Annotated in this window: 49 protein-coding genes and 2 pseudogenes (1 of these 51 cut by a window edge); 16 read left to right on the top strand and 35 right to left on the bottom strand. The window is 70.2% G+C overall.

Annotation, left to right across the window (positions count from 1 at the left end; all coding sequences use genetic code 11):
* From ACIA03_RS25925 to fgd, 3 genes are all read right to left on the bottom strand, one after another.
* On the bottom strand, positions 1–738 hold the 5' portion of the coding sequence (locus ACIA03_RS25925; RefSeq protein WP_396987942.1) for an SDR family NAD(P)-dependent oxidoreductase. 45 nt of this gene lie to the left of the window's left edge; only the first 738 of its 783 coding nucleotides appear in the window; its start codon is at positions 736–738; the stop codon falls past the left edge of the window.
* A gap of 185 nt (positions 739–923) precedes the next feature.
* Positions 924–1886, bottom strand: coding sequence for an RNA polymerase subunit sigma-70 (locus ACIA03_RS25920; RefSeq protein ID WP_396987940.1), 963 nt, complete (start codon positions 1884–1886; stop codon positions 924–926).
* A gap of 179 nt (positions 1887–2065) precedes the next feature.
* Positions 2066–3094, bottom strand: coding sequence for a glucose-6-phosphate dehydrogenase (coenzyme-F420) (gene fgd / locus ACIA03_RS25915; RefSeq protein ID WP_396987938.1), 1029 nt, complete (start codon positions 3092–3094; stop codon positions 2066–2068).
* Here fgd and ACIA03_RS25910 point away from each other — a divergent pair.
* The 8 genes from ACIA03_RS25910 (at position 3093) to ACIA03_RS25875 (ending at position 16066) form a co-directional block, all read left to right on the top strand.
* Positions 3093–4148, top strand: a complete 1056-nt coding sequence (locus ACIA03_RS25910) for an LLM class F420-dependent oxidoreductase (protein ID WP_396987936.1) — start codon at positions 3093–3095, stop codon at positions 4146–4148. The two genes, fgd and ACIA03_RS25910, sit on opposite strands and share 2 nt — an antisense overlap.
* A gap of 92 nt (positions 4149–4240) precedes the next feature.
* Positions 4241–6598, top strand: coding sequence for an MMPL family transporter (locus ACIA03_RS25905; protein ID WP_396987934.1), 2358 nt, complete (start codon positions 4241–4243; stop codon positions 6596–6598).
* 324 nt (positions 6599–6922) lie between these two features.
* Positions 6923–8116 carry a hypothetical protein gene (locus ACIA03_RS25900; protein WP_396987932.1) on the top strand — a complete coding sequence of 398 codons (1194 nt, stop codon included), beginning with the start codon at positions 6923–6925 and terminating at the stop codon, positions 8114–8116.
* Positions 8117–8227: 111 nt separating this feature from the next.
* Entirely contained in the window at positions 8228–10489 is a 2262-nt protein-coding gene (locus ACIA03_RS25895) for a serine/threonine protein kinase (protein WP_396987930.1), read from the top strand.
* 36 nt (positions 10490–10525) lie between these two features.
* Positions 10526–13099, top strand: coding sequence for a bifunctional FO biosynthesis protein CofGH (locus tag ACIA03_RS25890; RefSeq protein WP_396987929.1), 2574 nt, complete (start codon positions 10526–10528; stop codon positions 13097–13099).
* A 6-nt stretch (positions 13100–13105) separates the two neighbouring features.
* On the top strand, positions 13106–13687 hold the full coding sequence (locus ACIA03_RS25885; RefSeq protein ID WP_396987927.1) for a DUF1697 domain-containing protein: 582 nt from the start codon (positions 13106–13108) through the stop codon (positions 13685–13687).
* Positions 13688–13839: 152 nt separating this feature from the next.
* Entirely contained in the window at positions 13840–15054 is a 1215-nt protein-coding gene (locus tag ACIA03_RS25880) for a hypothetical protein (RefSeq protein ID WP_396987925.1), read from the top strand.
* Positions 15055–15085: 31 nt separating this feature from the next.
* The gene (locus ACIA03_RS25875) at positions 15086–16066 is read left to right on the top strand and encodes a formylglycine-generating enzyme family protein (protein ID WP_396987923.1); all 981 of its coding nucleotides are present in this window, start codon (positions 15086–15088) and stop codon (positions 16064–16066) included.
* Here ACIA03_RS25875 and ACIA03_RS25870 read toward each other — a convergent pair.
* Positions 16051–17529 (bottom strand): sulfatase-like hydrolase/transferase, encoded by a 1479-nt coding sequence (locus ACIA03_RS25870; protein WP_396987921.1) that lies wholly within the window; start codon positions 17527–17529, stop codon positions 16051–16053. The genes ACIA03_RS25875 and ACIA03_RS25870 overlap by 16 nt on opposite strands.
* A gap of 199 nt (positions 17530–17728) precedes the next feature.
* Between ACIA03_RS25870 and ACIA03_RS25865 the strand changes: the two genes are divergently transcribed.
* Positions 17729–18184 (top strand): DUF5709 domain-containing protein, encoded by a 456-nt coding sequence (locus ACIA03_RS25865; protein WP_396987919.1) that lies wholly within the window; start codon positions 17729–17731, stop codon positions 18182–18184.
* Between the two features lie 9 nt (positions 18185–18193).
* Here the strand turns inward: ACIA03_RS25865 and ACIA03_RS25860 are convergent, their stop codons facing one another.
* Positions 18194–18589: a VOC family protein gene (locus ACIA03_RS25860; RefSeq protein ID WP_396987917.1), complete on the bottom strand. Its 396-nt coding sequence runs from the start codon at positions 18587–18589 to the stop codon at positions 18194–18196.
* Positions 18590–18691: 102 nt separating this feature from the next.
* Here ACIA03_RS25860 and ACIA03_RS25855 point away from each other — a divergent pair, with 102 nt between their 5' ends.
* Both ACIA03_RS25855 and ACIA03_RS25850 read left to right on the top strand, forming a co-directional pair.
* Positions 18692–19741, top strand: coding sequence for an adenosine deaminase (locus tag ACIA03_RS25855; RefSeq protein WP_396987915.1), 1050 nt, complete (start codon positions 18692–18694; stop codon positions 19739–19741).
* 40 nt (positions 19742–19781) lie between these two features.
* A complete protein-coding gene (locus ACIA03_RS25850; protein WP_396987913.1) occupies positions 19782–20630 on the top strand; it encodes an alpha/beta fold hydrolase in 849 nt (282 codons plus the stop codon).
* Here ACIA03_RS25850 and ACIA03_RS25845 read toward each other — a convergent pair.
* From ACIA03_RS25845 to ACIA03_RS25820, 6 genes and pseudogenes are all read right to left on the bottom strand, one after another.
* The gene (locus ACIA03_RS25845) at positions 20627–22351 is read right to left on the bottom strand and encodes an acetyl/propionyl/methylcrotonyl-CoA carboxylase subunit alpha (protein WP_396987911.1); all 1725 of its coding nucleotides are present in this window, start codon (positions 22349–22351) and stop codon (positions 20627–20629) included. The two genes, ACIA03_RS25850 and ACIA03_RS25845, sit on opposite strands and share 4 nt — an antisense overlap.
* Position 22352: 1 nt before the next feature.
* Positions 22353–23270, bottom strand: a pseudogene (locus ACIA03_RS25840) (biotin-dependent carboxyltransferase family protein); the annotation flags it as partial.
* Positions 23271–23354: 84 nt separating this feature from the next.
* Positions 23355–23948: pseudogene (locus ACIA03_RS25835) on the bottom strand (allophanate hydrolase subunit 1); the annotation flags it as partial.
* Positions 23949–23953: 5 nt separating this feature from the next.
* Positions 23954–24748, bottom strand: a complete 795-nt coding sequence (locus ACIA03_RS25830) for a putative hydro-lyase (protein ID WP_396987909.1) — start codon at positions 24746–24748, stop codon at positions 23954–23956.
* Positions 24745–25533: a LamB/YcsF family protein gene (locus ACIA03_RS25825; RefSeq protein WP_396987907.1), complete on the bottom strand. Its 789-nt coding sequence runs from the start codon at positions 25531–25533 to the stop codon at positions 24745–24747. Before ACIA03_RS25825 ends, ACIA03_RS25830 begins: the two co-directional genes overlap by 4 nt.
* Positions 25534–25538: 5 nt before the next feature.
* Positions 25539–26795 (bottom strand): NRAMP family divalent metal transporter, encoded by a 1257-nt coding sequence (locus tag ACIA03_RS25820; protein ID WP_396987905.1) that lies wholly within the window; start codon positions 26793–26795, stop codon positions 25539–25541.
* 157 nt (positions 26796–26952) lie between these two features.
* On the opposite strand from ACIA03_RS25820, the gene ACIA03_RS25815 reads away from it, so the two are divergent.
* Entirely contained in the window at positions 26953–27594 is a 642-nt protein-coding gene (locus tag ACIA03_RS25815; RefSeq protein WP_396987904.1) for a GntR family transcriptional regulator, read from the top strand.
* A gap of 114 nt (positions 27595–27708) precedes the next feature.
* Here ACIA03_RS25815 and ACIA03_RS25810 read toward each other — a convergent pair whose 3' ends face one another.
* The 3 genes from ACIA03_RS25810 to guaA form a co-directional block, all read right to left on the bottom strand.
* Positions 27709–28080, bottom strand: coding sequence for a DoxX family protein (locus tag ACIA03_RS25810; protein WP_396987902.1), 372 nt, complete (start codon positions 28078–28080; stop codon positions 27709–27711).
* Positions 28081–28189: 109 nt separating this feature from the next.
* On the bottom strand, positions 28190–29221 hold the full coding sequence (locus ACIA03_RS25805) for a hypothetical protein (protein ID WP_396987900.1): 1032 nt from the start codon (positions 29219–29221) through the stop codon (positions 28190–28192).
* 36 nt (positions 29222–29257) lie between these two features.
* Positions 29258–30832 carry a glutamine-hydrolyzing GMP synthase gene (gene guaA, locus ACIA03_RS25800; protein ID WP_396987898.1) on the bottom strand — a complete coding sequence of 525 codons (1575 nt, stop codon included), beginning with the start codon at positions 30830–30832 and terminating at the stop codon, positions 29258–29260.
* 99 nt (positions 30833–30931) lie between these two features.
* Here guaA and ACIA03_RS25795 point away from each other — a divergent pair, with 99 nt between their 5' ends.
* Both ACIA03_RS25795 and ACIA03_RS25790 read left to right on the top strand, forming a co-directional pair.
* The gene (locus tag ACIA03_RS25795; RefSeq protein WP_396987896.1) at positions 30932–31522 is read left to right on the top strand and encodes a helix-turn-helix domain-containing protein; all 591 of its coding nucleotides are present in this window, start codon (positions 30932–30934) and stop codon (positions 31520–31522) included.
* A gap of 79 nt (positions 31523–31601) precedes the next feature.
* A complete protein-coding gene (locus ACIA03_RS25790; protein WP_396987894.1) occupies positions 31602–32063 on the top strand; it encodes a hypothetical protein in 462 nt (153 codons plus the stop codon).
* A gap of 257 nt (positions 32064–32320) precedes the next feature.
* On the opposite strand, the gene ACIA03_RS25785 is transcribed toward ACIA03_RS25790, so the two are convergent.
* The 3 genes from ACIA03_RS25785 to ACIA03_RS25775 are packed head-to-tail and all read right to left on the bottom strand — an operon-like array spanning position 32321 to position 36300.
* Positions 32321–34033, bottom strand: a complete 1713-nt coding sequence (locus ACIA03_RS25785) for a GMC oxidoreductase (RefSeq protein ID WP_396987892.1) — start codon at positions 34031–34033, stop codon at positions 32321–32323.
* On the bottom strand, positions 34030–35652 hold the full coding sequence (locus tag ACIA03_RS25780; protein ID WP_396987890.1) for a succinic semialdehyde dehydrogenase: 1623 nt from the start codon (positions 35650–35652) through the stop codon (positions 34030–34032). Before ACIA03_RS25780 ends, ACIA03_RS25785 begins: the two co-directional genes overlap by 4 nt.
* A 48-nt stretch (positions 35653–35700) precedes the next feature.
* Complete coding sequence (locus ACIA03_RS25775; RefSeq protein WP_396987888.1) at positions 35701–36300, bottom strand: hypothetical protein; 600 nt, start codon at positions 36298–36300, stop codon at positions 35701–35703.
* Between the two features lie 16 nt (positions 36301–36316).
* Here ACIA03_RS25775 and ACIA03_RS25770 point away from each other — a divergent pair, with 16 nt between their 5' ends.
* Complete coding sequence (locus ACIA03_RS25770) at positions 36317–37786, top strand: ATP-binding protein (protein WP_396987887.1); 1470 nt, start codon at positions 36317–36319, stop codon at positions 37784–37786.
* Positions 37787–37841: 55 nt separating this feature from the next.
* Here the strand turns inward: ACIA03_RS25770 and ACIA03_RS25765 are convergent, their stop codons facing one another.
* The 10 genes from ACIA03_RS25765 to ACIA03_RS25720 form a co-directional block, all read right to left on the bottom strand.
* A complete protein-coding gene (locus ACIA03_RS25765; RefSeq protein WP_396987885.1) occupies positions 37842–39581 on the bottom strand; it encodes a glycerol-3-phosphate dehydrogenase/oxidase in 1740 nt (579 codons plus the stop codon).
* Between the two features lie 84 nt (positions 39582–39665).
* Positions 39666–40247 (bottom strand): C40 family peptidase, encoded by a 582-nt coding sequence (locus ACIA03_RS25760; RefSeq protein ID WP_396987884.1) that lies wholly within the window; start codon positions 40245–40247, stop codon positions 39666–39668.
* Positions 40244–41365: a dipeptide epimerase gene (locus ACIA03_RS25755; protein ID WP_396987882.1), complete on the bottom strand. Its 1122-nt coding sequence runs from the start codon at positions 41363–41365 to the stop codon at positions 40244–40246. The genes ACIA03_RS25760 and ACIA03_RS25755 overlap by 4 nt, the downstream gene beginning before the upstream one ends.
* Positions 41362–42132: a serine hydrolase gene (locus ACIA03_RS25750; RefSeq protein ID WP_396987880.1), complete on the bottom strand. Its 771-nt coding sequence runs from the start codon at positions 42130–42132 to the stop codon at positions 41362–41364. Before ACIA03_RS25750 ends, ACIA03_RS25755 begins: the two co-directional genes overlap by 4 nt.
* Positions 42133–42222: 90 nt before the next feature.
* The gene (locus ACIA03_RS25745) at positions 42223–42978 is read right to left on the bottom strand and encodes an SDR family oxidoreductase (RefSeq protein ID WP_396987951.1); all 756 of its coding nucleotides are present in this window, start codon (positions 42976–42978) and stop codon (positions 42223–42225) included.
* A 138-nt stretch (positions 42979–43116) separates the two neighbouring features.
* Positions 43117–44445, bottom strand: a complete 1329-nt coding sequence (locus ACIA03_RS25740; protein WP_396987878.1) for an ABC transporter substrate-binding protein — start codon at positions 44443–44445, stop codon at positions 43117–43119.
* The gene (locus ACIA03_RS25735; protein WP_396987876.1) at positions 44442–45560 is read right to left on the bottom strand and encodes a branched-chain amino acid ABC transporter permease; all 1119 of its coding nucleotides are present in this window, start codon (positions 45558–45560) and stop codon (positions 44442–44444) included. Before ACIA03_RS25735 ends, ACIA03_RS25740 begins: the two co-directional genes overlap by 4 nt.
* 3 nt (positions 45561–45563) lie before the next feature.
* Complete coding sequence (locus tag ACIA03_RS25730; RefSeq protein ID WP_396987874.1) at positions 45564–46442, bottom strand: branched-chain amino acid ABC transporter permease; 879 nt, start codon at positions 46440–46442, stop codon at positions 45564–45566.
* A 13-nt stretch (positions 46443–46455) separates the two neighbouring features.
* A complete protein-coding gene (locus ACIA03_RS25725) occupies positions 46456–47160 on the bottom strand; it encodes an ABC transporter ATP-binding protein (protein WP_396987872.1) in 705 nt (234 codons plus the stop codon).
* Positions 47160–47894, bottom strand: a complete 735-nt coding sequence (locus ACIA03_RS25720; RefSeq protein WP_396987869.1) for an ABC transporter ATP-binding protein — start codon at positions 47892–47894, stop codon at positions 47160–47162. Before ACIA03_RS25720 ends, ACIA03_RS25725 begins: the two co-directional genes overlap by 1 nt.
* A gap of 201 nt (positions 47895–48095) precedes the next feature.
* On the opposite strand from ACIA03_RS25720, the gene ACIA03_RS25715 reads away from it, so the two are divergent.
* On the top strand, positions 48096–49310 hold the full coding sequence (locus ACIA03_RS25715; protein WP_396987867.1) for a PucR family transcriptional regulator: 1215 nt from the start codon (positions 48096–48098) through the stop codon (positions 49308–49310).
* Positions 49311–49548: 238 nt separating this feature from the next.
* On the opposite strand, the gene ACIA03_RS25710 is transcribed toward ACIA03_RS25715, so the two are convergent.
* From ACIA03_RS25710 to ACIA03_RS25675, 8 genes are read right to left on the bottom strand one after another with little or no spacing between them, the layout of a single operon-like run.
* Positions 49549–50631, bottom strand: a complete 1083-nt coding sequence (locus tag ACIA03_RS25710) for an acyl-CoA dehydrogenase family protein (protein ID WP_396987865.1) — start codon at positions 50629–50631, stop codon at positions 49549–49551.
* Positions 50632–50643: 12 nt separating this feature from the next.
* Positions 50644–51831 carry an acyl-CoA dehydrogenase family protein gene (locus ACIA03_RS25705; protein WP_396987863.1) on the bottom strand — a complete coding sequence of 396 codons (1188 nt, stop codon included), beginning with the start codon at positions 51829–51831 and terminating at the stop codon, positions 50644–50646.
* Positions 51828–53060 (bottom strand): acyl-CoA dehydrogenase family protein, encoded by a 1233-nt coding sequence (locus ACIA03_RS25700; protein WP_396987861.1) that lies wholly within the window; start codon positions 53058–53060, stop codon positions 51828–51830. Before ACIA03_RS25700 ends, ACIA03_RS25705 begins: the two co-directional genes overlap by 4 nt.
* A 3-nt stretch (positions 53061–53063) precedes the next feature.
* The gene (locus tag ACIA03_RS25695; protein ID WP_396987859.1) at positions 53064–54095 is read right to left on the bottom strand and encodes a phosphotransferase family protein; all 1032 of its coding nucleotides are present in this window, start codon (positions 54093–54095) and stop codon (positions 53064–53066) included.
* A complete protein-coding gene (locus tag ACIA03_RS25690) occupies positions 54095–54739 on the bottom strand; it encodes an HAD family hydrolase (RefSeq protein WP_396987857.1) in 645 nt (214 codons plus the stop codon). The genes ACIA03_RS25695 and ACIA03_RS25690 overlap by 1 nt, the downstream gene beginning before the upstream one ends.
* Positions 54736–55719: an NADPH:quinone oxidoreductase family protein gene (locus ACIA03_RS25685; protein ID WP_396987855.1), complete on the bottom strand. Its 984-nt coding sequence runs from the start codon at positions 55717–55719 to the stop codon at positions 54736–54738. The genes ACIA03_RS25690 and ACIA03_RS25685 overlap by 4 nt, the downstream gene beginning before the upstream one ends.
* On the bottom strand, positions 55716–56492 hold the full coding sequence (locus tag ACIA03_RS25680) for an SDR family oxidoreductase (protein ID WP_396987853.1): 777 nt from the start codon (positions 56490–56492) through the stop codon (positions 55716–55718). Before ACIA03_RS25680 ends, ACIA03_RS25685 begins: the two co-directional genes overlap by 4 nt.
* Entirely contained in the window at positions 56492–57247 is a 756-nt protein-coding gene (locus ACIA03_RS25675) for an SDR family oxidoreductase (protein ID WP_396987851.1), read from the bottom strand. Before ACIA03_RS25675 ends, ACIA03_RS25680 begins: the two co-directional genes overlap by 1 nt.
* Between the last annotated feature and the right edge of the window lie 424 nt (positions 57248–57671).

The following is a 57671-nucleotide window of genomic DNA, read 5'->3' as shown; positions in this document are numbered from 1 at the left end:
GATCGCACCGGCGCCGTCGGAGGCGAGGAAGGTCGCGGTGTCGGCGACCTCCCGCAGCCGCGGCGACCGCTTGGTCATCCGCATCCCGTCGAGGTTCGCCCGGATCCCGTCGAGGGCCTCCTCCGGGAGCCGCGTCCCGAGGACCCGCTCGAACTTCTCCGCGGTGAAGGTCTCGGTGATGCCGGCCGTCCAGATCCCCACGACGCGTACGCCGGAGGGCCCGACCTCGGCCGCCAGATCACGAACCAGCGCGTCGAGCGCACCGTCGGCGGCACTGGTCCCGCCCATGCCGGGAGCCGAGCCACGGGCGGAGCCGGAGTCGAGCGCGATCACGACGCCTCGGTTCTGCCCCACCATCTGCCGGGCCGCCGCGCGGGCCGTGTTGAATGAGCCGGTGATGCCGCGTACGACCGGCTGGGTGTAGTCCGCCACCGAGATCTCCAGCAGCGGCTGCCCCTGGATGTCGCCACGGTCGGCGACGTTGAACGAGATGTCGAGCGAGCCGGTCTCGGCGACGACCCGCTCCACGAAGGCGACCACGGCGTCCTCGTCGAGCACGTCGACCACCCCGTAGCCGGCGGCGCCGACCTCCTCGGCCCGGGCCGCGAGCGTGGCCTCGGTGCGGCCGGCAAGATAGACCCTGGCACTCGCCTCGGCGAAGGCCTTCGCGGTGGTCGAGCCGATGTCACCCGCGCCGCCCCAGACGATGGCGGTGCGGTCCTGAAGCTGTGCGTTCACGATGTCTCCTGTGGTGAGTGAGCGAGGCCGAGGCGAGCTTGCTCGTCCTCGTGCCGAGCGAGGGAGCCACGCGCGCGAAGCGCGCGTCGCTGTCGTCACGCACCTGGTGCGCGTGATCTGCCCGTTAGGACGTACGCCACCCCATCCACTCATCGGGTAGCCCCGAACTTCTTTCCGACCAGTGCTCAGGTCAGCGCCTGCGGGAGCCCGAAGGCGGGGAAGAGATGGGGCTCGAAAGTGGTGACCTGGGCGACCTTGCCGTCGACCACCCGGAGCACGTCGAGCGTCTGCGGGCGAAAGATCGTCGTCCCCGGCCGGCGTACGTAGCCCGCGACCGCCGGCATCCGGTTGGCGCTCACCGGGGCGAAGCGCCATTCGCCGAGGTAGGTCGGCGAGGACGGATCCAGGTTGGGCAGCACGAAGTCGATCAGCGCCTGCCGGGTGGAGAACCAGAACGGGTTCGGCGGCATGGTCAGCACGGCGTCGCTGGTCAGCAGGTCGGCGATGCCCTCACGCCAGTTGCTCTCCCCCGCCGCGATGTAGGCGTCGATGACCTTGCGCTCCTCCTCGGTCGGTCCCTCGGTGCGCCAGGTCGACCGGTCCTCGGGCAGGTGTCGGCGCAGCGCCGGCTTGGCCCGCTGGAGCAGCGAGTTGACCGTGGCGACGCTGACCGAGAGCGCCGCCGCGGTGTCGGCGGCCGACCAGCCGAGCACCTCCCGGAAGACGAAGACCGCCCGCTGCTGCGGGGTCAGGTGCTGGATCGCGGTCAGGAAGACCAGCTCGATCGTCTCCCGCGCGACCGCCTCCTCCTCGGGACGCTCCGGCTCCAGAAGGGAGTCCGGGAACGGCTGGAGCCACTCCAGCATCTCCGGGGGCTCACCGGTGCCGTGGTCGAACCCCGGCAGCGGGGCGTACGTCCTCGGCCGCCGCTCGTTGCGACGCAGGAAGTCGAGGCAGGTGTTGGTCGCGATCCGGTAGAGCCAGGCGCGCATCGCCTCGGTGTCGGTCAGCTGGTCGCGCCGCTCCCACGCCTTGACCAGGGTCTCCTGCACCAGGTCCTCGGCCTCGTCGAAGCTCGCCACCATCCGGTAGCAGTGCACCCTCAGCTCGCGCCGGTGCTTCTCGGCGGCGTCCACGAACGGTTCCATGGCTGGCGAGCGTAAGCCCTGGTCGGCCGCCGGGAGACCGATTTTGCAATCAATGTCAAACCGGTGCAACACAAACCATCCGCACGACGTACCACGTATGTGGGGCGGTCCTCCCAGGGTCCCGGCCGTTGTGCGAGTGAAGTGGGTCTCCCGGCCGGGGCCCTGGTTCGTCTATCGGCTCAGACGAGCGCGCGAAGCTTGGGGAGGATCTCCTCGCCGTAGAGCTTCAGGAACTTCGCCTGGTCCGGGCCGGGAGCGTGGAAGACCAGGTGGGTGAAGCCCATGTCGAGGTATTCCCTGATCCGGGCGACGTGCTCGTCGGGGTCGGTGGAGACGATGAACCGCTTGGCGGTCGCCTCGGTCGGGAGCGCGTCGGCGAGGCGCTGCATCTCCACCGGGTCCTCGACGGAGTGCTTCTGCTCGGGGGTGAGGCCGAGGGCTCCCCAGAAGCGGGTCGCCTCCATGGCGTCCTCGAGCGAGTGGTCGAAGGAGACCTTGACCTCGATCATCATGTCGACGTCCTCCGGCTTGCGGCCGGAGAGCTCGATGCCGTTCCGCACGGCCGGGAGCAGCGTGTCGGTGTAGAGCTCGGCGCCCTTGCCGGAGGTGGTGATGTAGCCGTCACCGGCACGACCGGCGTACTTGGTCGCGGCAGGCCCCGAACCCGCCAGGTAGATCGGGACCGGGGTGGACGGCTTGTCGTAGATGGTCGCCCGGTCGAGCTGGTAGTAGTCGCCCTCGAAGGTGACCCGGTCCTCGGTCCAGAGCTTCTTGATCACCCGCACGGCCTCGCGGAACCGCGCGAAGCGCACCTTGCCCTCGGGCCACTCCACACCCAGCGGGGCCTCGTTCATCGCCTCACCGGTGCCCATCCCGAGCACGACGCGGTCAGGGAAGAGCGACCCCAGGGTCGCGAAGGACTGCGCCACGATCGCCGGGTGGTAGCGGAACGTCGGGGTGAGCACGGAGGTGCCCATCACGATCCGCTCAGTGCGCGCGCCGAGCGCGCCCAGCCAGGTCATCGCGAACGGCGCGTGCCCGCCGTCGTGTCGCCAGGGCTGGAGATGGTCGGAGATGAAGACCGAGTCGAAACCCTGCTCCTCCGCCATCACGCCGTAGTTCAGCAGCTCCGTGGGTGCGAACTGCTCGTTGGACGCCTTGTATCCGAACCTGATCTCCGTCACGCGCCCACGGTAGCCTCCCAGCATGAAGCAGCCCAGCATGAAGCTTGCGATGCCCTTGACCTACTTCGGCAACCCGCGCGAGACCGCGGACCAGGTCGTCGGCCTGGAGAAGGCCGGACTCGACCAGCTCTGGGTCGCCGAGCCGTACGGCTTCGACGCGGTGTCCCTGCTCGGCTACCTGGCCGCGAAGACCGAGAGGGTCGAGCTCGGCTCGGGCATCCTCAACATCTACAGCCGTACGCCGGGAGCACTGCTCCAGACCGCGGCCGGCCTCGACAACGTCTCCGGCGGCCGCGCGATCCTGGGCCTGGGCGCGAGCGGGCCCCAGGTCATCGAGGGCTTCCACGGGGTGGCGTACGACAAGCCGTTGGCCCGCACCCGCGAGATCATCGGCCTGCTGCGCGCCGGGCTGCGGGGCGAGCGGCTGCAGAGCGACGGGCTCTACAAGATCCCGCTGCCGGCCGACCAGGGCACCGGGCTCGGCAAACCGCTCAAGCTGCTCAACCGGCCCGAGCGCGCCGACACCCCGATCTGGGTGGCCGCGCTGGGCGACAAGAACGTCACCATGACCGCCGAGGTCGCCGACGGCTGGCTGCCGTTCCTCTTCCTGCCCGACAAGGCCCGTGACGTGTGGGGCGAGGCGATCGACAAGGGCCTGGCCAAGCGGTCCGCGGACCTGAAGCCCCTGGAGATCTCTGCCGGTGGCCTGCTCGCGATCACCGACGACCCCGACGAGGCCAAGCGTCATCGCGACACGATGCGCGGCCTGATGGCGTTGTACGTCGGTGGAATGGGCGCCCGCGGCAAGAACTTCTACAACGACATGGCCGTGAAGTACGGCTTCGCTGACGCGGCCAAGAAGATCCAGGACCTCTACCTCGACGGCCACAAGCGCGACGCCGAGGCCGAGGTCCCCGAGGCCTGGCTCGAGGCCGGCAACCTGGTCGGACCGGAGTCGTTCGTGAAGGAGCGGATCGCGGCGTTCAAGGAGGCCGGCGTGACCAGCCTCCAGGTCACTCCCGCCTTCGGCACCGACGGCCTCGCGTCGATCGCGCAGGTCAAGGAGTGGCTGGCCTGACCACCCGGCCGGCTGTGAACTCGCTTACAACCACGGCCGGCCCGAGCGTCCCGCTGTGACCTTGCCCCGGCGGGCATTGGTTGCATGGACGTATGCCTGAGCGGATCGCGAGCGCCATCACCGGACCCGTCACCAAGTGGGTGGTGCTCGGGTTCTGGCTGGTGATGCTGGTCCTGGTGGGGCCGCTGACCGGCAAGCTCGGCGACGTCGAGTCCCACGACAACTCCGACTGGCTCCCCGCCAACGCGGAGTCGACCCGGGCGATCGACGAGCTCGCCAAGGTGCAGGACCCCGACGACCTGACCACGACGATCGTCTACCACCGCGAGGGTGGCCTGACGAAGGCCGACTACACCGCGATCGTGCTGCAGATCCCCGAGATCGCGTCCTTGGACGGGGTCACGAGCCAGGCGTCCGGATCATCGGAAAACGGGGGATCTCGACAGGCTCGATCTCCGGTGATGCCGGCGATCGCCTACCCGACCGGGGAGAAGCAGGGCCAGAAGCAGGGTCTGGTCTCCGCCGACGGGGAGGTCGCCACGGTCTCGCTCGTGGTCAACTACGCCGACGAGGACCCGACCGCCCTGCTCGATCTGCGCGACAACCTGGTCGAGATGACGAAGATCGAGGGCGTCGACGTCCACATCGGCGGCGCGGGTGGCTCCACCGCCGACCAGATGGAGGCCGGCGCCGGGATCGGCGGCGCGCTGCTCTACGCGGCCGCCGGTGTGGTCATCGTGATCCTGCTGATCACCTACCGCAGCCCGGTGCTCTGGTTCCTTCCCCTCGTCTCGGTGCTGGTCGCACTGGTCGTGTCGATGGGCGTCGTCTACCTCTGCGCGAGGTACGCCGGCCTGACCCTCAACCAGATGAACCGGGCGATCCTCGACGTGCTCGTCTTCGGCGCCGGCACCGACTACGCGCTGCTGCTCATCGCCCGCTACCGCGAGGAGCTGGGCCGCCACGAGGACCGCCATCGCGCGATGGCGACTGCGCTGCGCGGGTCGGCCCCCGCGATCATCGCCTCGGCCGGCACGGTCACCGTCGGCATGCTCGGCCTGATGGTCGCCACCATGGGGTCGACCGCCAGCCTCGGCCCGGTCTGCGCGATCGGCATCGTCGCCGGCCTCGTCGTGATGCTGACCCTGCTCCCGGCCCTGCTGGTGATCACGGGTCGCTGGGTGTTCTGGCCGGTCAAGCCGGCGTACGGCGCATCCGGCGAGAAGCAGGGAGGCATCTGGGCACGGCTCGGTGGCTGGATCCGGAAGCGGCCGCGGACGGTCTGGATCGGCACCGCCGCCGTGCTGCTGGCCTGCTGCGGCGGGCTCTCGATGCTCAACATCACCACCCTGGACAGCTCGGAGACCTACACCAAGGACTTTCCCTCGCTGATCGGCGACCGGCTGCTCGAGGAGCACGACCTGGGCGATCCGTCCAACCCGATCCAGGTCGTCTCGGCCCCGGGCAGCGAGAAGGACGTCGTCGAGGCGCTGACCGCGGCGGGCTACGAGGGCGTCACCCCGGTCACCGACGGCACCCACGAGATCGCGCTGACCGCGGTCCCGCTGTCCACCGACCCGATGTCGAAGGCGTCGTTCGACACCGTCGATGACGTACGCAGCGTGGTCCACTCCGTCGACGGGGCCGACGCGCTCGCCACCGGCACCGCCGCGATCCAGCTCGACATGGCCTCGGCAACCGACCGCGACACCAAGGTCGTGATGCCGCTGGTGCTCGGGCTGGTGCTGATCATCCTGATGATCCTGCTCCGCTCGGTCCTCTCCCCGTTGCTGCTGATGGCCACCGTCGTGCTCAGCTTCGGCGCGGCGCTCGGCCTCTCGGCGATCATCTTCGACGCGATGGGATTCGCCGGGCAGGGGCGGGAGTTCCCGCTGTTCGTCTTCGTGTTCCTGGTCGCGCTGGGCATCGACTACAACATCTTCTTGATGCATCGGGTCCGCGAGGAGGCCGTTGCAGGACGGGCCGGTGCCCACGGCGACACCCGGCGGGCCTCGCTCGTCGCGCTGTCGGCGACCGGTGGGGTCATCACCAGCGCCGGCATCGTGCTGGCCGCGACGTTCGCGGTGCTCACCACGCTGCCGCACGTGAGCTTCATCGAGATCGGCCTCGCGATCGCCCTCGGCGTGCTCCTCGACACCCTCGTCGTCCGTTCCATCCTGGTCACGGCCATCAACCTCGACCTCGGCGACGTCATCTGGTGGCCGAGCAGGCTCGCCCGCGGGCGAACGAACGTTCATTCACCGGCAAACGCGCGAACGAACGTTCATTCACCGACAGACCCGCGAACGAACGTTCATTCACCGACAGACCCGCGAACGAACGTTCATTCACCGACAGACCCGCGAACGAACGTTCATTCACCGACAGACGCGACTGGCCGCAGACCCCCTGGTGACCTCCGTGGCCGCCCCGATCCTCGCCGTTACTGAAGGGCTCGGCTGCGGATTCCGCGAAGTGTCTTTACGATGTGCCCTACGACTCGGGTCGCTCGGCCCGGTCGCTCCACTTCACTGACATGCGGGGCGTGCGACATGGGGCCAGACGACCAGGACAAGACGAGACCCGGTACGCCGCGGCCCACGCCGCCTCCGACGCCTCCGACGCCTGAGCCGGCGAACCCGATCGACCCGGACGCGACCCGGATCCCCACCGCGCGTCCCACCCCGCCTCCTCCGCCGACCTCACCCCCGCCTCCCCCGTCCTCGCCTCCGCCTCCCCGGCCGCCGACGGCACCACCCCCGCCGCCACCCACGATGGCGACGCCCGCGGCACCGCCCAGCAGCTACGGCCCTCCGCCGGGGCAGCCGCCGACGGCGTACGGCTCGGCGTACGGCTCGGCGTACGGCTTGCCGTCGCACCACCAGCCGAAGAAGAGCAACAAGGGCCTGCTGATCGGGCTGGGCACAGCGGGCGCCGTGGTGCTCGTCCTGCTGCTGGGCACCGGGGCGTGGGCGTTCTTCACCGGCCGTCTCGGGTTCGGTCCGCTGAGCGCCGAGGACAAGAAGGCCGTGACCGCGATCGCAGCGAACGCGCCGAAGCCGGCCTGGGCCTCGGCCGGGGACGCCGAGTGCGCCGCCGAGCAGCTGGTCAGGGACGAGCGCAGCGACGCCCTGCGCAAGGCCGGGCTGATCACGACCTCCGGCGAGACCGTGACCTTCACCGGCGCCTGGCGGGGACAGCAGGCGACGACGTACGCCGAGGGCCTGCTCTCCTGCTCGGGCGACTGGAGCAAGGCGATCGGCAAGGAGTGGGCGCTGAGCGACACGGACTGCCTCGGTGACGTCGACGAGAGGGCGATGGCCGGCCTGATCACCACGCAGGTCATGGAGGTCGAGGACGCCGGCGTGACGAAGCAGGCCGACAAGGCGGTCTCGGCGCTGGACAAGTGCTACGCGAGCGACGAGCTCACCGCGCCGACCGCGACGGCCACCCCCGCCGTGCTCGGTGTCGACTTCTCGGTCCAGGCGCCTGCCGTCGAGGGCAGCGAGGTCGTCGTGCGGGCGAAGTCGGCCGATTCATCCGAGTGGACCCCGGTGACCGGCGGGAAGGTCAACATCCCCGTGCGCGAGGGCGGCCAGGAGGGCTGCGCGACGTTCGAGGCGTCGATCAGCTACCCGTGGGGCACCACGAAGACCAGCGAGGCCGAGGCCTGCGGCAAGGCCAAGGACCGCCGGCTGTGGTGGACGAAGGACAAGTCGTGCGCCCAGCCGAAGTACGCCCCGTGCAGCTCCTGGACGCTCCACTACGAGGGCTACGAGCTGCTCTCCGGCGTCACGATCAAGCTGAAGCTCAACGGCGGCGACTGCCGCTCGGCCTCCGGGTCGTGCTCGGACACGGCCTTCGTCACCAAGCCGAGCGGCACCTGGACCAACTGGACCGCGCCCAAGGGCTGGAAGGACCGGTTCACCGCGCAGGTCGACGGGCTCACCGCCGTACTTCCTAACTAACGCCTTAACAATTGGTCTCGCCCGTGGCGTTGGGGCGCGACGATCGTTGACGGGACGCTAGGGTTTCGGCAGAGGTCATTCGGGTAAAAAAATCATGGCGAGGTTCTAAAGATGGTTGCGTTCCCCCAGGAAGGCGAGCAGTTCGGTCGCTACGTGATCGAGCGGGTCCTGGGTCAAGGTGGCATGGGTGTCGTCTACCAGGCGAAGGACCCGGCACTACGCCGCAAGGTGGCGCTCAAGCTGGTGCTGCCCTCGCTCACCGTCGACAAGGACTTCATCACCCGCTTCGAGCGGGAAGCCAACATCCTGGCCAAGCTGCGCTCGCGCAACATCGTGCAGATCATCGAGTACGGCGAGGTCGAGGGCACCGTCTACCTCGTCACCGAGTACGTCCCCGATGGCGACCTGCACGGCTGGCTGAAGACCAAGGGCCCGCTGGAGACCGTCCAGGCCCTCCGCCTGGTCGGTGACGTCAGCGACGCGCTCTTCGACGCCCACCGCGCCGGCGTGGTCCACCGCGACGTCAAGCCGTCCAACGTGCTCCTGTGGGAGCGCCAGGAGGGCGAGCTCGTCCCCTACCTCACCGACTTCGGCATCGCGACCGAGGGCGACTCCAACGTGACCCGGGCCGGCTCCGTGGTGGGCTCGCTGCCCTACATGTCGCCCGAGCGCCACATGGGTGAGCAGGCGACCGCGTCGGGCGACATCTACGCCGCCGGCTGTCTGCTGTGGGCCTGCCTGACCGGCAAGGCGCCCTACGCCGGCACCGACTTCGAGCTGATGAGCGCCCACATCAACAGCCCGGTGCCGCGGCTGCCCGCCGCCACGCCGGGCGCCGACCTGATCAACCCGATCATCCAGCGGGCGCTGGCCAAGAAGCCGGAGAACCGCTTCACGACCGCTGCCGAGCTCGCCAAGGCCCTCGACAAGGCCGCCGACCGGCTCGAGGAGACCGGTCTCGGCGGCGGCGTCATCGGCGGTGTCACCGGTGCGGCCGCAGCCGACCTCGGCTCCCGTCCCGGCGTCAGCTACGACACGACCAGCGGCACCTCCGGTGGCGGCACTCCCGTGCCCGAGGCGGAGGCCCAGCCGACGATCGTCAAGCGTCCCGGCGACGGCACCCCGACGCCGGCCCCGCTCGCCAACGAGACCGACTCCACGGTCGTGCACAGCGGCAAGGGCCTGCCCGCGGTCGCTGCCGCCGCCAGCAACGCCGGCACCGGTGCCGGCGGCCAGCCCGAGTGGCTGCCGTCGCACCACTCCAACGCCGGCCAGGGCGGTGGCGACGGCGACAAGAAGAAGCGCTACGCCATCGTCGGCGGCGGGGTCGCCGCGGTCCTGCTCGTCGGCGTCGGCATCTTCACCCAGGGTTTCGGCATGTTCGGTCTCCACGGCGACGACGCCAAGGCGGCCGAGGCGATCGCCAGCGGCGTACCCAAGCCGGGGTGGGCCACCGAGGACCAGATGACCTGCGCGGCCGAGTCCCTGGTCGGGAAGGTTCCGGCCGCCGAGCTGCGCTCCCACGGGATCGTGGACGCGGGCGACGACTGGACCTACACCGGCGAATGGCCCGCCGACGACGCGATGAAGTTCACCCAGGGCCTGCTCGACTGCACCGAGTCCTGGTCGACCGAGATCGGCGACAACTGGAAGGTCGGCGACACCCGCTGCATGGAGAAGGAGGTCGACAAGACCTCCATGGCCGGCCTCCTCGCGGTCACGGACCTCCTCAAGGCCGGCGACACCGGCGCCGCCGGCCCGGCCAGCGAGAAGGCCGTCAAGGCGCTCGACGCGTGCTACGTCAAGGCCGACGCGCTCGGCGCCAAGGTGACCCCCAAGCCCGCCTACATGCAGGTCGACTTCGACGTGCAGGATCCCACCGCTCCCGGCGGGCAGTCGGTGATCGGGATCGCCAAGAAGGGCAGCAGCAGCTACGAGGAGCTCAAGGGCTCCTCCTACGAGCTCCCCGTCACCGAGGGTGGCGTCGAGGGCTGCATCGCGGTCAAGACCACCGTCACCTTCGCCTGGGGCACCGAGAAGGCCACCGACGCCGACGCCTGCGGCAAGGCCGAGCCGAAGAAGCTCGAGTGGATCAAGCAGGACAAGTGCACCGATCCGATCTACACGAAGCAGAAGATCGCGTGCAACACCTGGCGGCTCGCCTTCGAGGGCTTCCAGCCGGGCAAGAAGTTCGACGTGAAGCTCACCCTCAACGGCGGCAAGTGCTCGGACGGGAAGGGCGCGAAGTGCGTCTGGCCCGGCACCCCCGACGGCGAGGGCAAGGGCGCTGTCGTCGACTGGTCCGGCCCGCAGAACTGGACCGCCAAGTTCGTCGCCACGGCGCCCGGCGCGAGTGCCCAGATCGACAACTAGTTCGACAACTGGGCGGCGCCTACTAGGCTGCTCGTGATGAGCGAGCAGCCGACACCTCAGCAGATCCGCCGGGCCCTGGCCCGGGCCGAACGCGGCGCAGCCCTCGACGTGGCGGAGGCCTCGGCTCTCCTCGCCGCCGGTGGCGACGACCTGAAACGGTTGACCGCCGCCGCGGCGAAGGTACGCGACGCCGGGCTGGTCGCGGCCGGGCGCCCCGAGACGGTGACCTACTCGCCGAAGGTCTTCATCCCGGTCACCAAGCTGTGCCGCGACCGGTGCCACTACTGCACCTTCGTGGAGACACCCGGACAGGCGGCGCGCGAGGGCCGCGAGCCCTACCTGAGCCCCGACGAGATCCTCGAGATCGCCGCCGAGGGCGCGAAGCTGGGCTGCCTGGAGGCGCTGTTCACCCTCGGCGACCGGCCCGAGGACCGGTGGCCGGAGGCGCGGGAGTGGCTGGAGAGCCGCGGCTACGAGTCGACGCTCGACTATGTGCGAGCGATGGCGATCCGGGTGCTCGAGGAGACCGGCCTGCTCCCCCACCTCAACCCCGGGGTGATGTCGTGGGAGGAGATGAACCGGCTCAAGCCGGTCTCCCCGTCGATGGGGATGATGCTCGAGACCACGTCGCGACGTCTGTTCGAGACCAAGGGCGAGGCCCACTTCGGCTCCCCCGACAAGGACCCTGCGGTGCGCCTGCGGGTGCTCGAGGACGCCGGCCGGCTCTCGATCCCGTTCACCTCGGGGCTCCTCGTCGGCATCGGCGAGACGCTCACCGAGCGCGCGGAGACGATCTTCGCGCTGCGGAAGGTGCACAAGGCGTACGCCGGGCTGCAGGAGATCATCGTGCAGAACTTCCGGGCGAAGCCGTCAACCGCCATGCGCCACGTCGACGACCTGGGCCTGGACGAGTACCTGGCCGCGATCGCGGTCACCCGCATCGTCCTCGGGCCCAAGGCCCGGGTCCAGGCCCCGCCCAACCTGGTCGACCTCGACGAGTGCCGGGCGCTGCTCGGGGCCGGGATCGACGACTGGGGCGGCGTCTCGCCGCTCACCCCCGACCACGTCAACCCGGAGCGCCCCTGGCCCTCCCTGGACGCGCTGCGCCAGGTCAGCGCCGAGGCCGGCTTCCAGCTGAGGCCTAGGCTGACCGTCCACCCGGAGTACGTCCAGGGCACCCTGCGCGACGGCCAGGCCTGGATCGACCCGCGCGTCCTCTCCCACGTCGAGGCGATCGCCGACGAGGACGGGCTGGCCCGTGACGGCGTCCGGCCCGAGGGTCGCCCGTGGCAGGAGCCCGACGGTGGCTTCACCGCCGCCGGGCGCGTGGACCTGCACGCCTCGGTCGACACGACCGGACGTACGAACGACCGCCGCGATGACTTCGAGACGGTCTACGGCGACTGGGACGCGGTCCGGGAGGCGGCCGTGCGCACGGGCGCCCCTGACGTTCCGGCGGACGACACGCCGATCTCGGGCACCAAAACGTCAGGGATGCGCGGAGACCTCGCGGGCGCGGCAGCCCTCAGAGCGGCCGAGAAGGACCCCGGCAACCTCTCCGACGAGCACGCCCTGACCCTGATGACCGCCGAGGGCGACCTGCTGCGCCAGGTCACCAAGCTCGCCGACGACCTGCGCCAGCAGGTCAACGGCGACACCGTGACGTACGTCGTCAACCGCAACATCAACTTCACCAACGTCTGCTACGTCGGCTGCCGGTTCTGCGCCTTCGCGCAGCGACGCACGGACGCGGATGCGTACTCCCTCGACCTGGACCAGGTCGCCGACCGCGCCGAGGAGGCGTGGAACCTGGGCGCCACCGAGGTCTGCATGCAGGGCGGCATCGATCCCGAGCTCCCCTCGACCGCCTACTTCGATCTCGTCCAGGCCGTGAAGCAGCGCGTGCCCGAGATGCACGTGCACGCGTTCAGCCCGATGGAGATCGTCAACGGCACCGCCCGCACCGGGCTCTCCATCGAGGACTTCCTGATCAAGGTCCGTGAGGCCGGGCTGGGCTCGCTGCCCGGCACGGCCGCAGAGATCCTCGACGACGAGGTCCGCTGGGTGCTGACCAAGGGCAAGCTGCCCGCGAAGACCTGGATCGAGATCGTCTCGACCGCCCACCGCGTGGGCATCCCGACGACGTCGACGATGATGTACGGCCACGTGGACAACCCGCGGCACTGGGTCGGCCACCTCCGTGTCCTCGCCGGCATCCAGGACCAGGCCCGCGAGCACGGCAACGCGGGGTTCACCGAGTTCGTACCGCTCCCGTTCGTGCACACCAGCGCGCCGATCTACCTCGCCGGCGCAGCCCGTCCCGGCCCGACCATGCGCGACAACCTCGCCGTGCACGCGCTCGCGCGGATCATGCTCCACGGCCGCATCGACAACATCCAGACCTCCTGGGTCAAGCTCGGTGTCGACGGCACCCGGGCGATGCTCCAAGCCGGCGCCAACGACCTCGGCGGCACCCTGATGGAGGAGACCATCTCCCGGATGGCCGGCTCCGAGCACGGCTCGGCGAAGACCGTCGCGGAGCTCGAGGAGATCGGCGCCGGCATCGGTCGGGACGTACGCGAACGGACGACGTTGTACGAAGGTCGATGACCGGCCGTGAGCCGTCCCCCTGGCGAAGCCGCAGAGACTGCCCCGGCGGTCGTGCACGTTGTGTTCTACAGGAACCTCAATCTCGGTCATGTCAGGTCGCCGAACCGAGAGCAGTTGGAAGGTGCACTCAATCGGAGCGGCGCCTCACACGTGAAGTCGTTCCAGACGAACGGGACCGTGCTGTTGAAGGCCGAAGACCCCGAGCGGGTTGTGGCTGAGGCAGCCAGCGAACTGGCTGCCGCGGCAGGGTACGACGACACGGCCATCGTGCGGCCGCTGGCAGATCTGGAACGCGTCCTCGCGATGGGGGTGTTCGAGAAGCATCGGTCCCCCCGCACTTACCGCGAAACCGTGACGTTCTTCCAGGGCGGCAAGGAGCCGAGTTGGTCAACGCCGTGGACCAACCCTAAAGACGATGTCGACGTGCTGTACGTCGGAGACGGGATCGCCCTGAGCCTGATCCGCAAACCCCGCAACTCCGCGGGGAGTCCTACCTTCGAACTGGAACGGGCCACCGGTGGCGTGGCCACAACGAGGACCCGCGGCTCCATCGACCGGCTGCTGAATGCCGCCGCAACGTGGAAGTAGTCCGCGTCGTCGAGGTTGGCATGACCAAAATGTCGGTCACATGACCAGATTTCCAGTCATAGCCGGCGTCGGAGCCTCCGGAGGGAGTGGCAGGGGGTATCGGAAACGGCTACCCTCTACGATCCTCGCTGAACCGTTCTCGAGGGAGTGAGATGTCCGACCCCAACGGAAGCACCGCTCAACAACGTCCCAAGCCGACCGAGCTCGCCAACGCGGCGGCCGAGGAGGCGCGCCGGCGGCGGCTCGGGCTGCCCCCGGTGCCGCGGCGGCGGCGTGACCCCGCCCGTCCCGTACGCCGGGCGCTGCGCTGGCTGGTGATCGTCGGCGTGCTCGTGGCGGTGGCCTTCCTCGGCACCTCGACGTGGGCCTACCTCACCGGCCAGATCGGTCCGCTGCGCGGTGACGAGAAGGCGGTGGCACGCACCCTCACGCTCGCCGGCGACACCCCGGCCTGGGCAGACCCCGAGCAGATCCGCTGCGCCGCGGACACGATCGCCAAGGACAAGGGCAGCGCCGGACTCACCGCTGCCGGCGTGGTCGCCAGGACCGGCAGCGGCTTCAGCTACACCGGCGAGTGGCCCTCGGCGCTGGGCTCGCAGTGGTACGCGGAGCTGCTCGGCTGCGCCGACGGCGGTGCGAACAGCTGGAGCAGGCAGATCGCCGAAGCCTGGACCCTCGACAACCCTCGCTGCCTGCGGAAGGTCGGCCGCCCGGCGATCGCCGGCGTCCTCGCGGTCACCAACCTGCGGCTCACCGACGAGGATCTCGCCGCCAAGAACGTCGCCGCGATCACCGCTCTGGACACGTGCTACGCCCGCACGCCCGAGGCGCCGACCGCCGCCGCGGCCGCGGGCTACCGCGAGGTCACGCTGAAGGTCACCGCACCGGAGGTCACCTCCGGCACCGCCTCCATCGACGACGGCGCCGCGCAGCCGACCGCCGGCGAGGACCCGGAGCTCACCTACACCCTGCCGGTCGCCAGGGGCGGCAGCGAGGCCTGCGTGGAGGCGACCACCAAGGTGACGTACGCCTGGGGCACGGTGCGCACCGGCGAGCCGGCCAAGCTCTGCGGCAAGGCGGCCGCAGCCAAGATCGAGTGGCGCACCTACGAGCACGCCTGCCCGAAGAACATGCCGAAGTGTGCCTACATGGCTGCCTACATCGAGGGCCTCTCGGACAACCAGAGCCTGACCGTCACCTACCGGCCGTCGGGTGACTTCAAGTGCCCGCGCAAGAAGCCCTCCTGCAGCGTCACGATCAAGGCCGACGATGCGGGCAAGGCCCGGGCACCGGGCATCCTGGTCACCGGCAAGAAGGGCACGATGGTGGCCACCGCGGGCAGCCTGAAGGCGACCTACCCCCGCTGAGGCGAGAGGCACTGCTCGTAGGCTGGTGGACGTGCCTTCCGACCTCACCTTCGGCGCGACCCGCGGGCCCAGCCCCGACCCGGCTCGGCGCCCCCCGGCCCTGCCCCGCAAACGCCGCCGTTCCCTCGTCGACCTCCCCGGCGGGACGTACGCCGCCGGGGACTCGTTCGGCGAGGGCTATCAGGCCGACGGCGAGGGCCCGGTGCACCCGGTCGCGCTGCCGGGCTTCCGGCTCGACGCGACCGCGGTGACCAACGAGGAGTTCGCCCGGTTCGTGAAGGCGACCGGCCATGTCACCACGGCCGAGCGCGAGGGCTTCTCGGCCGTCTTCCACCTGGCCTACGACGGCTCGCCACGTGACATCCTCGGCCGCTCCCCGGAGGCGCCCTGGTGGCTCGGTGTGCGTGGCGCCTCCTGGCGGACGCCGGAGGGCCCCGGCTCCAACGTCGGCCGCCGGGGCAACCACCCGGTCGTGCACGTCTCCCACGACGACGCACTGGCCTACTGCGACTGGGCCGGGACCAGGCTGCCGACCGAGGCCGAGTGGGAGTACGCAGCCCGCGGCGGCCTCGACGGCTCACGGTTCCCGTGGGGCGATGACCTGGAGCAGAACGGCACCCACCACGCCAACGTCTGGCAGGGCGTCTTCCCGGACACCAACACCGCTGCCGACGGGTTCGTCACGACCGCGCCGGTGCGGACGTACGATCCGAACGGGTTCGGACTGTTCCAGATGATCGGCAACGTCTGGGAGTGGTGCGCGGACTGGTTCTCACCGACCTACTACGCCGAGCTCGTCGACGGACTCGCCGCGGACCCGCGTGGCCCCGCCGAGGGCCTGACCCGGGTGATGCGGGGCGGGTCCTACCTCTGCCACGACTCCTACTGCCACCGCTACCGGCTCTCGGCGCGCTCCAGCAGCCCGCCCGACTCGACCGCGGGCAACCTGGGGTTCCGCTGCGCGGCGGACACGGCCGGCATGGCCGACACGGCCGATCAGCCGGCCGGGTAGAACTCCTTCGGGCAGGTGTCACCCGCGCAGTGGGCGTACTTCTTGTCCAGCGCACGCAGCTGGGCCAGCTCGTCGGCGTACTCGGGGAGCAGCGCGAGCGAGCGGATCTGATAGGGGTCCTCGGCCATGTTGTAGAGCTCTTCGCTGCCGTCGGAGAAGCGGGCGTAGGTCCAGTCACCGAAGCGGATCCCCGAATAGATCTGCTTGCGACCGTCGTTGACCCGCCAGGCGGAGAGCGGGAGCACCCGGTTCTGCGGGGGCGCGGTGAGCCACGGCATGATGTTGACGCCGTCCTGCGGACGTCCCGGCTCGGCGCCGGCGATGGCCATGACCGTGGTGGCGATGTCGGGGTTGCCGACCCCGGTGGACAGGGTCCGCCCGACCGGGATGCCCGGCCCGCGCAGGATCAGCGGGATCCGCTGCGTCTCGCGGTAATGCATCAGCTTGCCGTTGATGTTGTGGCCGCCGGTCGTGTAGCCGTTGTCGGAGGAGAAGATGATGATGGTGTTGTCGAGCTGGCCGGTCTCCTGCAGGCGGAGCACGTGGCTGGCGACCGCCCGGTCGAGCGCCTGGACAGCCTCGACCCGCTGCTCGTGGGCGATCCTCAGCTCGGCCCGCCCCTCCGCGTCGAAGAACTTGCGCGACGGCGAGATCCGTGGGGCATCCGACGGCGTACGGAACATGTAGGGCAGATCCGGCAGCTCGAGGCCGTCGAAGGAGTGCTTGTCCTCGGCGGCCGGCCTGGTCGTGCTGGTGCCCTCGGGGTCGTCCGGATCCGCCGGCCCGCCATGGTGCGGCGCCACGTAGTTGAGCCACATGTACCACGGCTTGTCGGCCCGCTCCGGCGCCGAGATCATCTCGTTGGCCTGGTCCCGCATCACGTAGGTCGTGTAGCGGTGGTAGGTTGTGAGCTTGCCGTTGTGGTTGATCCGCGGCCGGATGAAGTTGTAGGTCGACATGTCGGTCGTCGCCCGCCAGTCGGTCCACCCGGGCGGAACGTCCTTGGCGGTGCCGCGCAGGCCGTAGCCGTTGAGGTACTTGCCGGCGAAGAGGGTGTCGTAGCCGGCCTCCTGCAGCGCCTCGGGCAGCGTGCCGGTGTGGTCCATCGCCTCGTAGCCACCGCGCTCGCCGTTGATCGTCACGGTGTGGTGGTTCTGGCTGTACTGCCCGGTCAGCAGCGACGCGCGGGCCGGAACGCAGATCGGCGTGGGCGCGATCGCCTCCGTCAGCGAGGTGCCCTGCGCGGCCAGGAGCTGGCGGGTGTGGGGCATGAACTCGAGATCGTCGTAGGCGAGGTCGTCCGCCGTGATCATGAGGATGTTGGGCTGGGTGGAGTAGGGAGTCCAGTCGGGCGTCGGCGTGGGCGTCGAGGGGATCATGACCTGGTCGGCCGAGGACACCCGCGCGAACGCTTTCCCGGCCAACGACCCCAACGAGCCCAGCGGACCGGACGATTCAGGCATCACGCCGAGCGCGATCGACGAGCCGGCAAGCGCGGCCACAGCCGCTACCGCCAATCGGGCGCGAGGCGCCATCTACTCTGCTCCCTGGGTCGATCCCCGCGTCGTCTAATGCAGTCCGGTTCCACTCCATACCGGACCGGGTTAACGTTACCGAAGGGGGCCGTGATGACCCCAATGCCCGGCCGATCAGGAGACTCAGGTGAGCGAATCGCGCGAGAACTACGGCGACTACAGTGTCGACGACGAGGATCAGATCACCGGCGAGGACGCGCTCTCCGGAGACGTTCTCGAAGGCGAGGTGCGCGACGAGCTCGACCACGGCATCGTCACCGCCGACCACTACTCCACCGACTACGGCAACACGCCGTGGGAGGAGGAGCACCGTGAGTGCATCGACCAGCGCCGCCACCAGGAGGTGCCGGAGCCGGACCCCTACGCGGTCGAGTACGACGACGCCGAGGAGAACGACGACCCCGACGGCCGCGAGGTGGGCAGCAAGCGAGCGGGCCGGCTCGTCGACCCCGACCGCGGCGCGGGCGAGGACACCGAGTCCGAGCTCTACGGTGTCGATGCCGGCATCGACGGCGCCGGTGCCTCCGCCGAGGAGGCCGCGATGCACATCATCGACGACGAGGACGGCGACGACTACCGCTGAGCCGGCAGGCTAGGCGGTGAGGTCGTCGACCTCGAGCACGATCTCGACCTCGAACCCCTCCGAGCTCTCCAGGTAGAGCGCGGTGTGCTCGTCGCCGCCGGCGTGCGGGTAGCGGTCGGCGTACATCTCGTGCCAGCCGTGCTCGGTCGACGCCGCCCGGATCCTGTCGAGCAGGTCTCGGTCGTCGATCATGAACGCGATGTGGTTGACGCCGGGCCGGAGCCGGTCCTGCGTGCCGTGCTGGTCCTTGGAGTGCTCCATGAAGACGTACGTCCCGTCCGGCGCCTCCCAGAAGTGACCCTTCTCCCCGGCCTCCCAGCCGAGCTCGCCGAAGAGCCACCCCCACTCCCCCGAGGCGGTCTCGAAGTCGTCGACCCAGAGGTCCCAGTGGTGGATCGCCCGCATGCCTTCACCCTAGCCTCGATCTGGTCCGATGCTCCCTGAGTTCGGGCCACGCGAGCGGAAACGGAGTCGCAGGAGGACGAAGCCGCATGTGAGGATCGGGGCGTGAGTGACCTGAAGACCTTCATCGCCGGGCTGCCCAAGGCAGAGCTGCATGTCCACCACGTCGGGTCGGCTTCGCCGCGGATCGTCGCGGAGCTGGCCGCGCGGCATCCGGGGGCGGTGCCGGCAGACGTGGAGCTCCTCAAGGACTACTTCACGTTCAGCGACTTCGCGCACTTCATCGAGGTCTACCTCTCGGTCGTGGATCTGGTCAGGACACCCGAGGACATCCGCTACCTGACCTACGAGATCGCGCGCGATCTGGCGCAGACCCAGCAGGTCCGGTACGCCGAGCTGACCTGCACCCCCTACACGTCCGTACGCCCCGACCTGGCTGTGCGCGAGCCGGGGACCGGACACACGGGGATGGCGATCGAGGCCTACACCGAGGCGCTCGAGGACGCCCGGGTCGGCGCCGAGCACGACTTCGGGATCACGCTCCGTTGGATCTATGACATTCCCGGCGAGTCCGGGATCCCGGCGGCAGACGCGACCCTGGCGTACGCCGTCGACCACGGTCCGGAGGCGCTCATCGGGTTCGGGCTCGGTGGGCCCGAGGTGGGCGTCCCCAGGCCGCAGTTCGAGAGGCACTTCGAGACGGCTCGGGCCGCGGGGCTCCGTTCGCTGCCGCACGCCGGCGAGACCACCGGGCCGCAGACGATCTGGGACGCGCTGACCGTGCTGAAGGCCGAGAGGATCGGCCACGGCACCTCGGCGGCCCAGGATCCCGAGCTGCTCGCCCACCTCGCCGAGCACCGGATCCCGCTCGAGGTCTGCCCCTCGTCCAACGTCGCCACCGGTGCGGTCGCCTCGCTCGAGGAGCACCCGCTGAAGACGTTCGTCGATGCCGGCGTGCCGGTCACGATCAACTCCGACGACCCGCCCATGTTCGCGACCACCCTCAACCAGGAGTACGAGATCGCGGCCGACCTCCTCGGCCTCGACGCCGCCGGCATCGCCGACCTCGCGCGGGCCGCGGTCGACGTCTCCTACGCGCCCGAGGACCTCAAGGCCCGGCTGCGCGGAGAGATCGACACGTACGCCACGTCATAAGGCCTTGACGCGGCTCGGCCCCGCCCGTTTGCTGGTCGCCATGGAGCAGATGCTGGCCGTCAACGGGATCGAGCTGTGTACGGAGACGTTCGGATCCCCTGAGCACCCGCCGATCCTGCTCGTCGGCGGGATGAGTGCCGCGATGGACTACTGGGAGGACGACTTCTGCCGGGCGCTGGCCGCCGGCCGGAGGTTCGTGATCCGCTACGACCACCGCGACACCGGCCTCTCGACCACCTGGCCACCAGGAGCGCCGGGCTACACCGGGCGCGACATGATCGCCGACATCCCGGCCCTGCTCGACGCCTTCGGCCTCGACAAGGGCCACGTCTTCGGCATCTCGATGGGCGGCGCCCTGGCCCAGTGTGCGGCGGTGCTCTATCCGGAGCGGGTCGAGACGCTGATCCTCGACGAGACGTCACCGGCCTTCGCCGGCGTACCCGACCTGCCGCCCATCGGCGAGGAGCTGGCCGACTTCTTCGCGGCGGCCGCGAAGAGCACCGTGCCCGATCCCGACGACCACGAGGCGCTGGTGTCGACGCTGGTCGAGGACCAGCGGGCGTTCGTCCCCGAGGGTTTCGACGAGGCCAGGATCCGCGCGGTGGTCGAGCGGGTCGTACGCCGCACACCCGACATGCGGCCGAGCTTCGCCAACCACCAGGCGATGAGCGACGGCGAGCCGGTCGAGGCGACCCTGGCCGACATCGCCGCGCCGACCCTGGTCATCCACGGCACCCGCGACCCGTTGTTCCCGATCGGTCACGGCGAGATCCTCGCCCGCGACATCCCCGACGCGACGCTCCTGGTCCTCGACGGCGTCGGCCACGAGCCGCCGCCTCCCTACACCTGGGACAGGGTCGTCCCCGCGATCCTCCAGCACACGGCCTAGACCTGCTCGATCTTCCCGAGCACGTCGCCGATCGCGACGGTGCCACCGATGTCGGTGCCGCGGGAAAGCACGCCCGCGCGATGCGCGGCGACCCGGGTCTCCATCTTCATGGCGTCGATGACCGCGACGTCCTGGCCCTCGGAGACCTTCTCGCCGTCGGGGACGAGCCAGTCGACGAGTACGCCGGGGACGGGAGCCTCGAGCACGGCGGGATCGGCCGCCGCCGGTCCTGCCTCGGCCCCGACCGCCCCGCCCGCCGCGAGCCCTCGCAGAAGCTCATCGGGAAGCCCGAGCATCACCCGGCGACCGTCGATCTCGACCGGCACCCGCCGCAGCGGCGGCGCCGGCGCCGGCTCGGTTCGCCGCTGCGCCTCGAGCCGCGGCATCAGCGTGGTCTCGATCCACTGCGTGTGCACGGCGAAACCGTCGGTCGAGAACGCCGGGTCGTCGAGGAGCACACGCGCGAAGGGTACGACGGTCGCCACCCCCTCCACGTTGAGCTCGCGAAGCGCCCGGCGGGCACGTACGACGGCCCTGTCCCGGTCCGGCGCGTGCACGATCAGCTTGGCGATCAGCGAGTCGAAGGCGCTCTGGACGGTGTCGCCGGCCTCGATCCCCGCGTCCCAGCGCACGCCGGGCCCGGCGGGAACCCGCAGCCCCGTCACGACGCCGGGGCTCGGCAGGAAGCCGCGGCCCGGGTCCTCGGCGTTGATCCGCAGCTCGATCGCGTGGCCCGTCGGCGCCGGCGTCTCCGAGAAGGAGAGCCCCTCACCCGCGGCGATCCGGAGCTGCTCGGCGACGAGGTCGACCCCGGTGACCGCCTCGGTGATCGGGTGCTCGACCTGCAGCCGGGTGTTCACCTCGAGGAACGAGATCACCCCGTCGGCACCCATCAGGAACTCGACGGTCCCGGCGCCGCGGTAGGAGACCGCCGCGCAGATGTCGCGCGCAGCCTCGTGGATGCGAGCACGCTGCTCGGCGGTCAGCCCGGGCGCCGGTGCCTCCTCGACGAGCTTCTGGTTGCGCCGCTGCAGGGAGCAGTCGCGGTCACCGACGACCACGACGTTCCCGACTCCGTCGCCCAGCACCTGCGCCTCGATGTGCCGCGGGCGCTCCAGGAACCGCTCGACGAAGCACTCGCCCCGGCCGAACGCGGCCAGCGCCTCACGGGAGGCGGAGTCGAAGGCATCGGCGACGTCTTCGAGCTCGCGGGCCACCTTCAGCCCGCGCCCGCCGCCACCGAAGGCGGCCTTGATCGCGATCGGAAGCCCGTGCTCGCGCGCGAACGCGACGGCCTCGTCGGCGGACTCCAGCGGCCGGTCGGTGCCCGCCACCAGCGGGGCGCCGACGCTCTGCGCGATCCGGCGCGCGGTGATCTTGTCGCCGAGCTTGTCGATGCTCTCCGGACTCGGTCCGATCCAGGTCAGCCCGGCGGCCTCGACGGCGCGCGCGAACTCGGCGCTCTCCGAGAGGAACCCGTAGCCGGGATGCACCGCATCGGCGCCGGAGGCCTGCGCCGCGGCCATGAGCCACTCGATGCTGAGGTAGGACTCGGCGGCGGTGGCCCCGCCGAGAACGTACGCCTCGTCGGCAAGCCGCACGTGCAGCGCGTCGGCGTCCTGGTCGGCGTAGACGGCGATCGACACGAGGCCGGCCTCGGCGACCGCCCGCACGACGCGGACGGCGATCTCTCCCCGGTTGGCGATGAGCACCCTGCGCATGTCAGTCTCCTCGAGTCTCGGCCGTCGACGCATCGGGCGCGACGGTTCGGAAGCGGATGCGGACCCCGGGCGGCAGCTGACCGGCCAGGTCCAGGTCGCGGTCGATGACCGCGCCGATGATCGGATAGCCGCCGGTCAGCGGGTGGTCCGGAAGGAACAGCACGGGCTGTCCGTCGGGCGGCACCTGGATGGCGCCGGTCACCGCCCCTTCGCTCGGCAGCTCGCCGGAGACGTCGCGCTCGAGCGGGACGGCGCCTTCGAGACGTACGCCGACGCGGTCGGAGCGCGGCGTGACGGTCCACTCCTGCTCGACCAGGGCGCGTACGCCGGCCGGGGTGAACCAGTCCTCGCGCGGACCGAGCACGATGCGCAGCTCGACCGTGTCACCGGGAGCGGGCAGCGGCTCGGCGGGCGCCGGGTGGGGGTCGACCGCGTGCGGCGCGGCAGCGGGACCGTGGAGCGGCACGACGTCGCCCGTACGCAGCGGCCGGCCGCCGAGGTCGCCGGGGCCGAGACCCGCGAGCGTGTCGCTGGACAGGCTCCCGAGCGCCGGCGGCAGGTCCAGGCCGCCACGCACCGCGATCACGGCACGCAACCCGGCGCTGACCGCGCCGAGACGCAGCTCCTCGCCGTCCTCGAGCGCGGTCGCGGCGCCGTGCTCGACCGGGATCGGGGGGCCGTCGCTGCGTACGATCGTCGTCTCGGCAGGGGCGCCCGCGACCGCCACGACCGCCGGGCCGGTGAAGCGCAGGACCGCGCCGCCACCTGCGAGCTCGAAGCCTGCCGCGCCGGGCGCGTTGCCGACGGCACGGTTCGCGGCCCGCAGGGCGCGGCGGTCGGCCGTCCCCGACGCCGAGACGCCGAGCGCCGCATGGCCGGGGCGGCCGAGATCCTCGAGCACCAGCTGCAGACCGGGACGTACGACCTCGACAGCGAAGGGGTGCTCGGCAGCCTCGGCCGGCGCAGCCGGTGCGGTGACCGAGACCGACTCACGCTCGAGCCGCTCGAACCGCACCGTCATCCCCGGCGCGAGCAGCGCGGGCGGGTCGCGGTGCAGGTCCCACATCTGGGCATCCGTACGCCCGATCAGCTGCCAGCCGCCGGGGCTCTCCCGCGGGTAGACGCCTGAGAACGTACCGGCGAGGCCGACCGAGCCGGCCGGGATCCGGGTGCGCGGCGAGGAACGCCGCGGCACGTCGAAGAGCGGGTCGTCACCGACGAGATAGCCGAAGCCCGGCGCGTAGCCGGTGAAGGCCACCCGCCAGGTCGCGGCGGCGTGGCGCGCGGCGACCTGCTCGGTGCTGACCCCGAGCAGCTCGGCGACCTCGTCGAGGTCGTGCCCGTCGTAGCGCACGCCGATCGTCACCGAACCCGCTGCCGGAAGGCTGCCGTGGACGGCTTCGACGCGGGTCAGCTCCTTGGCGAGGGTCACCTCGTCCACCAGCGTCGGGTCGAACCGGACGAGCACCGTCCGGGCGGCCGGCACCAGCTCGACGACGCCGGTCGGCGGCTCGGCCACGAGCGCCGCGTGCAGCCGCATCGCGCCCTCGAGATCGTCCTCCTCGACCAGCAACGCCTGATCCGATGCGATGAGCACGTGCCTCACGCCAGATACTCCGAATCCCGTACGTCGGTGATGAACATGTGGCCGGGCGCGTGGGTGAGCGCGAACGGCGGACGCGAGTCCATGATCGCGGCCTGGGGCGTGACCCCGCAGGCCCAGAACACCGGCACCTCGCCCTCGCGCACCTCGGGCGGGTCCCCGAACTCGGGAGCGGCGAGGTCGGCGATGCCGAGCGAGTCCGGGTCACCGACGTGCACCGGCGCACCGTGCACCGCCGGATAGCGCCCGGAGATGCGTACGGCATCCGCGACGCGGTCGGCGGGGATCGGGCGCATCGAGACCACCATGTCGCCGCGCAGGCGCCCGGCCGGCGCGCACGCGCGAGACGTTCGGTACATCGGCACGTTGCGGCCGAGCTCCTGGTGACGGATCGGGATCCCGGCGTCGGTCAGCCCCGCCTCGAACGTGAAGCTGCAGCCGATCAGGAAGGAGACCAGGTCGGGGTGCTCCTCCCAGGCGGCGCCCGCGTCCGTGACCTCCTCGGTCAGCTCGCCCTCCCGCCAGATCCGGTACGCCGGGATGTCGGTGCGCAGGTCGGACCCGGGCGCCAGGGCCGACTCGTAGGTGCCCGGGTCGAGGACCTCGAGCACCGGGCATGGCTTCGGGTTGCGCTGCGCGAAGAGCAGCACTTCAAAAGCCCAGTCGGCCGGCACGGAGATGAGGTTCGCCTGGACCAGGCCGTGGGCGACACCGCTCGTCGGAGCGACCTCGCCCGCCCGGTAGGAGGCGCGCGCGGCGCGCGCCTCCTTCAGCTGGGTGGCGCTCGCGGTCATGCCACCGGCCCTGCCGCCCCGGCGAAGGCAGCGATGGCGATGCCCTCGGCCTCGAGCAGCGCCCTGGTCGCCGCGGCCATCCGGATGGCGCCGTCGCTGTCGCCGTGCACGCAGATCGAGTCGGCGCGTACGGCCACGTCGGTGCCGTCGATCGCCTCGACCACGCCTTCGCGCGCGAGCCGCAGCATGCGGGCCGCGACCGCCTCGGCGTCGTGCAGCACCGCACCGGGCTCGGCGCGCGAGACCAGCTCGCCGCCGGGCGTGTAGGCGCGGTCCGCGAAGGCCTCCGCGGCCGTCGCGAGCCCGGCCCTCTCGGCCACGTCGAGCACGACGCCGCCCGCGAGCCCGAGCAGCACCAGGGACGGGTCGATCGCCCTGACCGCGGCGACCACGACCCGCGCCTGGCGCTCGTCGCGGGCGATCGTGTTGTAGAGCGCGCCGTGCGGCTTCACGTAGCGGACGGCACCGCCGACCGCCGTGGTCAGGCTGATCAGCGCGCCGAGCTGATACTCGACGTGCGCCTGCAGCGTCGCCGACCCGATGTCCATCGCGCGACGGCCGAAGCCCTCGTAGTCGCGATATCCCGGGTGCGCGCCGATCGTGACGCCGTTCGCCACGGCATCGGCCAGCGTCGTACGGATCCCTTCGGGGGTGCCCGCGTGGAACCCGCAGGCGACGTTGGCGCTCGAGACGATCCCGAGCATCGCCGCGTCGTCCGCGACCACCCGGTCGGGCGTGTTCTCGCCGAGGTCGGAGTTCAGGTCGATGGTTGCCTTGTTGTTCACCGTGATCACGCTCCAATGCCGATGAAGGCGAAGATCGGGCCGACCGAGACGATGCCCATGTACCAGCTGAGCAGCGTCGCGAACGTTCCCAGGGCCAGCAGCCACACCGGGTAGCGGTAGCCGTGCAGGACGTCGCGCTGACGGAACCAGCCGACGTACATGAAGATCGTCATGCCGATCGGGAGGATCAGGCCGTTGAAGCCGCCGACGAAGACCAGGATAGCTGCGGGCGCCGCACCGATCAGCAGGTAGAGGACGAGGGAGACCACGATGAAGGCAACCGTCGCGACCTGCAGCCGCCAGCCCGCTCCCAGCTTCTTCGAGAAGGTCGAGATGAAGGTGGCCGAGGTGTAGGCGGCGCCGATGACCGAGGTGATCGCCGCGGCCCAGAAGATCGCACCGAAGATGCGGATGCCCGCGTCGCCGAGCACCGCGCCGAACGCCTGGCCGGCCGGGTTGGCCGCCTGGCTCGAGAAGTCGAGGGTGACGCCCGAGGCGACCACGCCGAGGATCGCCAGGAACAGTACGTAGCGCATGATCCCGGTGACGAGGATGCCGCTCATCGAGGCCCGGTGGACGGCGGCCACGTGCTCGGGCCCGGTGAGACCCGAGTCGAGGTAGCGGTGGGCGCCCGCGTAGGTGATGTAGCCGCCGACGGTGCCGCCCACGATCGTGGTGATCGTCGCGAAGTTGAGGGTGTCGGGCACGAAGGTCTGGCGCAGCGCGTCGCCGACAGGAGGCTGCGATGCGATCGCGACGAAGAGGGTCAGCCCGATCATCAGCAGGCCGAGCGCGAGCACGACCGTGTCGACGACCCGGCCGGCCCGCTTGTACACGAAGATGCCGATCGCGAGCAGCGCCGAGAGCAGGCCACCGACCTTCGGGTCGATACCCAGCAGGGCGTTCAGGCCGAGCCCGGCACCGGCGATGTTGCCGATGTTGAACGCCAGGCCGCCGATCACGATCAGTGTCGCGAGCACGTGCCCGGAGAACGGCACGGCCTCGTTGGCCAGGTCCCCGGCTCGTTTGCCCGAGACGGTGATCAGGCGCCACACGTTCATCTGCAGCGCGAAGTCGATCAGGATCGAGGCCAGGATCGCGAACGCGAACGCCGCGCCGAGCTGGGCGGTGAACGTCGCGGTCTGGGTGATGAAGCCGGGGCCGATGGCCGAGGTGGCCATCAGGAAGATGGCGCCGAGGATCGGTCCTCGGCGTGAGCGGGCGAAGCTCTTCGCGCGCTCGGCGCTGGTCGTGTCAGTCATGGGGGACTCCTGGCATCGGCGGGCCGTGTGGCTGGCGCCACACTCTTCGTGTAGTACACAATGGCACTGATTGTTCAACAATGACACCCTTGCGTGTTAAAATGATGTTTCGATTGTCCGCGGATGCAATTTCCTCCTGGTCCCCTAGGATGCGGTCATGCCCGATGCCGACGACACCCTGACGAACGCGCTGCGCCGGCGGATCATCGACGGCGAGTTCGCGCCGGGCACCCGGCTGTCGGAGATCTCCCTCGCCGAGAAGCTCGGCGTCTCGCGCAACACGCTCCGCGAGGCGTTCCGCGTGCTGGCCGAACAGGGCCTCATCGAGCACGTGCCTCATCGCGGGGTCTCGGTCGCGTCCCCGACGGTGGCGGACGTCGTCGACATCTATCGGGCGCGCCGCTACGTCGAGCCCGCCGCGCTGGCGGCCGGCTCCCCGCTGCACCCGGCGGTGGCCGCGATGCGCGAGGCGGTCGAACAGGGCGAGACCAGCCTCGAGGCGCGCGACTGGCGCACGGTAGGCACCGCCAACATGGCGTTCCACGACGCCATCGTCGCCCTCGCCGACAGCCCACGCCTGGAGCGCCTCTTCCGCGACATCGCCGCCGAGCTGCGGCTCGCCTTCCTCGAGATCGACAACCCCGAGGCCTTGCACGCCCCGTTCGTCACCCGCAACCGCGCCCTGCTCGAGACCTTCCTCGACAAGGGCGGGCCCGCGGCCGCGGCCGAGCTGCAGGACTACCTCGTGCTCTCCGAGCGCACCGTCCTCGGCGCCTTCACCCGACTGCGCCACAGTTAGCCCAGAAACCCCGCCGAGCCGGCTCGTTCTGACCAAAAACCGCGCCGAGTCGGCTCGTCATGACGAGCCGACTCGGCGCGGATCTGTGTCAGGACGAGCCGACTCGGCGGGGTTCTAGGCGGCGACCAGGCCACGCAGGCGCTCGTCGCGCGGCCAGGCGCCGGCCCAGACGAGGACGGCGGTGGCGATGGCGAAGACGGTGTTGAAGGCCGGCTGCTCGAAGACCAGGTTCACCGTCACCGCGCCGCCCAGGTAGGCCGTGATCAGGACCGTGCCCATCGCCCGGGTGGCCGGCACGTGGTACGCCACCAGCGAGAGCCCGAGGACGGCGCCGCAGACGACTGGGAACCAGCCCGGCGCTCCGACCTTGTCGTTGAAATCCATGACGGCCTCGACCCGCAGCAGGTGCGTGACGATGTCGAAGCCGAGGAACAGGGTGACCAGGACGGTGATGACCCAGCCGGCTCGTTGTGCGTTGGTGCTCATCTCGATCTCCTCGGAGGTGGGTGGTGATGCTCTTACCCACGCGTCGAGCCACCGTCTGGGTTCTCGACATCGGACCCGAGACTTTTCTGAGGAGAGGGACGACCAGCGCTCACCCCAGAAGAGCCCGGGCCTCCGGCGAGTCGTAGAAGCTCGACAACCGTCGACGGATCAGCTGCTCGAGGACACCCGCCTCCGCGAGCGCCTCGATCACCGGCGGCCCGAAGCGGAGGGCCTCCTCGATCAGGTCGTCGCGGCCAAGACCCCACTCCTCGAGCAGCCGGTCCAGGGTGAAGCTCCCGTAGGTGTCGAAGAAGAAGTCGACGCCGGTGTCGACCAGGGCCTGCAGATACTCGGAGTCGCGGATGTCGAGCCAGACCTGGTAGAGCCCGACGAAGAGCGCGACCAGCTGCTCGTCGTCGATGAGGTCGGCGAGCTCGCGCACCGGCCGGGTCGCCAGCGCGTCCCAGACCTCCAGCAGCGCGTCGTACACCTCCTCGTCGGTGACCGAGCTCGCGGCGGTGTCGGAGAGATAGCCGAGCAGCGCCCCGGCGCCCCGCTCGGCGAGCTCGCGGGCGCTCTGGTCGACGGCCGCGCCGACCGGGGTGCCCTTCACCGTGTCCGCCATCCGGCCGGCCACGCGCTCGGCGATCGAGAAGCCGAACGCACCACCCGGAAGGGTGTCGGCGAGCCGACGACCGGTGTCGACGGCACCCCGGGCCGTGCCACGCATCAAGGTGCCGACGCCGGCCTGGATCCCGGAGTTCTCGGCCAGGCTGCGCAGGACCTGCTGGCGCAGCGTACGCATCTCGACGAGGGCCTCGACCAGCTCGGCGATCCGCGGCCGGCTGACCAACTTGCCCAGCTGCGTGTCGTTGGCGGGATGCGCCCTGAGTCTCGTCGCGATCGCCCCGGCGACCTCCGGGATCGCGCCCGGGAGCCGGAAGGTGCTGACGTACTTCAGCGCGACCTCCTTGATCAGGTCGCGCGGCATCACCTGGTCGAGCGTCAGGTCGCTGGCAGCACGCAGCGCGAAGTCGATCTCGCCGGTGACGAGATCGAGGAAGCGTACGCCGCGGATCGCCGCCATCTCGTGGGCGACATGGGCGTCGAGGAGTCGTCGAGCGAGGTCCGGCTCAGTCATGGACGACATTGTCCACGGCCGGGACCGGTCAACGAATCATTCCCACTCGATGGTGCCCGGCGGCTTCGAGGTGATGTCGACGGTGACCCGGTTGATCTCGCTCACCTCGTTGGTGATGCGGGTGGAGATGCGCTCCATGACGTCGTAGGGCAGCCGGGCCCAGTCGGCGGTCATGGCGTCCTCGGAGGTGACCGGGCGGAGCACGACGGGGTGGCCGTAGGTGCGGCCGTCGCCCTGGACGCCGACGGAACGGACATCGGCGAGCAGCACGACCGGCATCTGCCAGATGTCGCGGTCGAGACCGGCGCGGGTCATCTCCTCGCGGGCGATCGCGTCGGCCTCGCGCAGGATGTCGAGCCGCTCCTTGGTGACCTCGCCGATGATGCGGATGCCCAGGCCCGGGCCGGGGAACGGCTGGCGCTGAACGATCTCGTCGGGCAGACCGAGCTGGGAGCCGACGGCGCGCACCTCGTCCTTGAAGAGCTCACGCAGCGGCTCGACCAGCTCGAACTCGAGGTCCTCGGGGAGGCCGCCGACGTTGTGGTGGGACTTGATGTTGGAGGTGCCGGCGCCGCCACCGGACTCGACGACGTCGGGGTAGAGGGTGCCCTGGACGAGGAAGGCGACCTTCTCGTCGGAGTCGCCCAGGATCTCGACCTCGGCGCGCTCGAAGCAGCGGATGAACTCGCGCCCGATGATCTTGCGCTTCTCCTCCGGGTCGGTGACCCCGGCGAGCGCGTCGAGGAACTCCTTCTCGGCGTCGACGATCTTCAGCTCGGCGCCGGTCGACTCCCGGAACGCCTTCTCGATCGCAACCGACTCGTTCTTCCGCATCAGGCCGTGGTCGACGTAGACGCAGGTCAGCCGGTCACCGATGGCCTTGGCGACGATGGCCGCCGCGACCGCGGAGTCGACACCGCCCGAGAGCGCGCAGATCGCGCGGTGGTCGCCGATCTGCTCGCGGACCCGCTCGATCTGGTCCTCGGCGATGTTGCCGATGGTCCAGGTCTGGCGCGCACCGGCGATGTCCCACAGGAAGTGCTCGAGCACCTGCTGCCCGTGCTCGGAGTGGAGCACCTCGGGGTGCCACTGCACGCCCGCCAGCTGCTTCTCGACGTTCTCGAAGGCCGCGACCGGGGTGTCTGCGGTGCTCGCGAGCACGGTGAAGCCCTCGGGCGCCTGGGAGACCGAGTCCCCGTGCGACATCCACACGTTGTGGGCGGGCGGCATGTCCCTGAGCAGGGTGCCGGGGACGCCGACGGTGACCGGCGTGCGGCCGTACTCACGCGCCCCGTTGTCGTCGACGGTGCCGCCCAGGCCCTGCGCCATCAGCTGGAATCCGTAGCACATCCCGAATACCGGGGTGCCCGCGGTGAACAGGCTGTTGTCGATGGCCGGGGCGCCGTCCGCGTACACGCTCGACGGGCCACCGGAGAGGATGATCGCCTTCGGGTTCTTGGCGAGCATCTCCTCGACCGGCATCGAGTGAGGCACGATCTCGGAGTAGACCTTCGCCTCACGAACGCGGCGGGCGATCAGCTGCGCATACTGCGCGCCGAAGTCCACCACGAGAACCAGATCGTGCTCTTCCGCCCCAGGAGCCTGCGTCATGCACGAATCCTAACGACGACGTACGCCACGGCCCAATCTCACCGAGACCGTCGCCGATCCGTCGTTCAACATCTCATAAATGGATGTTAAGATCCATTTATGAGAACGAGCCCGCCGCTGCTGGCGCCGATCTTCCGCTCGAACGGCCAGGCCGCGATTCTCGCCGAGATCCTGCTGACCGGCGAGACCGTCAGCCTGCCCGAGCTCATCCGGCGCACCGGCCTGACCCGCACGACCGTCCACCGGGAGGTCACCCGGCTCGCCGAGGCGGGGATCCTCCTCATCGAGACCTTGGGACGCGAGTGGCACATCAGCGCGAACCCGGACAACCCCGTGGCCGAGCACATCCGCGCGATACTCGCCATCACCTTCGGACCCGGCCCGATGCTGACCGAGGCGCTCGAGCGGATCGAGGGAGTCGAGACCGCCGCCGTCTTCGGCTCGTTCGCCGCGCGCGCATCGGGCGAGCCCGGCCCGCCCCCGGCGGATATCGACGTGCTCGTGCTCGGGCAGCCCGACGTGCGGGAGGTCTACGCGGCCTGCCGTGACATCGGCGACCAGGTCGGTCGGCCCGTCAACGCCACCGTCATGACCGGCGAGGAGTGGCGAGACGCGGTCGAGGCCGATGCCGCCTTCGCCGTCGACGTCCTGTCGCACCCGACCCTTGCCCTGATCGGAGACCTGCATTGAGCGAGCGTCAGCGAGCGAGCATTGGATCTTTCATCGGGCCGCGTCCGTATTCTGGCGCTTGCGCTACGGAGGTGGCCCGATGAGCGTTGCACCCCTGTCCGCAGCACAGGCGGCGGCGGTTCGCTCCCTCGCCCAGAACAAACGGGTCCGGGTCATCACCGCCGGCGGAGACGAACGACGCGCACGGTCGTTCCTGAATCATGCCGAGGAGGCGTACGCGAACATCGCCAACGTCTCCGGCAACCTGGTCAAGCACGATCTCGCCTACGCCGTCATGCATGACGTCGGTGAGGCGATGCTCGCGGCGTACGGCTTCCGTACTGCTCCGGGCATCGGGCAGCACGACGCCGTCGCTCGCTTTCTTGCGGCGATCTTCGACAGCCCTCCGCCGAGCGAGGCTGCCGGTCGCGTCGATGATGCCCGGCGCAACCGCAACGACCGCTACTACCGAGCCCACACACCCTCGGCCGCCGAGACGAAGCTGGCGGTTGAGGACGCCCACATCCTGCTCACCGCCGCGAGGGCGCGCCTGGCGGATTGACGCCCGGCACCTCCACCCCGACAGCCAGGACCGGGCTCGCCCGGAAATGCACCAGGGCCCGGCCGGGGAGGGAGGTGGCCGGGCCCTGATTGCCCGAGGCAGAACTGTCCCGGACGAAAGACCCGGCATGTATTAGGGAGGGAGCAATCCCGGGTCTGATCACTCCAACGACCCCTCTTAACCACAGTTACGGGTCAACCAAAAACTTCCTGCCAGAAACTTCCGGCGAAGTTCGCGTCACCAACACAACAGGTTGGTCACCGGACGTCAACGATGGGCAGCTGCAGGGCAGCCGGCGCGGTTGCCGGCACCGCGGGCGAGGCCGGCCGGACCGGCTGGATCCGCGCATAGCCGGCGCCCAGCTCCGGGCGCGGGTCGGCCTGGTCCTTGTTGGGCCAGAACGCCATCGCCCGCTCGGCCTGCGCGGTGATCGTCAGGGACGGGTTCACGCCCAGGTTGGCGGAGATGGCGGAGCCGTCGACGACGTGCAGCCCCGCATAGCCGTAGAGCCGCTGGTAGGGGTCGATCACCCCGGTCTCCACCGAGTCGCCGATCGTGCAGCCGCCGATGAAGTGGGCCGTCATCGGCTTGTTGAACGGCTCCCCGATCGTGCCGCCGGCATAGCCCGGCTTGTCGCCCGAGCTCATCACCCCGGCCATCTTCCGCACCGCGTCCAGACCGGCCGGGATCCAGGTGGGGTTGGGCTTGCCGTGGCCCTGCTTCGACGACATCCGCCACCCGAAGATCGTCCGCTTCGGGAAGGTCGTGATCGAGTTGTCGAGCGCCTGCATGACCAGCGCGATGACGGTGCGCTCGGACCAGTGCTTGAAGTCGTAGAACGTACGCAGCGAGCGCCGCTGCAGCCACATCTCCTTGAGCCACCGGCGCAGCCGCCGGGGACCACCTTCGGTGAGCACCGTCTGCATCGCCGCGATCGCGTTGCTGCCGTGCCCGTAGCGGACCGGCTCGATGTGGGTGTGCTCGTCGGGGTGCCACGAGGAGGTGATCGCCACGCCCTCGGTGTAGTCGATCGCCGTGTCCGGGGCGATGGCACCGAGGATCGACTCGGAGTTCGTCCGGGTCAGCTCACCGAGACGGTCGGAGATCTGCGACAGGTCTCCGGTGCGCTTGAGCTTGTGGAGCAGCTTCTGGGTGCCGAGCGAGGCCGCCGAGAAGATCACCTGGTCGGCGGTGAACCTCAGGGTCCGGCCCAGGCCCAGCTTGGCCTTCGTGGAGCGGGTCTCGATGACGTACCCGGTGCCGGTCTTGGCCGGGTAGACGCGGGTCACCGTGGTCAGCGGGTGCACCTCGGCGCCGTTCTTCTCGGCCAGGTAGAGGTAGTTCTTGACCAGGGTGTTCTTCGCGTTGTGGCGGCAGCCGGTCATGCACTCGCCGCAGTCGATGCACGTACGCCGGTCGGGACCCTCGCCACCGAAGTAGGGGTCCGCGACCTCCTGCCCGGGCACCTGGCCCGGCCCTCCGAAGAAGACGCCGACCGGCGCCTTGTGGAAGGTGTCACCGCGACCGGACTCGGCCGCGACCTTCTGCATGACCTCGTCGGCCGGGGTCATGTTGGGGTAGAGGTTGACGCCGAGCATGCGCTTGGCCTGCTCGTAGAAGGGAGCGAGCTCGTCCTTCCAGTCGGTGATGTGGCTCCAGGAAGGGTCCTCGTAGAACGGGTCGAGCGGCTCGTAGAGGGTGTTGGCGTAGACCAGCGAGCCGCCGCCGACTCCGGCGCCGGCCATGATCACGGCGTCCTTGACCATGTCGATGCGCTGGATGCCGTAGCAGCCGATCGCCGGCGCCCAGAGGTACTTGCGCAGGTCGAAGGAGGTGTTGGGCAGCTCGTCGTCGGCGAACCGGCGACCCGCCTCGACCACCCCGACCTTGTAGCCCTTCTCGGTCAGGCGCAACGCGCTGACCGATCCTCCGAAACCCGACCCTATGACGAGGACGTCGTAGTGGGTCATGCGCGGCCCAGCGACTTCAGCACCCGCAGCGAGGCGGTCATGAACTTGGCGTACGCCTGGTCGCTCATCCCGAACTGCGGGGCGAAGCGCAGCACGGCCTGCGAGGCGACCGACTGGGTCTCGGTGTAGCGCAGGATGCCCTCGACACCCTGGCGACGGCCCTGGCCGGACTCGCGCATGCCGCCCATCGGGGCGTCGATGCTCGCGAAGGTCGCACCGAAGGCCTCGTTGATGTTGATCGTGCCGCACTTGATCTGGCGGGCGATGCGGCGGGCGCGGGCGGTGTCGCGGCTGTAGATCGAGCCGTTGAGGCCGTACTCGCCGTCGTTGGCGCGCTGGATCGCCTCCTCCTCGCTGTGGAAGCGGTAGATCGAGACGACCGGACCGAAGGTCTCGTTGCCGAAGCAGGTCATCTCCGGGGTGACGCCCTCGAGGATGGTCGGCTCGAAGAAGAACGGCGCCAGGTCGGGACGGGCCTTGCCGCCGGCGAGCACCCTTGCTCCCTTCGCCACCGCGTCCTCGACGTGGGCGGTCGCGGTGTCGACCTGGGCCTGCGAGATCAGGGGGCCCATGTCGTTCTCCCACCCGAGGGTGGCACCGAGAGTCATCGCCTGGGTGCGGGCGACGAAGCGCTCGACGAACCGGTCGTAGACCTTGTCGTCGACGAAGAGCCGCTCGACGCTCACGCACAGCTGGCCGGAGTTGGAGAAGACCGCACGGGTCGCGCCCTCGGCCGCCTTCTCGATGTCGGCGTCCTCGAGGACCAGCATCGGGTTCTTGCCACCGAGCTCGAGGCTGGCGCCGATCAGCCGCTCCGCGGCCTGCTTGGCGACGAGCTTGCCGGTGTTGGTCGAGCCGGTGAAGCAGACGTAGTCGGCGCGCTGGATGATGCTGGTGCCGATCTTCGAGCCCGGGCCGGCGACGACGGTCCACAGGTTCTCCGGGAGTCCGGCCTCCGCGAGCAGCTCGGCGCCAAGGAGCGCGCTGAGCATGGTCTGCGAGTCGGGCTTGATGACCACCGCATTGCCGGCGGCGATCGCGGCCAGGCCGTCGCACAGCGCCATCGTGAACGGGTAGTTCCACGGGCTGATGATGCCGACGACGCCCTTGGGCACGTGGTTGAGCTCGACTCGGGTCAGCACCGGGATGACGCCGAGCTTGCGCTCGGTGTCGAGGATCTTGCTGCTCCTTCGCCCGTAATAGCGGGCGGTCAGGGCGATGTGCAGCGGCTCGTCGAACGCGTGCTTGCGGGCCTTGCCCGACTCCAGCACGATCAGGTCGAGGATCTCCTCCTGCCGGTCGAGGACGAGGTCGTGCAGCTTGATCAGGATGCGCTCGCGCTCGGCGACCGGCGTCGCCGCCCACTTCTCCTGCGCCACCCGGGCCTTCGCGAAGGCCCCGGCGACATCGTCATCGCTCGACTGCGGGATGTGCGCCAGCGGCGCCCCGTCGAGCGGACTGATGACCTCTCGGCTCTCCCCCGTCGTCGCCACGATGCGGCCGGTCAGGCGGGCGACGTAGTCAGGCTCGAGGGCCAGGGACGCCGCGGCGTCGTGCTCGGGATCGAGCGGGCCCTCGACGATCGGGCCGCCGGAAGAGGTGGGGTTCGATGCGCTCATGTACCGAGAGTATGTGACCGGCGTCTCGGAAGCCAGACACGCGTCCCACTAACTCACGATACGAACGTCGGCAGCCCACCACAGATAGCTGTGCTGCTCCGCCGGAAGGTCGATCACGACACGGTCGAGAGGGAGTCGGTCGAGGGCATGGACGGTGCACTCCTCCGCGGGCGTGGCTCGGTAGAGATAGGCGTCCAACGGCCATTTCGTACGCAGCCACTCATCGAGCCGCTCGGCGACCGCCGCGCCGAACCCGGGTTCACGGTCCTGGCGGAGCCAGTAGCTCACCCGGGCGGTGGAGCCACCTGCGTACCGGAGCAGGGTCTGGGCGTCGGCGCCCATCGCCTCCAGGTAGGGGAACAGGGGCTGGACGTAGAGGCAGCCGAGCGAGGAGGTGCCCTCGGGGTCGAGGAAGAGATAGGTGAAGGCGCGTTTCGCCTGATGGTCGGACCAGTGCCGGATCACCAGCGGCAGGTTGTCGTCGCTGCCGAAGCCCTCCAGCGGCCACCTGCCGCAGCTGTGGTCGCGGATCACGTCCGGGCTGGCCAGGTAGGCCTCGGTGTCCAGGTCGAGCAGCTCGGGCCGTAGGGGTGCGAGCACGAAATCCTCGGTCGCCAGCGGCTCGGGGGGATCGTTGACGAGGAACATGTCGCCAGGGTGCTACGTGGCTCTGCGGCGCGCCATGGCAATTCGCAGCCGCTCGAATCTACTGAAACATTGTTACAGTAGATTCATGTCGCCTGCAGAGGTAGATCGCATCCTGGCACTGCCCGCGGATGAGGCGCTCGAGCATCTGGTTCAGCTGCGTGAGAGCCAATGGTTCGAGCGCAAGTCCGGGCGGATCAGCGCCAAGGATCTCGCTATCCCGCTCGTAGCGATGGCCAACGCCGAAGGCGGGTACGTCGTCGTCGGGATTCATGACGGCGCTGCAGATGGCGGGGGCGAAGAGCGGATCAATGCCCTTCGCCAAGCGGCGCACGACTTCACCGTACCCGTCGTTCGCTGCTCCACCACCGAGCTCTCCACTCATGACGGAACCATCTTGCTCGTCGTTCGCGTGGCGCCCGGCGAGCAGGTTCACGAGACCACCAAAGGCGACGTCTTCCTCAGGGTCGGCGACGAGTCCCGTCGGCTCGGATACGCACAACGTCGTGAGTTGGAGTACGACCGAGGCAGCGCCCCCTTCGACGGCACCATCGTCGATGCCGGAGTTACCGACCTCGACCGAGAGCAGGTTGTCTCCTACCAACATGCGATCGGTGCGCAGACTCCCGAAGGAATGCTCGCCGCGCGTGACCTGCTCACCCGCGACGGACGCCTCACGGTGGCTGCCTGGCTGCTGTTCGCCGAGCGGCCGCAGTCGCTGTTTCCCAGCGCCGTGATCCGAGTGTTGCGCTACGCAGACAAGGACCGTGGAACCGGTGCCCGCATGTCTCTCTACGACGACGGCGACGTACGCCTCGAAGGGTCGATCCCCGAGCAGATCACCAAGGCCGCTGCCGTGATCACGGAGTGGGTGCCAAAGGTGCAGGCTCTTGCCCCGAGTGGCCGATTCGAGCCGCGGCCGATCATTCCACGCGACGTCTGGCTGGAGGGGCTGGTCAACGCTGTGCTCCACCGGTCGTACTCGATGGCCGGGGACCACATTCGCGTCGAGGTCTTCCCCAACAGGATCGAGATCGAGAACCCTGGCCGGTTCCCCGGACTTGCCAACCCGACCAAGCCGCTTTCGATCAGCCGCTATGCCCGCAACCCTCGAATCGTACGGGTCTGTTCCGACCTGGGAATCGCCCGAGAGCTGGGCGAAGGAATCAAGCGAATCTTCGAGGAGATGCGGCGCCTCGGACTCACCGACCCGATCTACTCACAGACGAGCGGATCCGTACGACTGACCCTCTCCTCGGCAGACGCACTCCCCGACGATCTCCGCGCCACTCTGCCGAGCGGGGCACGGACGGTCTTGGACACCCTGAGAGTGACCGGCCGCCCGATGAGCACTGGTCAGGTCGCCGAACTCGCGGGCATCGCTCGCCCCACGGCGGGTCGGCATCTGCAGACGCTGCGGAAGCATGGGCTGGTCGTGTGGAACGGTCAGGGACCGAAGGATCCGCGAGCGTCGTGGTCCCTCAGCTGATCTACTGCAACACCGGTGTTTCAGTAGATTGTTTCAGTAGGCACGACTCTCGACGTCAGACGAGATCCTCCACCTCGAGCCGGGCGCGGTCGGCCTCCTCGTCGGTGACCTGGAGCTGGGAGCGGCGCTCGGCCTCGATGCGGCGCAGGTAGTGGTCGATCTCCTCCTTGGTGCGCCGGTCGTCCCAGCCGAGCTCCTCGGCCATGATCTTGGCGACCCCCGGAGCAGCGCGTACGCCGCGGTCGAAGGTCTCCATCGAGATCCTGGTGCGGCGCTCGAGCACGTCGTCGAGGTGGCGAGCGCCCTCGTTGTGGACGGCGTAGACGACCTCGGCGGCGAGATAGTCCTCGGCGCCCTCGAGGGGCAGCGCGAGGGGGCGTCGCTCTTGGATCAGGTCGAGCACGTCGTCGATCAGGCCGCCGTGACGGCCCAGGAGGTGGTCGATCCGAGCGACGTGAAGGCCGGAGCGACGGGCGAGCAGGACACGCTGGTTGGAGCGGGTCTCGAAGCCCTCGGCGCCGACCAGCCGGACCTTGTCGGTGATCGAGTCGCGCAGGGTCATGTTGGTGGTCGTGCCGAGCGAGTGGGCCGCGGCGTCGACCGCGTCGCGCGCCATCACCCGGTAGGTCGTCAGCTTGCCGCCGGCGATCAGCACCAGCCCCGGCAGCGGCGTGACCACGAGGTGCTCACGGCTGAGTCCGGCGGTCTGGTCGGACTCGCCAGTCAGGAGCGGGCGGAGCCCGGCGTAGACGCCCTCGACGTCCTCGAGGTCGAGCGGCTCGCGCAGGATCGCGTTGACGTGCTCTAGGACGTACTCGATGTCGGTCTTGGAGGCCGCCGGGTGGGCGAGGTCGTAGGTCCAGGGGGTGTCGGTGGTGCCGATGATCCAGTGGCGGCCCCACGGGATGACGAAGAGGACCGATTTCTCGGTGCGGACGATGAAGCCCGACTCTGAGCGGATCCGGTCGCGCGGGACGACGAGGTGGATGCCCTTGGAGGCCTTGACGTGCAGCGCGCCGCGGCCGCCGACCATCGCCTGGATCTCGTCGGTCCACACCCCGGCGGCGTTGACGACGGTCTTGGCCCTGATGACCAGGTCCTGGTCGTGCTCGAGGTCGCGGGCCCGGACGCCGACGACCCGCTCGCCCTCGCGCAGGAACCCGGTCACCTGGACCCGGGTCGCGATGTGGGCGCCGTGAGAGGCGGCGGTGCGGGCGATCGTCATGACCAGGCGAGCGTCATCGACCTGGGCGTCGTAGTACTGGATCGCGCCTGTGATCGCGTCGGTGCGGAAGTCGGGGGCGATCCGGGCTACGCCCCGGCGGGTGAGGTGGCGGTGGCGCGGCAGACCGGAGTTGCCGAGCCCGGAGAGCGGGCCGAAGCTCGCCATCCCGTCGTAGAGCGCGAGGCCGGCGCCGATGTAGGCGCGCTCCCATACCGGGTTGGTCAGCGGGTAGAGGAACGGCACCGGACGGACCAGGTGCGGGGCCAGGGTGTTGAGCAGCAGGCCGCGCTCCTGGAGCGCCTCGCGGACCAGCTCGAAGTCGAGCATCTCGAGGTAGCGGAGCCCGCCGTGGACGAGCTTCGAGCTACGCGAGCTCGTTCCCGAGGCCAGGTCGCGCTGCTCCACCAGCCCGGTGCTCAGGCCTCTGGTGACGGCGTCCAGCGCCACCCCGGCGCCGGTCACACCCCCGCCGACGACGAGTACGTCGAGCTCGGTCTCCCCCGCCGCACCGACCATCGTGCCGATCGCGAGATCGCGGCTCTCTGGACTCAGGGCCCCTGTGCGAGTCATACGTTCGAAGTTAACCCACCACGCCGAATTGTCACTTCTGGCGCGCGAGAATTCACCGGCGCTGCCCGATAAGTCACGCAGCCGTCACAGACGGGCGGCGCTGACGAGGGTGGAGAGCCTGCCGGGAGGCATGGATTCCTCGACCACGACCATCGTGTCGCCGTCGGCGTGGATCATCGGGCGGGTGCCGTCGGGCTCGGGCGGGGCGGTGGCGATGGCCACATGGGTGATCCGTCCGCCGGGGTCCTGGGCGAAGAAGTAGAGGTCGCCCGGCCGGACCTCGTCGAGGGGGATCGCCTCGAGCGCGGCGGCCTGGTCGCGGGCGTCCCGCGGGAGACGTACGCCGATGGCCTCTGCGGCTCGGAAGACCAGCCCCGAGCAGTCGATGCCGGCCTCGGTGGTGCCGCCCCAGACGTAGGGCACGCCCAGGTAGCTCCGGGCCTTGGTCAGCAGCGTGGACACGGGGGTGGTGAGGGCGTCCGCCGGCAGCCACCCGGGATAGCCGCGTTCGTCCTTCGAGGAGGCGTGGGACGGGACGACGACGTACGCCCACTCCCCCTGCGTCTCCAGGACGACGACCTCCTCGCCCGGGACGACCTCTGTCTCGTGCTCGGCATCCGCGGCAGGCTCGGCGACGACGAAGGTGGGCCGGTTGACGGTGGTCATGAGAGGACTCCTTCGATGCCGAGGCCGTTCGCCTGGGGGAAGAGGATGCGGGGGCCGTCGTAGCCGATGCCACCTTCGTACGGGCTGGTCCTCGCCCACCAGCCCGCGTCGAGATCCTGCTCGCCGGGGATCCCTGTTGCGGCGACCAGGGCCGCGGCGGCGCCGATGCCGAGATGGGACTCCATCATGCAGCCGACGAGACGGCCGAGACCGTGGCTCGTCGCGACCTGGAGCAGCTCGATCGCGGGCGTGAGCCCGCCGCACTTGGCCAGCTTGACGTTGACCGCGTCCGCCGCGCCCGCACGGATGACGTCGACGAGGTCCTCGAGGTCGAAGACCGACTCGTCGGCGAGGATCTGGTAGGGCTGGTGACGACGGACGTACGCCATCGCCTCCAGGTCACGCCGTGCCACCGGCTGCTCGACGAACTCCAGCTCGACGCCCTGGTCGGCCAGGGTCGTCAGCACCGCCACCGCCTCGTCCGCGCGCCAGCCGGTGTTGGCGTCCAGCCGGAGTACGCACCCCGGGGCCGCCTCGCGGACCGCGAGCACACGCTCGGCATCACCTGCCGCGTCGGTTCCGACCTTGATCTTGAGCGTCGTGAACCCGTCTCGGGCTCGGGCCGCTGCCGCCTCTGCCAGGTCGGTGGGAGTGCCGATGGAGAGGGTGATGTCGGTGAGCAGTGTCGTTGGGATACCCGGTTCACCGGGTATCCCTGCACCTGAGCGCTGTGACGCATGGGACTCCAGGTGCTCGATCATCGAGACGCCTGCCCGGCGCGCGACGAGATCGTGCAGCGCGATGTCCGCACCCATCTTGGCCGACCGGTTCCCCACGACCGCACCCTGGATCAGGCCGGCCGACGACAGATCGGCGGCGGCGCCGATCAGCACATCGGAGATCGGCCCCTCCAGCGCCGCGGCGGAACCGGCGAGCGAGTCGCCGGTGACCCTCCAGACCTGCGGCGCCTCACCCCACCCGACGCACCCGTCGGAGTCCTCGACGGTGACGACGACCGTCTCCGCGAACTCCGTACGCCGCAGCGCGGTCACGAACGGGGTGTGCAGCGGCACCCGGACCCGCTGGGTGCGCACCGCGACGATCGCGGGCGAGGTCACAGGGTCGACCACAGATAGCGAGCGACCTCGCTGATCCGGAACTCCGACTCGTCGTCGTCCAGGCCGGTCGTGAGCACGACCATGACCTGCGGCTCACCCTCGGCGGGACGGATGATCGCCATGTCGTGGCGGACCCCGTCGACCCAGCCGGTCTTGTTGCCGACCACCGCGTCCTCGGGCACGCCGAGCGGGATCGCGTCGCGATACTCCTGGGCGACCAGGATGCCCTCGAGCTCGGCGGTCGACTCGGGAGACAGCAACCGGCCGGAGGCGAGCTTGGTGAGCAGCTTGCCCATGTCGTTGGCGGTCACCAGGTTCTGCAGCCCGGCCTCGCGCGCGGGCGCGTCCTCGATCCCGCGGGAGACCGTCGTCATCGGCGTCACGCCCGCGTCGGCGAGCACAGCGGCGACCTCCTCGAGCCCGACCCGCTCGAGCACCAGGTTGACGGCCAGGTTGCCGGAGACGGTCAGGGAGCGGCGTACGAGATCACCCAGCGGCAGCGCGGAGCCGATCGCCTCCCAGGTCTCGGGATCCTGGTCCTCCTCCCGCGACATCTCGAAACGCGCCCCGGTGACAGCGGAGTCGAAGTCGGGATGCACCCCGATCGGCTCGTCCAGCGACAGCAGCCCGCGATCGCGCAGCCGATAGGCCGCGATCGCGACCGGAACCTTCATCAGGCTCGCCGCGTAGTGCTGCTGGTTGACGTTCTGGGCCTGCGTCGGGATGCCGTCGAGCCCACTGAGCCATGTCGAGACCAAAGGTTCCACATTGGTGAGACTAGTGGAGACGCCCCAGCAGCATCGGCCACCAGGCGAACGAAATTCGTTCGCCCCTCGACGAGCACCTGGACGACATGGTCAGGCCGACTCGGCCGGTCCGTCGAGCTCCTGCCGAACGCGGTTCACATCGTCGATCCAGGCGTCGACGTCCGAGGCCCGGGTGGCGTACTCCTCGGCCACATCGGGCTCGAGCGAGATCCAGAACTGCGAGCTCTGTCCGGCGTCCCAGACCGCGTCGGCGACCTCCTCGGCGGTGAGCGCGCCCTCGGCCGAGCGGAAACCCGGGAGACCGGAGGAGCGCTCGAGCATCGCCGTCTTCACGCTGCGCGCGACGATCGCCTGAGCGACCACGCCCTGGTGCCGGTAGGTGGCGGCGAGCCACTCGGCGAAGGCGATCTCGGCGTGCTCGGTCGCGGCGTAGGAGGGCGAGCCGAGCAGGGTGAGGAGACCCGCGGAGGAGGAGGTGACCACGAACCGGCCGGCGCCGCGGGCGACCCACTCCGGCAGCAGCAGCCGGGCGGCGCGTACGTGGGCGAGCACGTTGACCTCGTACGAGGTCAACCAGGCGTGGTCGGAGGCCTCGAGGCCGCGGCCGCGCTCGACTCCGGCGTTGCCGTACCAGGCGTCGATCTTGCCGAGCTCGTCCCGGGCGGCGTCCACGAGCGCTGCGGCGCCTGCGGCCGAGGCGGCGTCGCCGGGAAACGCGAGGGCGCCGATCGAGTCGGCCACCGAGCTGAGCTCGGCGGCGTCGATGTCCGCCACGACGACGCGACAACCCTCCGCTGCGAACCGTGTGGCCATGGCCCTCCCGATCCCTCGGGCTGCTCCGGTCACAACCACCCCGCTGCCGGGTGCGAGTACGTTCACGGACCGACCACCTCCAGTGGCTTTAGTGAGGGTTAATCACTGTAACCGAGGCCGGTCCGTGAACGTGCGGCAACCTACTGATCAGTACCGATCACGCCGCCCACCTCATTCGGGCAGCCCGGACGAGGGCGGAGCGTCCGAGGCGGCGCTGTCGTCCTCCTCGATGGGCGCGTCACCGATGTCGGTGACGAGCACCGGCGTGAGCGGCTCGGAGGCACCGTTCTTGATCTCGACCACGCTCATCCCGGAGATGCCGAGGTGGGAGTCCACGGAGAACCGGAACGGCGCCAGGCCGGGTCCTTCGAAGGAGCCACCCTCCTTCTCGATGGTTTCGACGATCGACTCCCGGGTCAGGTCCTTGCCGTTGGCCTGCAGCGCCTGGACGAGGGTGTAGGCCTGGGCCATGCCGTAGATCCGGTAGTTGGTCAGCTTCTCCGAGCCTTTCTTGGAGTAGGCGTCCCAGACCTTCTGCCACAGCTTGACCCACTCGTCGTCGGGAGCGTCGACGCCGCTGAGGTACTCGGTCGTCATCATCCCGTCCATCAGCTTCACGCCCTGCTCGGCCGGGATCTTCCCCTTGGTCATCGACGCCAGCAGCCCGCCGACGAGCGCCGGGTCGGAGCCGACGTTCGAGTAGAACCACTTCGACTTGAAGCCGACGCCCTGCGCGGCGATCTGGCTCAGCGCGGTGTAGGACGGCGTGTTGAAGCCGATCACCAGGTCGACGCCCTTGGACTTGAACGAGGACATCTGCGGGGAGAAGTCGGTCGACCCGCCCGGCGTGTACTTCTGCACGTCGACGATCTGGGAGTCGAGGAACTCCCGGGTGCCCTTCTCGCCGTCCTCGCCGAAGTCGTCGTCCTGCAGGAAGAGACCGACCTTGGCGTCGGGCATGTTCTCCTTGACGTACTGGCCGATGACCTTGCCCTCGATCTCGTAGTCCGGCTGCCAGCCGAACGTCATCGGGCTCTTCCCGGGGTCGTCGCCCCACTGCAGCGAGCCGCTGGAGACGAACAGGTCGGGGATGCCGTCGTCGTTGAGCCGCTGCACGACCGCGCGGTGCGTCGGGGTGCCGAGCCCGGAGACCATCGCGAAGATCTCGTCCTGCAGGATCATGTCGTTGGTGACGGCGCTGGTGTTGGTCGGGTTGTACGCGTCGTCCTTGACGACCATCTCGATGTCGCGTCCGTGGACGCCACCGGCGTCGTTGACGTACTCATAGAAGGCTTCATGGCCCGACGGGATCTCCGAGTAGCCGGGCGCGGCCGGGCCGGTCAGCGGGAAGTGGGCGCCGATCTTGATGGTGGAGTCGGTGACGCCGACCGCCGACCCGTCCTCGGAGGGCCGTTCCTTCCCCGCGCCACAGGCCGCGAGGAGCGAGGCAGTGGTGAGGACACAGACGACCTGTACGGCTCTGCGTGCAGTGTTTCTCATGTTGTCTTCTCCTTGGTTGACCCGAGAGTTGAGGCGAGCGCTGAAGTGCGAGAGGCGCGAGACAGGAGCGAGCGCAGGCTGCCGACGATCCCCGCCGGCGCCAGGAGGATGACGAGCATCAACACCAGCCCGTAGACCACCGGGGTGACCTCGGCGGCCTGGGTCGCGCTGAGCCCGGCCGACTCCCCGAGATCGGTCGCGAAGTGAGGAAGGAAGGCGAGTACGCCGGCCCCGATGAGCGCTCCGGTCAGGCTGCCCAGCCCGCCCAGGACGACCGCGGCCAGCAGCGTCAGCGAGAGCGTGATCGTGAACGCACCCGGCGCCGTGAGACGTACGTTCATGGCCATCAGGCCACCCGCGAGCCCGGCAGCCATGGCACTGACGGTGAAGGCGACCACGCGGGCGCGGCCGAGGTGGATGCCGGCGAGCTCGGCGGAGACGTCGTCGTCGCGGACCGCTCGCCAGCGCCGACCGACCCGGGATCGGCTCAGGTTGGCGAGCGCGACGAAGGTGAGGGCGAGGAGCAGCCAGCCGAGGTAGGCGAGGAAGGAGTACTGGTCGATCTCGACGGCGGTGAAGAACCAGATCAGGTCCTGGATCCAGGCCGGGAGCTCGGCCGCGCGGGGCACCGGCACCTGGAGGCCCTGCTCCCCGCCGAGGACGTCCCACTGGTTGGCCAGCCGGGGCACCGCGACCGCCAGCGTCAGCGTCGCACCGGCGATGTAGGGGCCGTGCAGCCGCGCCGCCGGGACGCCGACCACCACCCCGACCAGAGCGCAGACGGCGATCGCGACGAGCAGCGCGACGAAGACGTCGGCCAGGGTCTCGCCGCCGGTGCGGTCGAGCACGAGGGTGGCGGCATAGGCGCCCACCGCCATCAGCGCACCGTGACCCAGGGAGAGCTGACCGGAGAGGCCGGTCAGCAGCGTGAGACCGCCGGCGGCGATGGCGAAGTAGGCCATCTCGGCGTAGCGGGTCTGCAGGTACTGGCTGGAGGAGCCGATGACCGCCATCGCCACCACGAAGGCGACGAGGGCGACGACGAGGTGGCGGGCCAGTGGCACCGAGGCCACCCGACGGACGAGCGGACCGAGAAGAGAGCGCAGACGTTCCATGGGTCAGACCCTCCTGGCCGCAGCCGCCGCGAAGAGGCCGCTGGGACGCACCAGCAGCACCACCATCAAGATCCCCAGGGCGACCAGCGGCGCCAGGTGCTCGCCGACGTAGCCGGTGACGTAGGAGAGCGAGAGCCCGAGGATCAGCCCGCCGATGACCGATCCGAGCGGCGAGTCGAGACCGCCCAGGACGGCGGCGATGAAGCCGTAGATCACGAACGGGTCCATGAACCCCGGGTTCACCAGGTCGCCGCCGGCGATGAGCATCCCGGCCACCGCACCCACGGCGGCCGCGAGCGCCCAGCCGAGGGTGAGCATGCGGCCGACGCGTACGCCCAGGAGGCGGGAGACCTCGCCGTTGAAGGCCGCCGCCCGCATCCGCAGTCCCAGGTCGGTGAAGCGGAAGAGGACGACGAGCCCCGCCATCACGAGGGCAACCACGACGATCGACAGGATGCCGAAGGGCGTGATGCCGATCGAGGTGTCCCCGACCGAGATCGCGTTGGTGCTGACCGGGGCCGGGAAGCCGCGGTGCTGGACGCCGAACGTGATCGCCGTCAGCCCGTGCAGCACCATGAAGAGCCCGAGGGTGAGGATCACCGCGTTGAGCTCGGCCTTGCCCTCGACCGGACGGATGATCACCCGCTCGATCACCGCACCGAGCCCGAACCCGGCGGCGAGCGCGGCCAGGAAGGCGAGCCAGTAGGGCACGTCGGCGTTGATCAGGCTCAACGCGATGTAGGTGGTCACCATCGCCATCGCGGCCTGGGCGAAGTTGACGATCCGGGTCGAGCGCCAGATCAGGCACAGGGCCAGTGCGAACGCGGCGTAGACCGCGCCCAGGACCAGGCCACCGAGGGTGGTGTCGAGAAACTGCTGCATCGTGTCGTCCTCCCTAGAACCCGAGGTAGGCGTGGCGGAGCTGCTCGTCGGCGGCCAGCTCGGCGGCCGGCGCCGAGGCGACGACCTTGCCGAGGTTGAGCACGACGCCGTGGTCAGCGATGGACAGGGCGCTGCGGGCGTTCTGCTCGACCAGGACGACCGTCAGCTCCTCGCTCTGCACCAGACCGCGGAGCAGGTCGAAGATCTGGGCCACGACCCGCGGCGCGAGCCCCAGCGACGGCTCGTCGAGCAGGAGCACGGTCGGCCGCGCCATCAGCGCGCGGCCGATGACGAGCATCTGCCGCTCTCCGCCGGAGAGCTGATGGGCGGTCGCGTCGCGGCGCTCGCCCAGGCGCGGGAAGAGCTCGAAGATCCGCTCGATCGGCATCGGCTCGGAGCCGGTCGCTCGGTGCAGGCCGCCGAGGCGGAGGTTCTCGACGACGGTCAGCTCGGCGATGACGCCGCGCCCCTCCGGGACGTGGGAGAGGCCGTACGAGGTCAGCTTCTCGGTCGCGGTGCGGGTGATGTCCTTGCCGTCCAGCTTGACCGTGCCCCGGGTGGATCTCACCAGCCCGGAGACGGTGCGCAGGAGCGTCGTCTTCCCGGCGCCGTTGGCGCCCAGGACCGCGGTGACCTGCCCTCTCGACGCGGTGAAGGTGACGCCGTTCAGCGCCTTGACGGGTCCGTACGCAGCGCTCAGGTCCTCGACGGCGAACATCAGACCGCCTCCTCGATCTCGTCGCCGAGGTACGCGGCGAGCACGGCCGGGTCGTTGCGGATCTCGTCAGGTGCGCCGGCCGCGATGACGCGGCCGAAGTCGAGCACGGTGATCCGGTGGCAGACCGACATCACCAGGTCCATGTGGTGCTCGACGAGCATCACCGCGGTGCGCTCGGTCAGGCCGGTGATGATCTCGCCGAGCTCGCTCATCTCCTCGGCGCTCAACCCGCTGGCGGGCTCGTCGAGGAGCAGCAGCTCCGGCTCGGCGACCAGGGCGCGGGCGAGCGCGACCAACTTCTTGATGGGATAGGGCAGGCTGCCCGGGTAGCGGGTGGCGTACGACTCGATCCCGAGCTCGCCGAGGACCTCGCGCGCCTTGGCGGCCAGCCGGGCGTCGTCGCGGTGGCCGAGGCCGAGCAGGCTCCGCACGAAGCCGGCACGGGCGAGGCGGTCGGCACCGACCATCACGTTGTCGAGCACCGTCATCCGCTCGAAGAGCCCGAGTCCCTGCAGGGTTCGGGCGATGCCGTGGCCGGCGAGCTGGTGCGGGCGGAGGCCGTGGATCGTCTCGCCGCGCAGCCGGAGCTCGCCCTCGGCGGGACTGACGAACCCGCACACGACGTTGAACAGGGTGGTCTTGCCGGCACCGTTGGGGCCGATGACGCCGAGCACCTCGTGGGGTGCGACCTCCAAGGAGACGTCCTCGAGGGCGCGCACGCCTCCGAATCTCACCGAGACACCTTCGACGGCGAACAGCGGCGTGGCTTGGCCAGGATTCTGCATCGTGCTCCCTTCGGCCCGTTGTGACGGCTCTCACTTTGGACTCTCCGCACAACGGGGGATATGGGCAGTGCGCCCAAAATCCTTCGGGCGTTCCGTCTGAGATTCCTGGCTTTGCTGCGGACCCGGTAGCAGGCATGGGACGCTCCGCACATGGGTGTGACGAGCGACACATCTCCGGACTCGGACCTTCGTCCCCTGGTGGAGCGTGCCTGGGCCTCCCTGGTGAGCCAGGCCGACGCGATCGCCGACGACATCACGCTGACCCTGATCGCGATCCAGCCGCAGTGGTACGAGAGCGCTGACCCGTCGATCCGGGCAGACCTGCGTTCGAGCACCCGGGAGCACGTACGCCGCGGCATCCGCGCCATGGCCGGACTCACCCCGGGAGCCAATCCCGTCGATCTGTGGCGCGAGACCGGCCGGCGGCGGGCGCGGCAGGGCGTACCTCTGGAGTACTGCCTCAACGCCTACACCGTCGGCACCCGGATGCTGTGGGAGTCGATGGTCCACCAGCAGGAGGCGCTCGGGATCGACGACCGGGTGATGGTGCTCGCCGGGCGGCAGGTGTGGACCGACCTGGACGTGCAGAACTCGGTCATGTCGTCGGCCTACCGGAAGGAGGCGGCGCTGCTGCAACGCCGCGACCTGCAGCTCCAGGGCCGGCTCCTGGACGGGCTGGCGGAGGGCCGTGGCGGCGACCCCGCGTTCGCCGCCGAGGTGCAGGAGATCCTCGGGATCGCGGCCGACTCGCAGATGGCCTGCGTCATCGCCGCCTTCGACGGCAACCGCGACTCACCGCTGCGCAACCCGGACGACCGGCTCGAACGCTGCGACCTGTTGTCGTTCTGGCACGTCCGCGGCGACCACCACTTCGGGCTGGTCCCGCTGGGGTCACGCCCTGTCGCGGAGGCCGTCGCCGACCTGGTCGAGCAGCTCGCCTGCTGCAACTCGGGCCGGGTCGGGATCGCCACCGCCGACGACCTCAGCGGCTTCGGCACCGCCTTCCAGCTCGCCACGCACACGGTGGAGACGATCCCCCGGGGACGTACGGACATCGCGGTCGTCGACGACCGCCTGCCGCAGGTGCTCCTGACCGCCTCCCCGGCGGTCTCCTCGCTGCTCGTCCGCCGCACCCTCGGCCCGGTCCTGGCCCAGCCGCCGCACCAGTCCGACGTGCTGCTGGCGACGCTGCGCGCCCTCATCGCCCACGGCGGCTCTCCCACCCACGCCGCCGAGGACCTGATCTGCCACCGCAACACGGTCATCTACCGCATCAAGCAGATCCAGGACCTCACCGGCAGGAGCATCTCCGAACCCGGCGACCGTCTGCTCCTGGCCCTCGCCCTGATGGCCCTGGAGAAATAGCCGAGACGTCAGCCGCGTCGGGGGGGGGGGGGGGGGGGGGGGGGGCCCGCCCCCCCCCCCCCCCCCCCCCCCCGCGGGAAAATACAAAGGGCCCCCGCCCCGGGGCACCCCCCCCCCCGCCCCCCCGGGGCCCCGGCCCCCCCCCCCCCCCCCCCCCCCCACCCCCCCCCCCCCCCCCCCGCGGGGGCGGGGGGGGGGGGGGGGCCCCCCCCCCCCCGACCGGAGTGACGCCTCGGCATCAGATGTCGACCAGGGACCCGAGGCGGTCGCGGTGGAGGCCGGGGAGGCCGTACGCGATCTGGTCGGCCTTGGCCCGCTTGAGGTAGAGGTGGGCGGGGTGCTCCCAGGTCATGCCGATGCCACCGTGCAGCTGCACCGCCTCCTCGGCCGCGGTGACGGCGAGGTCACCGCAGTAGGCCGCGGCGACATGGGTCGCGATCTCGGCCTCCTCGGGGTCGCCGAGAGCCAGCGCTCCGGCGGCGTAGCGCGCGGCCGCGCCGCCACCCTCGACGCTGGTGTAGAGGTCGGCGAGGCGGTGCTTGAGCGCCTGGTAGCCACCGACGATCCGGCCGAACTGACGCCGCACCTTGAGGTAGTCCACCGTCGTGGTCAGGCACCACTGCGCCACCCCGACCTGCTCCGAGGCCATCAGCGCGGCCCCGGCCAGCAGACCGGAACGTACGCCGTCGGCGCCGTGCTCCGCGGCCACGACCACCTCGCCCGCTGCCGGGTCGAGGGTCACGTCCGCCAGCTGTCGGGTCATGTCGAGCGAGCTCACCGGGGTGATCGTCGCCTGGTCCGCGGGGACGGCTCGGACCTCGACGCCGTCGGGCGTCGCAACTGGCACCAGGAGCGTGTCGGCCTCGAGAGCGCCGGCGACCGATCGGACCTCGGTCTCGACGGGCTCCAGCGGTTGGACGGTCGTCGCGGTCAGCGGCACGACCAGCGCCGCCGTGCGCTCCCCCGAGGCCAACCCGGCGAGCAGGTCTGCCCCGGCCGCGGTGGGACCGGCCAGGAGCACGGATGTCGCGACGACCGCGCTGGTCAGGAAGGGCACCGGGGCGACCGAGCGGCCCAGCTCCTCCAGGACGACCGCGGCCTCGCGGGCGGACGCGCCGGCGCCACCGTACGACTCCGGGATCAGCAGCCCCGCGAGCCCGAGCTCGCCGGCGATCCCCTTCCACAGGACCGGGGTGAGCGAGCTGTCGCCGTCGTACGCCTTGACGACGTCGGCCGGGTCGCAGCGCTCGGCCAGGAACGACCTGATCGTGGCACGCAGGTCGGCATCGAGCTCGTTGTCGAGCAGTTCGACGTCACTCATCGCGGACTCCATTCATCGGGGGATGGCCTTCCAGGCCACGTCCTTGTCGACCCGGTGCTCCCCGGGGAGGCCGAGGACGCGCTCGGCCACGATGTTGCGCAGGATCTCCGAGGTGCCGCCCTCGATGGAGTTGCCCTTGGCGCGCAGGTAGCGGTAGACGGCGTCGCGGCCGGCGAAGTCGACGTGCTCGGGCCGGACCATCGCCCACCCGTCACCGTCCTCGTAGCGAAGCCCCTCCTCACCGCGGAGCTCGAGATCGAGCCCGGTGAGCCGCTGGTTGATCGTGGCGAACGTCAGCTTCATCGCCGACCCCTCAGGGCCGGGCTGGCCGACGGCCAGCTTCTGCCGCAACCGCGCCCCGGTCAGCCGGGCCACCTCGGACTCGACCCAGAGCCTCAGCAGCCGGTCACGCAGCTCCGGCGTGCGGTTCTCCGGATGCGTACGCCACGACTCGGTGACCACGCCGAGCATCCCGCCCTCGCGAGGCATGGCGGCGCCGCCGATGGCGACACGCTCGTTGTTGAGGGTGGCGTTGGCGACCTCCCAGCCCTGCCCGACCGCGCCGAGGCGGTGGGCGTCGGGGATGCGGACATCGGTCAGGAAGACCTCGTTGAACTCCGCCTCGCCGGTGATCTGGCGCAGCGGGCGTACCTCGACGCCGGGGTCGTGCATGTCGCACAGGAAGTAGGTCAGACCGCGGTGCTTCGGGACGTCCGGGTCGGTGCGGGCGACCAGGATCGCGAAGTCGGCGTTGTGGGCGCCCGAGGTCCACACCTTCTGCCCGTTGACGACCCACTCGTCGCCGTCGAGGACCGCCCGGGTCGCCAGCCCGGCCAGGTCGGAGCCGGCGCCGGGCTCGGAGAAGAGCTGGCACCAGATCTCGTCGCCGCACCACAGCGGCTCCAGGAACCGAGCCTTCTGCTCCGGGGTCCCGTAGGCCAGGATCGTCGGCGCGGCCATGCCGAGCCCGATCCCGTTGCGCCGCGGGTTGTTGTCGGGAGCGCCGGCCGCCTCGAAGAGGTCGTTCACCAGCGGCTGCAGCGCCCGGGAGACCCCGAGCCCACCCTCGCCCTCGGGGAACGCGACCCACGCCAGGCCGGCCCGGTAGCGCGCGTGCAGGAAGGCGCTCGGCTCGGTCGTCGCGACCGGATGCTCGGCGAGGAACTCCTCGACCCGCCCGCGCAGCTCCTCGGGAGTCACTGTCGACCCTCACGTCGCGCGGCCTGGCGCCGCAGCTCGGCCTTGGCGAGGGCGTTCTTGTGCACCTCGTCGGGGCCGTCGGCGAACCGGAGCGTGCGGATGCCGGCGTACGCCTTGGCCAGCGGGAAGTCCTGGGAGAGCCCGCCGGCGCCGTGCGCCTGGATCGCCTTGTCGAGGATCCACTGGACGGTCGCCGGGGTGGCGATCTTGATCGCCTGGATCTCGGTGTGGGCACCCTTGTTCCCGACCGTGTCCATCAGCCACGCGGTCTTGAGGACGAGGAGCCGCAGCTGCTCGATCCGCACCCGCGACTCGGCGATCCAGTCGCGGATCACGCCCTGCTCGGAGAGCGGCTTGCCGAAGGCGACCCGCTCCTCGACCCGGGTACACATCAGCTCGATCGCCCGCTCGGCCAGACCGATGGAGCGCATGCAGTGGTGGATGCGGCCGGGGCCCAGGCGGGCCTGCGCGATCGCGAACCCCATGCCCTCTGTGCCGATGAGATTGCCTGCCGGGACACGTACGTCGGAGAAGATCAGCTCCGCGTGGCCGCCGTGGTCGTGGTCGTCGTAGCCGAAGACCTCCATGCCGCGCTTGATCGTCAGGCCCGGGGTGTCGCGGGGCACCAGGATCATCGACTGCTGCTTGTGGCGCTCGGCGGACGGGTCGGTCTTGCCCATCACGATGAAGATCTTGGCGTTGGGGTTCATCGCGCCGGTGATCCACCACTTGCGACCGTTGAGGACGTACTCGTCGCCGTCGGCCACGATCGAGGTCTCGATGTTGGTCGCGTCCGAGGAGGCGACGGCCGGCTCGGTCATCGCGAAGGCGCTGCGGATCTGCCCGTCCAGGAGCGGCTGCAGCCACTCCTTCTGCTGCGCCTCGCTGCCGAAGTCGTGGAGCACCTCCATGTTGCCGGTGTCGGGCGCGGCGCAGTTGAACGCGGCCGGCGCGATGTGGCTGCGGCCGGTGATCTCGGCCAGCGGGGCGTACTGCAGGTTGGTCAGCCCGGCCCCACCCTCACCGGGCAGGAAGAGGTTCCACAGGCCGCGCTTGCGGGCCTCGGCGCGGATCTCGCCGAGGACGGGAACGCTGTCCCAGGCCCACTTGTCCGGCAGTGCCGCGAGCTGCTCGTCGAAGACGGCCTCGTTCGGCTCGACGTACGTCTTCTGGAAGTCCCACACCGAGGCGACGAGCTCCTCGGTCCTGGCGTCGGGTGCGAAGTCCATGCGTCAGTTCTCCTTCATTGCAGACAGTCCCATGTCCAGGAGCGGGTGGATCCCGTCCCCGATCTTGTCGAAGCCGGGCCCGACGGTCTGGCCCTTGAGGTAGCGGTAGTGGATCCCCTCGAGGATCGCGGCGAGCTTGTAGGCGGCCAGCCCGAGGTAGAAGCCGAACTCGCTCAGGTCACGCGGGCTGGCCGCGTCGTAGCGGGCGATGATCTCGTCCTCGGAGAGCCAGCCGGGGGCGTTGCTCACGTCGGTCACGGTGCCGTCGCCGGAGACCGAGGCCATCCGCTGGTAGGTGAGCAGGATCGCCAGGTCGGTGACCGGGTCACCGAGCGTGGCCATCTCCCAGTCGACGACGGCGCGGATCTTGTCGGTGCTGTCGGTGAGCACGTTGTCGAGCCGGTAGTCGCCGTGCACGATCCCCGGCCCGGTCGAGGCCGCCTCGGCGGCACCGACCCGCTCCTCCAGCAGCGCGTGGAGCTCGTCGGCGGCGGGGAGGTCGCGGGAGTACGACGCCTCGAGCTGCTTCTTCCAGCGCCGGACCTGTCGCGACAGGAAGCCCTCGGGGCGGCCGAACTCGCTCAGCCCGACCGCGGCCGGGTCGACCGCGTGCAGCGCGGCCATCACGTCGATGAGCTGCTCGGAGATCGCCTTCGTGCGGTCCGCGCCGAGCGGCTCGAGCTCGCGGGCGTAGCGGTAGGGCCGGCCGTCGACCTTCTCCATCACGTAGAACGGCGCCCCGAGCACCTCCTCGTCGTCGCAGAACGCGAACGTGTGCGGCACCGGCACGTCGGTGTCGCGCAGCGCGGTGATCACGGTGAACTCACGCTTCATGTCGTGCGCGGTGGCGAGCACGTGCCCGAGCGGCGGGCGCCGGACGATCCACTCGTGGGTGCCGTCGGAGACCGCGTACGTCAGGTTGGACTTGCCGCCGGAGATGTGGGTCGCGCTCAGCTCGGCGCCGGCGCCCTCCACGTTCTCGGCGAGCCATGGGCCGAGTCGATCCAGGTCGAGTCCGGGCAGGGGTTCCGTCATCAGGCACCTCCGAGTGCGGGGACGTGTCGGGCGAGGGCCTCGCGGGTGGTCGCGGCGTCCTCGTGGAGCACGGCGACCAGCCCGAGGTTCCTGGCGCCGATGATGTTGGGCTCGGCGTCGTCGACGAACGCGCACTCGACCGCGTCGAGGCCGAGCTTGTCGAGGACGAGCTGGAAGATCGCCGGGTCGGGCTTGCGGAGGCGTACGTCCTCGGAGATCACCGCGACCTCGAACGCCTCCTCGATGGCGCCGTGGTCATAGAAGTCGCCCCAGCTGTTGGACAGCAGCGCGACCCGCACGCCCGCGTCGCGCAGGTCGCGGGCGAGATCCCACATCGCGGCGTCCGGGCGCATGCCGGCGAAGAGCCGCTTCAGGACTCCCTCCGGGTCGACCGGGGTGCCGGCGTACGTCTCCAGGCGTTCGGCCAGAAGCCGGTCGAACGCCTCGACCGGGAGCTCGCCGAGCTCGAGCCGGTGGATCGGCGTGCCGGTGTCGACGTAGCGGCCCAGCCACTCCTTGAGCACCGTCGTGAAGCTCTCCGGCTTGATGCCGTCGGCCTGGATCCAGGCCGCGATCGAGTCGCGGACCGGCGTGGTCATCACGCCGCCGTAGTCGAACAGGACGCCCTTGATCTGCTGGGTCATGCGACGTACACGACCCGTCCGACCGTGGTGCCGTCGGCAAGACGCTGGACGCCGTCGGCCACCTGCTCCAGGGACAGCTCCTCGCTGACCAGCGGCTTGATCGAGCCTTCGGCCGCCATCCGGGTGAGCTCGGCGTGGCACTCCTTGACGAGCTCGGGGGCGAGCATGTTGTAGAGACCCCAGTGGAGCCCGACGATCGAGTAGTTCTTGATCAGCGCGTGGTTGAGCGCGGCCTCCTGGATGCGGCCGCCGGCGAAGCCGATGATCAGGATCCGGCCCTCGAACGCGATGCACTTGGTGGAGCGGTCGTAGGTGTCGCCGCCGACCGGGTCGTAGATCACGTCGGCGCCCTTGCCGCCGGTGACCTCCTTGACCACCTTCACGAAGTCTTCGGCGTGGCGGTCGATCACGACGTCCGCGCCGAGCTGCTTGGCGACCGCGGCCTTCTCCGGCCCGCCGACCACACCGATCACGGTCGCTCCGGCGGCCTTGCCGAGCTGGATCGCGGCGCTGCCGACCCCGCCCGCGGCGGCGTGCACGAGCAGCGTCTCGCCGGGCTGGATGCGAGCGCGGCGGTGGAGCGCGAACCAGCCGGTCTGGTAGCCGATGTAGAGGCTCGACGCCTCGGCGTCGGTGAGCGCCTCGGGCGCCGGGAAGGTGGTCGCGGCGTCCATCAGCGCGAGCTCGCCGAAGCCGCCGTAGGGCAGGGCGGCGCCGCCGATCACGCGATCCCCGACCTGGAACGCATCCACGCCCTCGCCGAGCTCGACCACCTCACCGCACAGCTCGACGCCCGCGGTGAACGGCAGCTTGGGCTTGATCTGGTAGAGACCCCGCGCCATCAGGACGTCGGGGAAGTTGGCCGGGCTGGCCAGCACCTTCACGACGAGCTGTCCGGCCCCGGGGGACGGGTCGGACACCTCCTCGAGCCTCATCACGTCCTTCGGCTCACCGAGCTCGTTGATCCGCCATGCCTTCATGCCTGTCCCTCCACGTGCTGCCAGAGTCGGTTCATCCCGCCGAGCCACTTGTCGGTCTGTGTCGCCCGCGCGGCGTAGTAGTCGCCCACCTCCGGGTGCGGGAGCACCAGGAAGCGGTCGTCGGTCGTCGCGGCCCAGGCGGCGTCGGCGACCTGTTCGGGGGTGAGCGCGCCGTCGCGGCTGAGCAGCCCGGCCATCGGTCCGGACCGCTCGAGCATCCCGGTCTGCACCCCCTGGGGGCAGATCGCCTGGACCACGATCCCCTGGTGCCGGTAGGTCACCGAGAGCCACTCCGCGAACGCGACCGCGGCATGCTTGGTGACCGAGTAGGTGGGCGTACCGACCATCGTCAGCAGCCCCGCCGCGCTCGCGGTCACCACGTAGCGGCCCGCCTTGCGCTCGACCCAGTCGGGGACGAGGAGCCTTGCCGCCCTGACATGGGCCATGACGTTGACCTCGTACGACGCCTGCCAGTCCTCCTCGGGACAGTCCAGGCCGATGCCGCGGTCGATGCCGGCATTTCCGAACCACGCGTCGATCTGGCCGAGGTGGTCCTTCGCCGCCGCGACAAGGCGGGCCACGCCCTCGACCGAGGCCGCGTCACCGGCCACCGGATGGGCACCGATCTCCTTGGCGGTCTCGGCCAGGCGTACGTCGTCGATGTCGTTGACCACGACCCTGACGCCCTCGGCGACGAGGCGGGCGGCCAGGGCACGGCCGATCCCGCCCGCGGCACCGGTGACGACGGCGGTGCTGTCGGGAGCGATGGGCATCAGACGCGTCCGCCGGCGAGGGTGAGGCCGCCGTCGACGATGACGAGCTGGCCGGTCATCCAGCCGGCGTCCTCGGAGAGGAGGAAGGAGGCGACGCCGGCGATGTCCTCGGGGACGCCGAGGCGCTTGAGCGGGTAGGCCGACGCGACCTCCTGCTCGCGGCCCTCGTAGAGGAGCTCGGCGAACTTGGTCTTCACGACCGCCGGGAGGATCGCGTTGACGCGTACCTTCGGGCCGAGCTCGACCGACAGCTCCTGGGTGATGTAGCTGAGCATCGCCTTGCTCGCGCCGTAGGTGGCGATCAGCGGCGTCGGCGCGAGGCCGGCCACAGAGGAGATGTTGACGACCGCGCCGCCGTGCTCGGACATCCACTGACGCCAGACCTGCTGGGTCCAGCCGATCGGCGAGAGGCAGTTGACCTCGACGGTCTTGCGGGCCGACTCGCGGTCCATGTCGATCAGGCCACCCGCCTTGGGGTTGATGCCGGCGTTGTTGACCAGCAGGTCGGCGCTGCCGAACGTCTCGATCGCGGTCTTGACGACCTCCTCCTGGTGGGCCGGGTCGTCGGCCTTCCCGGCGATGCCGAGGGCGACCGCCTTGCCACCGAGCCCCTCGACCGCCTCCTCGAGCGCCTCGGGCTTGCGCGCCGTGATGACGACCTTCGCCCCCTCGTCCACCAGCCGCTGGGCGATACCCAGACCGATGCCCCGGCTGGCCCCGGTGATGATCGCCGTACGTCCCTCGAACCTCGACATGCTCAATCCCTCGTGTGCTCGGCTAATCTAAGCGCTTGCTTAGGTGGTGACAGCGGTCACTCTACGGGGTCGCCCAAGAACATGGAAGGTCGGCGTCCAAGCAATGCCGAAGCGTCACCCCCGTCGCCCGAGACGTCACCCCCGTCGGCCGAGGCGTCGCTCCGGTCGCCCGAAGCGTCATCTCCTGACGTCTCGACCGACGTACGTGACGTCTCGACCGACGTACGTGACGTCTCGACCTGCGGGAGTGACGCCTCGACGCGGGTCCGGACCCAGCCGAGGTCAGTCGTCGACAACGCAGTTGTGGGGGGGGGGGGCCCCCGGGGGGGGGGGGGGGCGGGGGGCGCCGGGCGCCCCCCGGGGGGGGGGGCTGGGCGGGCGCCGGCGCCCCCCGGCCCCCGGGACAGCAGGGGGGGGGGGGTGG

Source organism: Nocardioides sp. NPDC051685 (assembly GCF_044453405.1).
Classification (GTDB): Bacteria; Actinomycetota; Actinomycetes; order Propionibacteriales; family Nocardioidaceae; genus Nocardioides.
This window is presented reverse-complemented; position numbering and strand designations above follow the sequence as displayed.

Excerpts from the sequence above, each read along its gene's own strand:
- ACIA03_RS25920 (WP_396987940.1), bottom strand. The coding sequence starts at position 1,886 with ATGGAACCGTTCGTGGACGCCGCCGAGAAGCACCGGCGCGAGCTGAGG.
- ACIA03_RS25910 (WP_396987936.1), top strand. The coding sequence starts at position 3,093 with ATGAAGCAGCCCAGCATGAAGCTTGCGATGCCCTTGACCTACTTCGGC.
- fgd (WP_396987938.1), bottom strand. The coding sequence starts at position 3,094 with ATGCTGGGAGGCTACCGTGGGCGCGTGACGGAGATCAGGTTCGGATAC.
- ACIA03_RS25905 (WP_396987934.1), top strand. The coding sequence starts at position 4,241 with ATGCCTGAGCGGATCGCGAGCGCCATCACCGGACCCGTCACCAAGTGG.
- ACIA03_RS25900 (WP_396987932.1), top strand. The coding sequence starts at position 6,923 with ATGGCGACGCCCGCGGCACCGCCCAGCAGCTACGGCCCTCCGCCGGGG.
- ACIA03_RS25895 (WP_396987930.1), top strand. The coding sequence starts at position 8,228 with ATGGTTGCGTTCCCCCAGGAAGGCGAGCAGTTCGGTCGCTACGTGATC.
- ACIA03_RS25890 (WP_396987929.1), top strand. The coding sequence starts at position 10,526 with ATGAGCGAGCAGCCGACACCTCAGCAGATCCGCCGGGCCCTGGCCCGG.
- ACIA03_RS25880 (WP_396987925.1), top strand. The coding sequence starts at position 13,840 with ATGTCCGACCCCAACGGAAGCACCGCTCAACAACGTCCCAAGCCGACC.
- ACIA03_RS25870 (WP_396987921.1), bottom strand. The coding sequence starts at position 17,529 with ATGCCTGAATCGTCCGGTCCGCTGGGCTCGTTGGGGTCGTTGGCCGGG.
- ACIA03_RS25860 (WP_396987917.1), bottom strand. The coding sequence starts at position 18,589 with ATGCGGGCGATCCACCACTGGGACCTCTGGGTCGACGACTTCGAGACC.
- ACIA03_RS25850 (WP_396987913.1), top strand. The coding sequence starts at position 19,782 with ATGGAGCAGATGCTGGCCGTCAACGGGATCGAGCTGTGTACGGAGACG.
- ACIA03_RS25845 (WP_396987911.1), bottom strand. The coding sequence starts at position 22,351 with ATGCGCAGGGTGCTCATCGCCAACCGGGGAGAGATCGCCGTCCGCGTC.
- ACIA03_RS25830 (WP_396987909.1), bottom strand. The coding sequence starts at position 24,748 with ATGACCGCGAGCGCCACCCAGCTGAAGGAGGCGCGCGCCGCGCGCGCC.
- ACIA03_RS25820 (WP_396987905.1), bottom strand. The coding sequence starts at position 26,795 with ATGACTGACACGACCAGCGCCGAGCGCGCGAAGAGCTTCGCCCGCTCA.
- ACIA03_RS25815 (WP_396987904.1), top strand. The coding sequence starts at position 26,953 with ATGCCCGATGCCGACGACACCCTGACGAACGCGCTGCGCCGGCGGATC.
- ACIA03_RS25810 (WP_396987902.1), bottom strand. The coding sequence starts at position 28,080 with ATGAGCACCAACGCACAACGAGCCGGCTGGGTCATCACCGTCCTGGTC.
- ACIA03_RS25805 (WP_396987900.1), bottom strand. The coding sequence starts at position 29,221 with ATGACTGAGCCGGACCTCGCTCGACGACTCCTCGACGCCCATGTCGCC.
- guaA (WP_396987898.1), bottom strand. The coding sequence starts at position 30,832 with ATGACGCAGGCTCCTGGGGCGGAAGAGCACGATCTGGTTCTCGTGGTG.
- ACIA03_RS25795 (WP_396987896.1), top strand. The coding sequence starts at position 30,932 with ATGAGAACGAGCCCGCCGCTGCTGGCGCCGATCTTCCGCTCGAACGGC.
- ACIA03_RS25790 (WP_396987894.1), top strand. The coding sequence starts at position 31,602 with ATGAGCGTTGCACCCCTGTCCGCAGCACAGGCGGCGGCGGTTCGCTCC.
- ACIA03_RS25785 (WP_396987892.1), bottom strand. The coding sequence starts at position 34,033 with ATGACCCACTACGACGTCCTCGTCATAGGGTCGGGTTTCGGAGGATCG.
- ACIA03_RS25780 (WP_396987890.1), bottom strand. The coding sequence starts at position 35,652 with ATGAGCGCATCGAACCCCACCTCTTCCGGCGGCCCGATCGTCGAGGGC.
- ACIA03_RS25775 (WP_396987888.1), bottom strand. The coding sequence starts at position 36,300 with ATGTTCCTCGTCAACGATCCCCCCGAGCCGCTGGCGACCGAGGATTTC.
- ACIA03_RS25765 (WP_396987885.1), bottom strand. The coding sequence starts at position 39,581 with ATGACTCGCACAGGGGCCCTGAGTCCAGAGAGCCGCGATCTCGCGATC.
- ACIA03_RS25760 (WP_396987884.1), bottom strand. The coding sequence starts at position 40,247 with ATGACCACCGTCAACCGGCCCACCTTCGTCGTCGCCGAGCCTGCCGCG.
- ACIA03_RS25740 (WP_396987878.1), bottom strand. The coding sequence starts at position 44,445 with ATGAGAAACACTGCACGCAGAGCCGTACAGGTCGTCTGTGTCCTCACC.
- ACIA03_RS25735 (WP_396987876.1), bottom strand. The coding sequence starts at position 45,560 with ATGGAACGTCTGCGCTCTCTTCTCGGTCCGCTCGTCCGTCGGGTGGCC.
- ACIA03_RS25730 (WP_396987874.1), bottom strand. The coding sequence starts at position 46,442 with ATGCAGCAGTTTCTCGACACCACCCTCGGTGGCCTGGTCCTGGGCGCG.
- ACIA03_RS25725 (WP_396987872.1), bottom strand. The coding sequence starts at position 47,160 with ATGTTCGCCGTCGAGGACCTGAGCGCTGCGTACGGACCCGTCAAGGCG.
- ACIA03_RS25715 (WP_396987867.1), top strand. The coding sequence starts at position 48,096 with ATGGGTGTGACGAGCGACACATCTCCGGACTCGGACCTTCGTCCCCTG.
- ACIA03_RS25710 (WP_396987865.1), bottom strand. The coding sequence starts at position 50,631 with ATGAGTGACGTCGAACTGCTCGACAACGAGCTCGATGCCGACCTGCGT.
- ACIA03_RS25700 (WP_396987861.1), bottom strand. The coding sequence starts at position 53,060 with ATGGACTTCGCACCCGACGCCAGGACCGAGGAGCTCGTCGCCTCGGTG.
- ACIA03_RS25695 (WP_396987859.1), bottom strand. The coding sequence starts at position 54,095 with ATGACGGAACCCCTGCCCGGACTCGACCTGGATCGACTCGGCCCATGG.
- ACIA03_RS25690 (WP_396987857.1), bottom strand. The coding sequence starts at position 54,739 with ATGACCCAGCAGATCAAGGGCGTCCTGTTCGACTACGGCGGCGTGATG.
- ACIA03_RS25685 (WP_396987855.1), bottom strand. The coding sequence starts at position 55,719 with ATGAAGGCATGGCGGATCAACGAGCTCGGTGAGCCGAAGGACGTGATG.
- ACIA03_RS25680 (WP_396987853.1), bottom strand. The coding sequence starts at position 56,492 with ATGCCCATCGCTCCCGACAGCACCGCCGTCGTCACCGGTGCCGCGGGC.
- ACIA03_RS25675 (WP_396987851.1), bottom strand. The coding sequence starts at position 57,247 with ATGTCGAGGTTCGAGGGACGTACGGCGATCATCACCGGGGCCAGCCGG.